Annotated in this window: 30 protein-coding genes, 1 tRNA gene and 3 pseudogenes (1 of these 34 running past the window's edge); 13 read left to right on the top strand and 21 right to left on the bottom strand. The window is 62.7% G+C overall.

Annotated features, from left to right (window positions below; all coding sequences use genetic code 11):
- The coding region (locus AC1AYR_RS05190; RefSeq protein ID WP_476555145.1) for a sensor histidine kinase at nucleotides 1-1,336 on the top strand (1,336 nt) is incomplete at its 5' end.
- A 306-nt stretch (nucleotides 1,337-1,642) separates the two neighbouring features.
- Here AC1AYR_RS05190 and AC1AYR_RS05185 read toward each other — a convergent pair.
- The gene (locus AC1AYR_RS05185) at nucleotides 1,643-2,899 is read right to left on the bottom strand and encodes a tyrosine-type recombinase/integrase (RefSeq protein ID WP_476511716.1); all 1,257 of its coding nucleotides are present in this window, start codon (nucleotides 2,897-2,899) and stop codon (nucleotides 1,643-1,645) included.
- 529 nt (nucleotides 2,900-3,428) lie between these two features.
- Between AC1AYR_RS05185 and AC1AYR_RS05180 the strand changes: the two genes are divergently transcribed.
- A complete protein-coding gene (locus AC1AYR_RS05180) occupies nucleotides 3,429-4,805 on the top strand; it encodes a DUF2142 domain-containing protein (protein WP_476555144.1) in 1,377 nt (458 codons plus the stop codon).
- Between the two features lie 530 nt (nucleotides 4,806-5,335).
- The gene (locus AC1AYR_RS05175) at nucleotides 5,336-5,860 is read left to right on the top strand and encodes a DUF5626 family protein (protein WP_476511714.1); all 525 of its coding nucleotides are present in this window, start codon (nucleotides 5,336-5,338) and stop codon (nucleotides 5,858-5,860) included.
- A 277-nt stretch (nucleotides 5,861-6,137) separates the two neighbouring features.
- Here AC1AYR_RS05175 and AC1AYR_RS05170 read toward each other — a convergent pair whose 3' ends face one another.
- The 3 genes from AC1AYR_RS05170 to AC1AYR_RS05160 all read right to left on the bottom strand — a co-directional run bounded on the left by AC1AYR_RS05170 (nucleotide 6,138) and on the right by AC1AYR_RS05160 (nucleotide 10,327).
- Nucleotides 6,138-7,382, bottom strand: a complete 1,245-nt coding sequence (locus AC1AYR_RS05170; RefSeq protein WP_051923789.1) for a tyrosine-type recombinase/integrase — start codon at nucleotides 7,380-7,382, stop codon at nucleotides 6,138-6,140.
- A 533-nt stretch (nucleotides 7,383-7,915) separates the two neighbouring features.
- On the bottom strand, nucleotides 7,916-8,977 hold the full coding sequence (locus AC1AYR_RS05165) for an ISL3 family transposase (RefSeq protein WP_476511713.1): 1,062 nt from the start codon (nucleotides 8,975-8,977) through the stop codon (nucleotides 7,916-7,918).
- Nucleotides 8,978-9,313: 336 nt separating this feature from the next.
- The gene (locus AC1AYR_RS05160; RefSeq protein WP_476511712.1) at nucleotides 9,314-10,327 is read right to left on the bottom strand and encodes an Abi family protein; all 1,014 of its coding nucleotides are present in this window, start codon (nucleotides 10,325-10,327) and stop codon (nucleotides 9,314-9,316) included.
- A 256-nt stretch (nucleotides 10,328-10,583) separates the two neighbouring features.
- Here AC1AYR_RS05160 and AC1AYR_RS05155 point away from each other — a divergent pair.
- A pseudogene (locus AC1AYR_RS05155) lies at nucleotides 10,584-11,850 on the top strand (IS3 family transposase); the annotation flags it as partial.
- Between the two features lie 397 nt (nucleotides 11,851-12,247).
- Nucleotides 12,248-13,606: pseudogene (locus AC1AYR_RS05150) on the top strand (N-acetylglucosamine-6-phosphate deacetylase).
- Nucleotides 13,607-14,528: 922 nt separating this feature from the next.
- On the opposite strand, the gene AC1AYR_RS05145 reads toward AC1AYR_RS05150, so the two are convergent.
- From AC1AYR_RS05145 to AC1AYR_RS05115, 7 genes and pseudogenes are all read right to left on the bottom strand, one after another.
- Nucleotides 14,529-15,650 (bottom strand): Ig-like domain-containing protein, encoded by a 1,122-nt coding sequence (locus AC1AYR_RS05145; RefSeq protein ID WP_476511711.1) that lies wholly within the window; start codon nucleotides 15,648-15,650, stop codon nucleotides 14,529-14,531.
- A 593-nt stretch (nucleotides 15,651-16,243) separates the two neighbouring features.
- Nucleotides 16,244-16,903 (bottom strand): annotated as a pseudogene (locus AC1AYR_RS05140) (glycosyl hydrolase 53 family protein); the annotation flags it as partial.
- A 5-nt stretch (nucleotides 16,904-16,908) separates the two neighbouring features.
- Complete coding sequence (locus AC1AYR_RS05135; RefSeq protein ID WP_476511710.1) at nucleotides 16,909-17,046, bottom strand: glycosyl hydrolase 53 family protein; 138 nt, start codon at nucleotides 17,044-17,046, stop codon at nucleotides 16,909-16,911.
- Nucleotides 17,022-18,101, bottom strand: a complete 1,080-nt coding sequence (locus AC1AYR_RS05130; protein WP_476511709.1) for a glycosyl hydrolase 53 family protein — start codon at nucleotides 18,099-18,101, stop codon at nucleotides 17,022-17,024. The genes AC1AYR_RS05135 and AC1AYR_RS05130 overlap by 25 nt, the downstream gene beginning before the upstream one ends.
- 223 nt (nucleotides 18,102-18,324) lie before the next feature.
- Nucleotides 18,325-18,858 carry a low molecular weight protein-tyrosine-phosphatase gene (locus tag AC1AYR_RS05125; RefSeq protein ID WP_476511708.1) on the bottom strand — a complete coding sequence of 178 codons (534 nt, stop codon included), beginning with the start codon at nucleotides 18,856-18,858 and terminating at the stop codon, nucleotides 18,325-18,327.
- A gap of 13 nt (nucleotides 18,859-18,871) precedes the next feature.
- Nucleotides 18,872-19,540, bottom strand: coding sequence for a dihydrofolate reductase (locus AC1AYR_RS05120; RefSeq protein ID WP_476511707.1), 669 nt, complete (start codon nucleotides 19,538-19,540; stop codon nucleotides 18,872-18,874).
- 44 nt (nucleotides 19,541-19,584) lie between these two features.
- Nucleotides 19,585-20,460 carry a thymidylate synthase gene (locus AC1AYR_RS05115; protein ID WP_476511706.1) on the bottom strand — a complete coding sequence of 292 codons (876 nt, stop codon included), beginning with the start codon at nucleotides 20,458-20,460 and terminating at the stop codon, nucleotides 19,585-19,587.
- 144 nt (nucleotides 20,461-20,604) lie between these two features.
- Between AC1AYR_RS05115 and AC1AYR_RS05110 the strand changes: the two genes are divergently transcribed.
- A complete protein-coding gene (locus tag AC1AYR_RS05110) occupies nucleotides 20,605-21,018 on the top strand; it encodes an OsmC family protein (protein WP_476511705.1) in 414 nt (137 codons plus the stop codon).
- A 177-nt stretch (nucleotides 21,019-21,195) separates the two neighbouring features.
- Here the strand turns inward: AC1AYR_RS05110 and AC1AYR_RS05105 are convergent, their stop codons facing one another.
- The 3 genes from AC1AYR_RS05105 to AC1AYR_RS05095 form a co-directional block, all read right to left on the bottom strand.
- Entirely contained in the window at nucleotides 21,196-22,224 is a 1,029-nt protein-coding gene (locus tag AC1AYR_RS05105) for a universal stress protein (RefSeq protein ID WP_476511704.1), read from the bottom strand.
- Nucleotides 22,225-22,422: 198 nt separating this feature from the next.
- Nucleotides 22,423-23,169 (bottom strand): C40 family peptidase, encoded by a 747-nt coding sequence (locus AC1AYR_RS05100; RefSeq protein ID WP_476511703.1) that lies wholly within the window; start codon nucleotides 23,167-23,169, stop codon nucleotides 22,423-22,425.
- A gap of 86 nt (nucleotides 23,170-23,255) precedes the next feature.
- A complete protein-coding gene (locus AC1AYR_RS05095; RefSeq protein ID WP_476511702.1) occupies nucleotides 23,256-24,269 on the bottom strand; it encodes a CHAP domain-containing protein in 1,014 nt (337 codons plus the stop codon).
- 278 nt (nucleotides 24,270-24,547) lie between these two features.
- On the opposite strand from AC1AYR_RS05095, the gene serC reads away from it, so the two are divergent.
- Together serC and AC1AYR_RS05085 are read left to right on the top strand one after the other, a co-directional pair.
- Nucleotides 24,548-25,690, top strand: coding sequence for a phosphoserine transaminase (serC, locus tag AC1AYR_RS05090; RefSeq protein WP_476511701.1), 1,143 nt, complete (start codon nucleotides 24,548-24,550; stop codon nucleotides 25,688-25,690).
- Between the two features lie 39 nt (nucleotides 25,691-25,729).
- Nucleotides 25,730-25,984, top strand: coding sequence for a DUF2530 domain-containing protein (locus AC1AYR_RS05085; RefSeq protein ID WP_476511722.1), 255 nt, complete (start codon nucleotides 25,730-25,732; stop codon nucleotides 25,982-25,984).
- Between the two features lie 75 nt (nucleotides 25,985-26,059).
- On the opposite strand, the gene AC1AYR_RS05080 is transcribed toward AC1AYR_RS05085, so the two are convergent.
- The gene (locus tag AC1AYR_RS05080) at nucleotides 26,060-27,364 is read right to left on the bottom strand and encodes a sensor histidine kinase (protein ID WP_476511700.1); all 1,305 of its coding nucleotides are present in this window, start codon (nucleotides 27,362-27,364) and stop codon (nucleotides 26,060-26,062) included.
- A 215-nt stretch (nucleotides 27,365-27,579) separates the two neighbouring features.
- Between AC1AYR_RS05080 and phoU the strand changes: the two genes are divergently transcribed.
- Entirely contained in the window at nucleotides 27,580-28,260 is a 681-nt protein-coding gene (phoU, locus tag AC1AYR_RS05075) for a phosphate signaling complex protein PhoU (RefSeq protein WP_476511699.1), read from the top strand.
- 283 nt (nucleotides 28,261-28,543) lie between these two features.
- On the opposite strand, the gene AC1AYR_RS05070 is transcribed toward phoU, so the two are convergent.
- The 3 genes from AC1AYR_RS05070 to lysS form a co-directional block, all read right to left on the bottom strand.
- Complete coding sequence (locus AC1AYR_RS05070; RefSeq protein WP_034525883.1) at nucleotides 28,544-29,284, bottom strand: phosphoglyceromutase; 741 nt, start codon at nucleotides 29,282-29,284, stop codon at nucleotides 28,544-28,546.
- 91 nt (nucleotides 29,285-29,375) lie between these two features.
- A complete protein-coding gene (menA, locus tag AC1AYR_RS05065; RefSeq protein WP_476511698.1) occupies nucleotides 29,376-30,515 on the bottom strand; it encodes a 1,4-dihydroxy-2-naphthoate octaprenyltransferase in 1,140 nt (379 codons plus the stop codon).
- A 284-nt stretch (nucleotides 30,516-30,799) separates the two neighbouring features.
- Nucleotides 30,800-32,485, bottom strand: coding sequence for a lysine--tRNA ligase (lysS, locus tag AC1AYR_RS05060; protein WP_476511697.1), 1,686 nt, complete (start codon nucleotides 32,483-32,485; stop codon nucleotides 30,800-30,802).
- A 114-nt stretch (nucleotides 32,486-32,599) separates the two neighbouring features.
- On the opposite strand from lysS, the gene AC1AYR_RS05055 reads away from it, so the two are divergent.
- From AC1AYR_RS05055 to AC1AYR_RS05040, 4 genes are all read left to right on the top strand, one after another.
- A tRNA-Pro gene (locus AC1AYR_RS05055) sits at nucleotides 32,600-32,673 on the top strand.
- 104 nt (nucleotides 32,674-32,777) lie between these two features.
- A complete protein-coding gene (locus AC1AYR_RS05050) occupies nucleotides 32,778-33,974 on the top strand; it encodes an MFS transporter (RefSeq protein WP_476511696.1) in 1,197 nt (398 codons plus the stop codon).
- A gap of 74 nt (nucleotides 33,975-34,048) precedes the next feature.
- Complete coding sequence (locus tag AC1AYR_RS05045; protein WP_476511695.1) at nucleotides 34,049-36,430, top strand: DUF4037 domain-containing protein; 2,382 nt, start codon at nucleotides 34,049-34,051, stop codon at nucleotides 36,428-36,430.
- 11 nt (nucleotides 36,431-36,441) lie between these two features.
- Complete coding sequence (locus tag AC1AYR_RS05040) at nucleotides 36,442-37,137, top strand: DUF4125 family protein (RefSeq protein ID WP_476511694.1); 696 nt, start codon at nucleotides 36,442-36,444, stop codon at nucleotides 37,135-37,137.
- 45 nt (nucleotides 37,138-37,182) lie between these two features.
- Here the strand turns inward: AC1AYR_RS05040 and AC1AYR_RS05035 are convergent, their stop codons facing one another.
- From AC1AYR_RS05035 to AC1AYR_RS05025, 3 genes are all read right to left on the bottom strand, one after another.
- On the bottom strand, nucleotides 37,183-38,991 hold the full coding sequence (locus AC1AYR_RS05035) for an alpha/beta hydrolase family protein (protein ID WP_476511693.1): 1,809 nt from the start codon (nucleotides 38,989-38,991) through the stop codon (nucleotides 37,183-37,185).
- A 123-nt stretch (nucleotides 38,992-39,114) separates the two neighbouring features.
- Nucleotides 39,115-39,516 carry a hypothetical protein gene (locus AC1AYR_RS05030; RefSeq protein ID WP_476511692.1) on the bottom strand — a complete coding sequence of 134 codons (402 nt, stop codon included), beginning with the start codon at nucleotides 39,514-39,516 and terminating at the stop codon, nucleotides 39,115-39,117.
- Nucleotides 39,509-41,322: the 3' portion of a PspC domain-containing protein gene (locus tag AC1AYR_RS05025; RefSeq protein WP_476511691.1), read on the bottom strand. It continues 139 nt past the right edge of the window; only the last 1,814 of its 1,953 coding nucleotides appear in the window; the start codon falls outside the window, past its right edge; the stop codon is at nucleotides 39,509-39,511. The genes AC1AYR_RS05030 and AC1AYR_RS05025 overlap by 8 nt, the downstream gene beginning before the upstream one ends.

The following is a 41,322-nucleotide window of genomic DNA, read 5'->3' as shown; positions in this document are numbered from 1 at the left end:
TTTTTGGGTGTGTTTTTCTTGGTCGTTAAACATCCTACCCAAAAAGCGCTCTTCACTTACCCCCACAACGGCTCAACAACGAACTGCCACCCACGAAAACAGCAATAGAGCCAAAGAAAGACGAATAAAGAGCGGTAATAAAGCACACAATGCTTTCATTCTCAATAACACCAAGTATGTTCAATACTTACTTCCGATCGTCAGTATTGTTATCACGATAACAGAAACATGGACTTACCCGCCACGAGAAATAATAACTTGGCTATTAGTGATCATTCATATATCGACGCTCGCTCTAATGGCCGTTCATCCGCTATTAGGCAGCAACTTGCTGTTGGGTGCATTTATTGTCGGCTGTTTTATACCAGATACTAGCGGACCAAGTTTTCTATGGGGAACTTGGTTGGCGCTTGCCTATATTGGACTATATATCAAGCCGCCATATGGAGCGGTCTACCCGTTAACAATTTCCGCTATTCGTATGTGGAGATTCAGTCTAACAAAGACTCCATTCGATGAATATGTCATGCTTCTGCTCATTATGTTTTTGGCATTTTCCATCGGAAGGGCTATATCTTGGAGAAATCTAGCAAATCAAGTAGAGAAGGATCAGCTTAAAGCAGAAAAGATTCAGCAGCATCTTTCAATGGTTAGAAAGGAAAATATTGCCGTCAGTAAGATACATGATTCGGTTAGCGGAAATCTGACATACATGGCAATAATGCTGGACAACAAGTCAGCAAGACATGATTACAACTTCAGTGAAGAAGAGATTTCAAATCTTCGAACAACGATTGTTAAAACATTAAAAGAAATACGAATTGCCATTAATGTAATGAACGGCAATGATGTTGCATCGCTAAATAATGTAGATATGCCCTATATCAGACGCCTGCAATCTATTGCCGAGCAAGGTGATAAATTCTTATCAACACTGGGATTTTCCGGGAAAACCTATATACCTTCTGAGTTTTCAGAAAAAATCAGCAGCGATTACTTCGATGAAATAGAGTCCTTAATGCAAGAGCTATATACGAACACTGCCGCCCATGCAAAACCTAATAGCGATTATTATATTTCCATAAGCTGCAAAGATTTAGAGATATCCATTGACCAGGTCAATGAAGTTTCGGCAAATAGCTTATTTCCTGATAAACCTATATCGGAAAATGGTTTAAAATTGCATGAAAAACGCATACAATCGCTGGGTGGGACAACTAGAACTTCCTCAGAAGACGGAACATGGCAATTTCATGCGCAAATTCCACTGAGCTCATCCCACGATGTGACAGATCCAATTTATGGAATGGGGACAGACTGGAAGCATCCGAACTGAATAGGCAGCAACGTCATATGCCTCCGATGAGATAACGTCGGCATTGCCTTCCGGCATTACCCCGATTGTTGTTAATGATGCGATCAGCAACGCCGAAGTAATTACTTTCATGGTCATCCTTTCTGCGACCGAAGTATCGCATAGATGCAATCGCATCAGGTTGTCATTGGCAGGGCTTGTCATCTTTCGTATGACAACATCATGAGGTAATTGTTTATGCCATGCGCGCCGTCATGTCATTGAGCTGGTACTGGTAGCCGAGAAGGTTCCAGCACCAGCTTGTGTCATTCTTCTTTTGACATGGCGTTATGCGTCCATGAAATCCCGTGCAAGAAGATTCACTATCCTGCTCTGGTGTTCAGCAACAGTGAGTTGGTAATACCGTATGGCAACTTTCTCACTTGTATGCCCCAGCTCGTTCATGACTTCTCGGAGTGTGCCTCCCCGCAGCATCAGCAATGTCGCATGGCTCGCCCGCAACCCTTGGAACGTCAAATCAGGACGTCTGGCTTTTACGCGCGCTTTGGCGAATTGTTCCTCCAGAGTGGTTTGGGACATTATCTTCGCTCTTCGCGGGACGAATATCGGTGATTCTGGTAGCCTCATGTCGCAGTGATCATGAAGATGCTGACGAATCATCGGCATGAGTGCATCGGGTATATGCACATTCCTTACGCTTGCCCCCGTTTTAGTCCGGCTGTATCGGATTTCTCCACGATCCGTGCGGCCGCGGTTCACGGAGTGTCGGACGTGCAACGTCTGACTATCTAGATCTATGTCCATGACACGTAAGCCGCATAGCTCGCCGCATCGTAGCCCTCCGACCAGGGTTGAGAGAAAAACCGACAGCCTTGTGTATTCCGGCATGGCCTCCGCCAATAGCATCAGTTCACGAGGAGTCACCGGAGGTGCATCGATGCGGGAGGACCGAGGTGCAGGAGGTATAGGGAAAACGAATGGATTGAATTGAAGCAACGGCTCCGCCCCGTCCAATCCGGGCTTCGTCGCGGATTCGAGAATTGCCTTGAAGCGCATGCAGGAACGGCGGAAGGCCCATTGCCCTTCTGGATGTGGTTTGTCATACCATGCCTTGATTCTCAAAGACGTGATTTCAGTAAGACGGAAAGATTCAAAATCTGGCATGAAATGCTGGATGTCAAGTTTGAGATTTCTGCGTGTACCTCCGGCTATCTCTGTGCCATCCGGGAGCTTGTAGTTCGATTCCCACTGCGTCACATAATCGCGGAACAGGATGCGGCGACGCTCCTGTTCCTTGAGTTTGCTCAGCTTTTCTTTTTTACGTTGGGTCGGATGCGTCCATTCGGATATGCCCTTATTATGCAAATCTACTAGATGTTTCTCTTCTTCGAGCCACGTTCTGGCGTCTAATTCTTGCCAGGGTTTGAATTGTCGTTGCACTCGTTTCCCAGGAACTAGCGGGTTCGGATAGCGAACTTGCCAGGCAATGATTCCTCCGTTCTTGTCATAACGTGGTATGACCGTTCCCCAGTTGCTTCGAGGCTTTTCCGCTTGGTTTTTCTTGGGACGCCTATTTCTGGGCATGAGATCCCCCTTGATAGCAAAAAGGCGCACCGTGTGTGCGCCTTTGGGGAGATTGAGCCAGATGTCGTTAGTGGGGATGCGTTTGCTGTGTGTATGTCATCTTGAGATGACATACACATGGAGAACAGTCTTTTATACAGCTTTCACCATCTGCGGCGATAAATGTTATTCGTACAAATTGAAAGAGAATACGGAAATAAGGACGATGATGGTGGTAGTTTCCAAGGATCTATATCAATTACTGAATGAGGATTACTGGCAGGCTATAGGCGCGATATTTATATCAATGGGACATTGATGCACCTATATACGGCGTCATATCTATAAATGTCAATCATTTGGCTGAGAGCCGCTGTGGAAACTTTCAATAATCCTTGTCGTATGCCTGCTGATGTCAGTCGGAACGACGTCTAATCGTCTATGACTTCGTGCGGTCGTCCATTGGTATTTGCCATTGACCATTGTCATCTTTAGATGACAGATTTCACTATTAATTGGCTCATTCCTGCATGCGTAATCATCATAGAGTTTGGCCCAGCATGGTGCTGGTGTGCGGTTCTGGGGTGGTGTTATGCACTCGTATTCGACTGATCGAAATGGTTGGCTACCAAGAAATCCCGGAACAATCATTGTTCTCACCTTAGTGCTGCTGTGCGGGGTGTTGGGCATTCTGTTGGTAAGGCCGGGAACGACTGCGGATGTGTGGGCACATGTGTATCGAGTGGATGCGATGCTCAACGGCGATGTGCTAGCCCGATCAGTGCGGGCGGCATCCGACTATCACCCCGATGCAACGCGGAACATGGGTGGCTGGGTTAGTGATGACGTAATCGCGTTCTCGCTGGTCAATGATCGCGATTACGTGTCCGGCTTGGTGGATCCGGTGTCCATCACCACCTGTTACGGGAGCCGATGCGAGGTGCCGTTCAATAACACCGCTGTGTATCCGCCGTTTGCGTATCTGCCGCAGCTGGCTGCATTCGCCGTGGGGCGACTTCTGCGATCGAGTACGACAGTACAGTTCTATTTGGCCGAGATACTTCAGCTAGGTGTTTATTTTGCATCGGTATGTGCTTGCCTGCGGCTGTTGTCCGGGAACGTGTTGCGCTGGTTTCGATGGTTGGCCGGGTTGTTGGCCGTATGGATGGCGATGCCGTTCTCGTTCATGTTCTCGCCTGACTCGACATTGGTGGCTTTGTCCCTGCCGCTGGCCTGTCTGATGGTACGCTGCGTAGAAGGCGATCGCTTCAGCGCTGAGGATTGCGTTGTGCTGGTTTCAATCTCCGGAATCATTACGTTGGCGAAGTTCGCTTATGCGCCATGTTTGCTCATGGTGCTACTGCCGATGGCTGTCCATCGTCGTATGGACATACGTTCTCGTCTTATCCTTATCGGCGGATGTGCGATATCGGTTCTGTTGCTACTCGCATGGGTAAGCGTCGGGACCGGGTTCGCCACGAACCCATCGCGCGTGTCATATGTCGAAGTGGTACGACGACGACAGGAGCTCCTAGCCGCCCCGCAACTGTTCCTGCTGCAGATGCTCTACAGTGTCATCCGGCTACAGGGCTGGTCATGGTGGGAGCCGCCGCTGTTGCTCCTGTTCTGGACTCTTTCCATTATGGCTTTGACACTGACCGTGATCGCATGGCGCAAAAACCGCCGATGCCTGCTGTTCTGGCTGACAGCATGGGTGGCGGCCGCAGGATGCGTGACGCTGATATACGTGGCAGTATGGATGCAGTTCACGCTCGATGGGCAACAAGGCGTCATAGGCATTAACAGCCGATACTTCCTGCCACTAGTACCCCTACTGGCCATGCAATGCGCCGCAGCATTGCAATCGATCCGCCAAGACATTGTGAACAAGCCTGTTACAAGCGTTTTGCGCTCTCCAGCACCATGAATATGTCCTGGCTGTCAGGAACACAGAGGGGTGGGACCATTGAATCAAAAACCTCGTCCCTTTAGTTGATGCTGCAGGTAAGCAGTGGCGTTCGACTTTTGCTGAGTCAAAGCGCTGAACCCTTCGTCGCTGCTCGCTTCGCCGATGAATCAACCACGCCTTCTACGTTCTGCGGTCTGTGGGCTTTGACTAACATAGCCGGTCAGCGTACCGATAGCTTTCCGTGTCCCATCCGAAAGTCGGTAAGTGGTTGGAACCATTGGCTTCCAGAACATTGAAGTCATCTTTAGATGACAGATTAGGCTTCAGGAGAGCGCCAGCTTCGCAGAGGCTTCATCATGGAGTTACTGCATCCGGATGCGGCAATATCAATAGGACACCTATGGAGGTAATCATGAAGGCATTTGATAGCGCTTAACTTGATAAGTCAAGTACATCAGGAAATACATCAACGATGATCCGCATCAGCAGTTTCCATGAAAAGATAAAACGGTGCTCTATGTCAACGAAGACAAACTAAGGAGTCCAAAATGAAGTACAGGTCGTTTGCCAGCAGGATTTCCATCCTCATGGTGGTGCTAGTCTCCAGTATCGCGCTTGCGTTCGCGGGGACTGTTCCTACATATGCGGCAGAGGTTCAGCCGACTGTTGTCGCTGCCGAGGACGGTTCTATCATCTTTGAAGGTCTTGACCAGCTCAAGCCCGGAGAAAAACTCGAATATGTGACAACCACTGATTCGGGTGATCCCGTCACCATCGGAATCGAAAATGCTACAACGGCACGAGCCACAAAGAGGTGGAAGATCTATAGGGAGTGGCTAGCGTTTTATGATGGCTACTACATCAATATGTCCAACAACAGAATTACCGGCACAGACAGTTGGTGGGTAAATCTAATTGGTGGAACCTATAGCGATCGTACCTTGACGCACACTGCGACAATGGCGGAGCAAAAGTACACATATAGCATCCAAGGCTGGGTCAGCGGAACTGCTTGGCTGCGTGCCGATGTTACCGGTTCTGGTAATAATGTCAAAGTTACGGACGGAATCTGAAAATGAGCGAGATACTTGTCCCTATTGCCATAATTCTTAGTCTCGGAGTCGATGTGCTGGGAATCGTGGCTCTCATTTCTCTGATTCACTTCCTACATAAGAAGAGTTAGCCAACGGGACTAATGATTTTAATGGTGGTTTGCGGAACTTAGCTTCCGCAAACCACCATTATTGTTAGGTGATTCAAGCCTAGTTTATTGACTCACGGCATATTGGGTGCTCTTCCAACTGTGTTTTGTTGGGTTTGGCAAACACTGTACCTATATCGATGTCTTATTCATTGTGCTGTTTTGATGAAGTCTTCGGCGAGTTGGTTGACGATCTGGTTGCGATGCTGGGCGACGATGCGCTGGTAGTGCTTTATGGCGACCTTCTCGCTGACGTGGCCGAGTTCATCCATGACCTCCCTCAGGGTGCCGCCCTTGAGCATGAGCAGGGTCGCATGGCTCGCTCTCAAGGATTGGAAGGTCAGATCGGGTCGGCCGGCTTTCTCCCTGGCTTTGCGGAACTGGGCTTCCAAAGTGGTCTGGCTCATCACCGAGGCTCGTCTGGGGCGGAAGACCATGGCTTCCTGGTCCGTCCATTCGCAGTGTCTGAGCAGATGGTCGTGAATCAGGGGAACGAGCCCGTCGGGGATGGGTACGGTGCGTCGGCTGGAGTCGGTCTTGGTCCTGGCGATGCGTGTCGAACCGCAATCCGTATAGCCCCTGTTGACGGAATGGCGCACGGTCAGGCGTTTGGCCTTCAGGTCGATGTCCTTGACCTGCAGGCCGCACAGCTCGCCGCAACGGAGGCCTCCGACGAGCGTGGCGAGTATCACCGCCAGTCTCGTGTAGTCGGGCATGTTCTCCGCGATCAGTTTGAGTTCCAGCGGCGTGACCGGCGGAACGTCCTCCCTGGCGGATCGCGGTGCGGGTGGTATGGGCAGAATGAACGGGTTATCACGGATCAGCGGCGGGGAGCCGTCCATACTCATCTTCGTGGCGCTGGCGAACGCCGCCTTCAGGCGCATGCATGAGCGGCGGAACGCCCATTGCCCCTCGGGGTGCGGCGCATCGTACCAACGTTTGATGTCCTTCGGCGTGATCTCGGTCAGGAGCTTGCCCTTGAAGCCCGGCATGAAGTGCGCGATGTCGAGATACAGGTTCCGGCGCGTGCCGCCGGCTATCCTCTCGCCGTTCGGCAGCCGGTATCCTTCCGCCCACCGGGTCACGTACTCCTCGAACGAGATAAGGTTCGCGCGCTTCCTGCGGCGGCGTTCGGACGGATGGACCCATTCCTGGATGTTCTTGCGGTCCAGTTCCACCAGATGCCGTTCCTCTTCGAGCCACTGGTGCGCCTCGTGCTCCATGTCCGGCTTGAACTGGCGCTGGACCTTCTTGCCCGGTCGTTTCGGGTCCGGGTACCGAACCTGCCAGGCGACGAGATTGCCTGCGGTATCGTAGCGCGGCGTCACGGTGCCGAACCTGCTCCGCCGCACCGGCGACGGCCCTGTACTGTCCTTCTTCGTCCTTGCGGACATGATGATGCTCCTTGCTGAATCCAGGATCGATGGCACGCATAACGGCTTCGGAAAAATGCCACCAAAAATGCCACCAAGTGGCCGAATGGGCCCTCGGCGAGCCATTGCACCTAAAAATGCACCTCTAGTGCCTTAGGCCTTGCAATCATTGAGGTTTAGGCTGATTCGATCACTCGTCACAGGTCGTTTCGACCATCAGCCGCATGAAGATGACGCTAAGGAGCAACACTGCTTGCGTGTCTATTGGAAGAAAGCGGGAACCGTTGCTATGACTGATTTTGTAAGTAATGAAGGTAAATTTATTTGCCCCCGGAGTGGTGGAGATGGACCTGTACGACGCTGGGTCGTATCCCCCTCTCTGGGGGTACAACGGGCGGAAGCCACAAGAAGCGTTGGAACTCAAAGGTTCCAACGCTTCTTTGTTTTCCAGGGCAGGGCATTTTGGCCTATAACCCCCTATAACCCCGATTCTTGGCCGGTCATGGCATTCGGGGAGTTCCCGTCATTTTTGAGGCTTCTGCTGTTTTCGTAGGTTAGATCGCTGGTTGTGGTAGTCGGATGTCGAGTCCTCCGCATCGGAGCATGACGAGGGCGATGAGGTTGCCGACGCGGTGGAAGCCGTAGGCCATGCGGACGGTGACCTTGATCCTGTTGTTGAACGCCTCGAGCCTGGCGTTGGAATAGCCCAACTCGATCGTGCGTAGGATGTCGGGTCGGCGTCTTCTGATCTTCTTCGAGAGTTCGACGATCTCGGGGATGCGGCTGTGCGAGGCCCAGAACACCCAGTGGTTGAGCTCTCCCCTGGCTTGGTCGAGGGGGTGTTTGAGCAGGTTCCTCAACAGTTCCTTGAGCTGCCATGAACGGTAGAGCTGGCCCTTGGGGTCCGTGTCCCGCAGGCTTCCGAACGCCTCGTTCTGCCGATCGGTCAGGTCATCCGGGTTCTTCAGCACGGCGTATTTGACGCCGCGCATGCGCCTGGCCGTTTCCTCGTCGTGTTCGTGGCGCGCCTGGTTCCACAGGCGCTTCCCAACCCTGTCGAGCGCATCGCTCATCCAGGAGACGATGTGGAACCCGTCCAGCACGCGCTCGGCGTACGGGCACCACTCGTGCACGCACGAGTCGATCCACCGGGCCCCGTCGCCGGTGACGACCCTGATGGAGGCGCGCTGTTCGGGCGTCAACGCCTTGAAGAACAAGTCGAACACGTCCCTGCCGTACCCGTCGTGCGCCCAGATCACCCGATGCCGCTCATGGTCGACGACCACGGTGATGTACGTGTGGCCCTTCCTGTAGCTGGTCTCGTCCACGCCGATCGCGTGCAGGCCGTCGAACGGCGAGGGCATCCCGGACCTAAGACGATCGGCGACCCGGCTGGCGATGTCGCCGGCGGTGCGCCATGCGACATGCAGGAAGCCGCTCACGGTCCTCTGGTTCGCGACCGTCATCAGCCACGCGCACTCCGCCTCGAAATCCCCGGTGAACCGGCTGCCCGGCTCGGCCCACGGCACGCAGGCGACCACGACCGCACCTGGGGCACTCCACACGCGGCATGTCGGCGACCAGTTCAACGCGCCAGCATCCGAAATCCCGGCCACGCCAGCGGCGCACGCCGCCGCGGTCGTAACCGCGGCGTCTCCTTCCGCAGCGGGAGCATCTGAGCGCGCCCTTGCGCGGGCGCACGCGGATCTCGAGCACGGGTTCGGGGCGCAGCAGCGAGTCGACAATCCGCACGTCCTCGACGACCATGCCTTTGACGTTCAGTAAACTGTTGAATAAGCTCTTGTACAGGCGCTTCCCGGTTTTCATTTTCTTTGGTCGGAAAACACAATAGCCGGAAACGCTCCTTACGCTTACAGAATCAACAGCTCAACGATGAACCGACACCCACGAAAACAGCAATAGCGCCACATTTATGCAATTAGGATGCCCCGTCAATGAGCGGAGCTATCGATTTGCCACAGCGGCGACATCCTCCATTCGTCAGGGAATCCCATGTCGGACTTCGGAATCTGAGGGTACCTATCCATGAGGGAGATGAATTTCTCCGTCCATGCGGGTCCGTCGATCCGGGACGTCAGGTAGTTCTCCATGGTGAGAAATGCAGCGGGGCCGGAGGACCTGCGGAAGATATCCCAATCGTTGCCCCACCAATCCTTTGCATGGGATCCGCTGCGATGCTTCGGCAGTTTCGGCGCTATGCGGGTGCTGGTTTCGTTCCAGAAGCGATCGTGATGCGCGGTCATGTTCCGGGCCTGCCGGATAGTCTCAAGCCAATTGGAGAGGATTTTGGCGTCGCCGCGTACGGCGGGATTCGGGTTGGGGTTGAAGATATGCAGTCTGGTGGCCAGCTTTCTCTTGATATGGTCTGGCGCGCCTTGGTAGAAGTTCTCCTTGAGTGTTCCGTAGCTCAGGCATCCGACGATCATCCAGTACGGAGGCAGCGGATCGCTGTAGGCACTCCGGAAATGCCTGAGGTACGGAAGATTCGATTTGGTGAATGTCGAACGCAACGAGGAAAGGCAAGCCAGATGGTCGTCATAGCTCAACCCCGGAAGTCCTTCCCGTGTCATGTAGCCGAATTCGCCGCCGAATACCGATAGCTCATGGGCGAGGAAGCTCTTGAGATAGATCTCGATGGTGACGATGCCGTCGAATACCAGCATCCGCAGTTCCTGATCGAACAGGTATCTATCCCAGATATCCTTGAATTGCACATCTTGGCGGAAGGGCAGTGAGCGCTTCGCCGACTGCTCCGATACCGGGGTGAGGAACGGATACCAGTAGCCTTTCAGTCGGAAGTATCCCACTTGCTCGATTCGGCGCTCAAGCAGTTCCTGACTTATTCCGGATAACCCGTTGTCAATGAGTTTGGCCGATAAATCATCCAATGATTTCGGCGGATGCTGCGGATAGGGGCGGAGCTGTGGAGTATCATTCTCGTCCATCGTTCCTCCGATAAGAAAAATGCCACCCTAGTGTGCTTCAGTGAGAGGCAATGGTGGCTTTTAACATCGCCAATTATAGCGAACATATCGCCTTTTGCAAAGATATAGAACACTCCGTACATCTAGTATCCAAAGCAGGGCAATGCACTAAATGTAGTATCCAAGTCACGTTTCATGACTCTTCGCATTTTGGTGTGTATTGATGTGACCTGGTTTTTGTTCCGTGTTTTATCTCATTGGATGGGAGACTAGGAACATGACTGGAAAGACTCGTTACACGAAGGAGTTTCAGGCGAAGGCGCTCAGGCTTCTGGAGGAGTCTCGTGCGAATCATTCGTCGGAGACGAAGGCCGTTGCCTCGGTCGCGCGGAGTCTGGGGATAGCGCCGGAGACGTTGCGTCGATGGCGCAACAAGGCCGACCGGGCGGCCGATGTCGAGTCCGCGCGCGGCGCGGAGGAGACGACCGCCGAGTTGAAGCGTCTGCGTGCCGAGGTCGCGGAATTGCGCAAGGCGAACGAGATCCTGACGACGGCGTCGGCTTTTTTCGCGGCCAGGCTCGACCCGACAGGGCGTTGAAGGCCGCGTACATCGACGCCTTCGGGGATCGTTTTGAGGTCGGGCCGATCTGCAGGGTCCTGTCCGCGGGCCTGGACTGCGGGTTCCTGACCGCGCGCGGCTACCGCGCGTTCAAACGCCGTCCCGTCAGCCGCATGGCCGCCCGTCACGAGGCGTTGGTCCGCGACATCGTCATGATCCACGAGGACGGGTTCATGCGCGTGTACGGGTACCGGAAGGTATGGCGTCAGCTGCTCAATCAGGGTTGGGACCCGTCCGAGGTGGGCCGTGATCAGGTCGCCCGGATCATGCGCGGGCTCGGCATCCGGGGCGTGCGCGGCGGCCGCAGGCCGGTCACCACCGTCCCCGCCAAGGGAACCGGCGGCGGGCCGGATCTGGTGGAACGCAAGTTCGCCGCGTCGGCCCCGAACCGTCTGCACGTGGCCGACATCACCTATGTGAGGCTGGCGGACGGCTCGTTCGCGTACGTCGCGTTCGTCACCGACGCGTACGCGCGCCGGATCGTCGGCTGGACCGTCGCCGCGACGATGCGCACCGAGCAGCTGCCGCTGCAGGCGTTGGAGCAGGCCGTCATGTGGGCGCGCCGCCACGGCGGCGCCCACGGTTGCGTCCACCATTCCGACCACGGTTCGCAGTACATCAGTCTGGTGTATTCCACGCACGTGGCCGACGCGGGCATGATCCCGTCGACCGGCACGGTCGGCGACTCGTACGACAACACGCTGGCGGAACGCACGAACAACACGTACAAGCGCGAGCTGGTCTGGATCAACAAGCCCTGCCGGACGGTCGGCGAGCTCGAATACGCGACGATGCAGTGGGTCTCGTGGTACAACACGAAACGCCTGCACGCCTCGCTGGGCTACAGGACACCGGAACAGGTAGAAAACGAGTATTATCAAACACAAGCGACACAAGCCGCCTCACAGTAGAGACGGAACAAAAAGGGCCACTTCAGCCTGAGGTCTTGCAATCATTGGGGTTTAAGTCGACACAGTCACTCGCTGCAGGCTGTTTCGGTCATCAGTCGCATGAAGAGGACAACAAGGAGCAACACTGCTCGCATGTCCACCGGCGAGAACCGGGAGCCGTTGGTATCATTGACTTCGCAATTGGCAAAGAGGTACAGGCGGGCCCTTGGAACGATGGATTTCGATCCATATGCCATATGGCCATATCCCCCTCTCTGGGGGCACCCACGGCGACAGCCACGAAAGGCGTCGGGACTCAAGGTCTCGGCGCCTTTTCGTTTCCGCCCCCCTCCGGCATCGACTTCCACGGCCCGATCGCCATGTCAGCGTCTACCGCGTATATATACGGAACATGCGGAAGCGAGAGAGACCATGACTGAGGACGCGACGGATGACGACAGGCGAAAGGCCATCGCGCGCGTTACGGCCGCATTGGAGGGGAAACCGCGGCCGATCGCGATTCACGGGGCGCGCAAGGTCGACGCGCGCGGCGAGCGGAACGGCTTTTGGGCGGCCTCCGATGCGCGCGGCGTGATCGTGGCGTGCGGCTCATCCGGCGGCGATTCAGCCGGCATCGACGGCGGAAGCGACGAGTTCGGACGCGCTTGCCGCGCAGTCGGCATCGATACGGAATCGGCCGCGAACGGCACGACCCCCGGTACGGTCATCGATGCGGAGGGGCTGACGCTCACACCCGATTTCGTGGGCATCCATGCGCACGGCGCGTAGGGAGCGTCGTTCGACGACGGTCCGGACGGCATCGCTACGGCGCGCGCAGGCCACGCGATGCATGGCACCACGCGTCAGGTGCTGTCGCTCATCACGAATCCGATGGATGTGACGCTCCGCAACATCCGCATCGTGCATGCGGCGATGGCGTCAGGACGACCGGACATCCTCGGCTGCCATCTTGAAGGTCCGTTCCTCGCACCGCGGCGCAGAGGCGCGCACGCCCCGGAGCAGCTGCGGGTTCCGACACCCGAGCTCATCGACGAACTGCTCGACGCGTCAGGCGCCGATTCCGCCACAACGGCCACAGGCCGCCTCGGCCGTATCCGTCAGATCACCGTCGCGCCTGAACTGGAGCACGGACTCGACGCGATCCGGCGACTGCACGACTCCGGCATCGTGCCCGCGATCGGCCATTGCGACGCGGATTACAGGACCGCCGAAGCGGCCTTCGACGCGGGCGCGGGCATCATGACCCACATGTTCAATGCGATGAACGGGATGCATCATCGCGATCCCGGCCCGACCCCCGCCGCGATCGAACATTCGAACGTCGTCATCGAACTCATCGTCGACGGCTTCCATGTGGACGATCCGATGGCGCGATTGGGCTTCGTCCTCGCACCCCATCGGATCGCGCTCGTCACCGACGCGATGTCCGCCACCGACTGCCCGGACTGCGCGTACCGTCTCGGCGGCCTCGACGTGAGCGTGGTCTCCGGTCGAGCGCGTCTCACCGGCGGCGGCGCGATCGCCGGTTCCACGCTCACGATGGAGGCCGCCGTACGACGTGCGGTCACGGCACTCGGTCTCGGTCCGGTTGCGGCGGTCGAAGCCGCCACGCTCACCCCGGCGCGCGCATTCGGCTTCGACCGCCGCAACCCCGTCACCGACGCGCCGATCGGGCTGCTCTCCCCCGGTTACGCCGCCGATTTCAACCTGATCGATGCGACGGATTGGACCGTCCGTCACGTCTGGTGCGCCGGTCGCCAGGTGCGGTGAGACACAACGATGACGCGAGTCAATGACGGGCGACACAATGATGGGGGACGAGAGAGAAAATCGACAACCAGCCCCCCTAGAAGCCACAGGAACCCCACCCAGCGCCACCAATCCCGGAGAAAAACCGCATCCTCCCGGATTACTGACGCCGAATCCTAAATCACTGGCCCCTGTGCCATCAATCTGCATCGCCGGCCCTAGGAGCGACAGAAATCCCGGAAAGGAAACCATCGTGCTGGATTGAGGGCGCCGAGATCTCGCCGACTACAGAAGATGGGGAACCAAAATGATTCCCTCGCAAGTCTCCGGCCAGACAACCCCTGACATGTCGCACAAGGTTATCCGGCACCCAAATGGATAGACAAAAAAAGATGCCGGCTCCAAAGCATTGCTCCGGAACCGGCATCCCCGCGCCATGATTCCAGCACCACGGCACTCATCGAAAGCCCCGCCGAAGGCAGGGCAATATTTGCACTAGAGAAAGTACATCAAGCCTTTACAATCCCTCAATGAAGACTCAAAGCTCCGACAACGGCCACTGCTCACCGATCTACCAGCCCTTCGAGCGCATTTAGGGTACCACACAACACTGAGATGCGTGGTACCCTAAATATAGTGGCATACTGGTATCACAGCTTAATCAGAATTGCCACAAGGACTGCGAACCACATAAGGTTCATGGGAATCACCTCTCAAACAGTCATTCCGGTTGCCCACGGGCGAGTGGGCAACCGTACTTTAATGTTTTGTCGCCTGTTCAGGCGATGAGATTCATCCTACACAAATCTTCGTACATTGTAAAGGCAGGCACTATATCACGGCAAACACCACCCCGGATACGGTGATGGTCGTTGCGTTCCGTGTGGAACGCAACGACCATCACCAAGGAGAGGCACCTCGCTGCCGGTGGACGCCGCGCGCGTCAGGGGCGCGCGTGACGACGACGGAGGACTAGGGCGATGCCACAGGCGGCGAGCGCGAGAGCGGCCACCGCGAGAGCGCCGGTCACGGCGGTACCGGTCGTCGGGAGCGGCGACTTGGCGGAGGAGCCGGTCTTCACGGACGACTGCCCGGCCGGCCGCTGCGCGGTTCCGGTGCCATTGGAGGTTCCGCCACCGTTGGATCCGGTGCCGGCGGAATCGTTGGAGCCACCGGCATCGCCGTTATCGCCAGAACCACCGTTATCGCCGGAACCACCTCCCGGATTGTCCGGATCCGGATCGGGATCGGGCGTGGGATCGGGATCCGGCTCCGCGGCGTCCTTGACGGTCACGTCGAACGTGGTGAAGACGACATGGTCCGCATTACCGCTGACGGCCATGGATACGGTGACGGCCTGCCTGCCAGGCACGTCGGGATCATAGCCGGTGAACACGAGTCCGCCGTCATCGCCGGACAGCGGCGCGGTGGTGCCGCCGCCGAGAAGTCGACGCACGACGATTCCATCCGTATCGAGCTTCTCGCCCTTGGCGTATTCGGCCTTCGACGGACCGGAGACCAGCACGAGACCGGTGACGGCGGAATCCGGAGCCGCGACGCGCACGAGGCTGAAATCATCGAACACGGCCCAGCCGTCCGCATCCTGTTTGACGCTGAAGCCGACGGCGACGTCGCCGTCCGCGTCCACGCTTGCGATGGCGGGGTCGGCGGACTTCCACGTGACGGATTTGTCGTCGGCGTCGTCCGGGGTGACGATCACGTCGAGTCGCTTCGTACTCCCCTTCTGGATGGTGAGTCTGTCGCGGCCGAGCGAGACGCCCTCCACCTGCACGGGCACGGCGTGGACGGTCACGCTGGCCGTGGCCGCCGGATTGTCGTCGGACGTGACGGTGATGACCGCGTCGCCTTGGCCGACGGCAACGATTTTCCCGTTCTGGTCGACGCTGACCGCGTCCGGGTTCGACGAGCTCCACGTGACCTTGTACAGGGTGGCGTTCTTCGGGTTCACGGTGGCCGTGAGCTGTGCAGAACGGCCGTGGCTGAGCGTGATGGGGTCGGTTTTGTCGAGCGTGACCGATTCGACGGGTGTTTTGGAGTCGTCCACGGTGAACGTGAGCGTCGCCTTGCCGTCGGCGGAGGCGACGGTGACGGCGGCCCTGCCTGCCTACTTCACGTCGAGCTGCACGACGGAGCCGTCGTCGGTTCGCTGCTCCATGCGGCCCTTGGCGGTCTGCCAGGTCTCGCCGAAAAACGTGGCCACGCCGGTGTCCGAGAAGGTGAACACGGCACAGTGGCGGACACGTCGCCCACGCGCGCGGTGATCGTCGCGGCCCCGCCTTCACGCCGGTCACGAAGCCCTGCGCGGAGACGGTCGCGATGTCAGGATCGCCGGACGTGTACGCGATCGCGCCGTCGGGCAGCACGGCGTCGGTGGGGCGGATGGTCGGCCTGAGCCGCCGGGACGGGCCGTTCGCGGTGAGCGTGAGGTCCGCGTCCTCGAATCTGATGGCGGCGGGCTTGGCGGGGGCGACCTTCGTAGCGCCCGTCCGCGATGCCGTTGTCGTTGCTCAGCGGCGTGACGACGTCCGCGGTCTTCGTCTTGGCGACGCCGCGGATGAGATACGCGTACATCGAGTCCATCATGTCGCCGGCCTTGCCGGCCTCCATGCTGCCCATCTCCCTGATGGCCGGGTCGCCGTTGTTGAACATGATGCGCTGATTGACGTCCGCCGAACCGCCTTCGGTGCTGGCCGCGCCGGGCGTGGGGATCCAGTCGGTCTCCCAGTAGTAGAAGCCGCGCATGCGGCCGTACGGGTCGGCGGTGTCGAGCGGCGCCTGCATGTAGTCGAGCAGCCAGTTGTACTGGCCGTCCGGGCTGCCCGCGTAGGCGGCCTGGGTCATCTAGCTGGTCTGCTGGTCGAACGTGGCCTTGTAGCGGGTGAAGCTGTAGCCGGCCTCCACGTTCACGTAGTCGCGCCAGCGATGCTCCTCGCTCGCGTTCATCGCGTTGGTGAACTTGATGATGTTGCCGTTGGAACGGCCGCCGTACAGCGAGTGGGCCTCGCCGTCGTACTTGGCTCCGTTGGCAGACACCCCCTCGTACATGCCGAACGCGTAGTCCACGTCGTAGCCGTTGTTGGTGTGCACGTAGGTGGGCACGCCGGGGGCCACGTCCTTGATCGCGTCGTAGGAGGCCGCGACGATAGCCGCGTGTCCCTCGCTGGTGCCGCCCTGGCCGATCGGCCGGATGAGGCCGCCGTCCTGCTCGTTGCCGGTCTTCACGCCGGCGAGGTCCACATGGCGGTTCACCAGTTCGGTCATGAAGTCATGCACGTAGTTGTACACGATGGCCTTCATGTGGCTCAGGCGGATTCCGAGAGCGTGCCGTCATACGCCTTGTTGAGCCATTCGAGCGGAGTGTAGGCCTTCGCCGCGCTGATCCACGAATCCGAGTAGTGGAAGCTCGGCAGGTAGCTCATGCCGAGCTCGGTGGCGCGCACGCCGAGTTCGCCGGAATGCTTCTTGTCGAAGTAGCCACCTTGGGGCATGCGGTAGGGCATGGGTCGCCGTTCGTGTCATTGAAGTTCTGGTAGACCTTGGCGAGGCTCTTGGGATAATAGGTGTCGTTGCCGGCCTGCACGAAGATCATGTTCGTGATCGAGTTGACGCCATGGTTCGCGAGGATGTTCAGGCAATCCTGCTGGACGCCGTTGGCGAAGTACTTGCCGCCGTTGTCCTCGATGAGCGGCAGGAACGAGACGTCCGCGCCCTTGGCGACGCCGTCGTCGTGCATTTCGAACAGGTCGACGTCATCCGCCCACGCATGGTCTTCGCCGTTGCCGGTCCACGGGTCCTCCACGTACGTTCCGTCGCTCCGGTGCAGCGTGACGGACTTCGTGTAGGCGTCGTCGTGCATGGTGTTCGCGTATACGGTGATCTCGCCGGTCGCGCCGGGGGTGAACACGATGCTGACGAGCGAGTAGCCGGTGGTGCCGGACGACGCCTGCCGGAGCACCGTGCCATCGGGGCCCCTGACGCCGATGTTGATGCGGTCGCCGGTCGATTCGCGGTTGACGAGCAGACCGTCCTGGCCGCGCCAGTTGCTGTGCGTCTCGGTGGAGAACGTGTCCTGACGGTCGACCTTGGTGCGCGCGGTGAGCACGTATTTCGTGTTCGGCCTGACCGTGACCGTCTGGGCCACGGTGGAGCCGGCGGCGAGGCGGAGCGCCTTGGAGCCGGTGTCCGCGTTGGCCCCATCCACGGCGACGTCACCGGTGGCGGTCCAGCCGTCCACGCCTTGTTCGAAGTCCCAGTTGGCGACGGCGTTGGCGTCGTCGGAGTCGGGTTGGAGGTTGAGGTCGTCGGCCGCGACGCCAGCCGCCGCGGCGCGCGAGCGGTTCACGACGAGCTTGCCGAAGCGGCGGATGGCGGGACGGATAGCATCGGCGCTCCGATCGACGTCGACGTACCGGCCTGCACGCCGCCCGTCTCCCGACCGCCGCCCGACGCCGGGGCGATTCCGGTCGGGATGGTTTTGCTGATGTGTTTCGTTCATTGTCCTGTCGATCCTTCTACGACACCTGACGGGCTCTCTCCCCGTCAAGTGGTACAGCTGTGTACCACACGAAATCACAGGACATCAGAGGATTACAGTATGGCCAACCGGTGTATCATCATGATTTCGAACACCGATTCCAGCGGCAATCATCTTCGCCTTGGATGGATTCCCTCGTCAGCCGGGCCTCACCGCCGATGATCGACCGGCCCGGCTGACGACGCTACTCACCCGTCGCGGCGAGCTTCCTCTCCACCCAGTCGACGATGTACGGGGCGACCTCCTCGATCTGGTCGATCGCCACCTCGAATTCGTGCGGGCCGCCGTACCACGGGTCCACCAGGTCGATCTGGCTTTCGCGGCCGGCCGGCGGCTTGGGAAGGTTCGGGTCGAAGCTGCGGTACATGTGCACTTCGGCGCGCTTCGCCGGCGGCAGCATGCGCAGCAGAGCGCGCATATGCGAAGCGGTCATCGGCAGGAACAGGTCGGTGCGGTTGATCTCGTCGCGGCTGATCCGGTGCGCGAAATGATTGCGCGGGATCTCGTCGCCGTAACCGCGCTCGCGCAGCACGTGCACGGCGCGCGGGTCGATCGGGTGGCTCCACTCCTCGTCGGAGACGCCGCTGGATTCGACGTCCACGCGGTCGGACAGGCCGCGCTCGTCGAAATAATGGCGCAGGATAATCTCGCCCATCGGCGACCGGCAGATGTTGCCGGTGCACACGGTCATGACGGTGTACTTCTTCTCGTCGGTCATACTTCTCTTTCGGCTAACGGGATGCGCGCACGTACTTGATGAAACGGTAGCGGGCGATGCCGGATTCCGGCTTCTTCGGCTCCAGCCACGGCGAACGGTCGTCGATCCGCCAGCCCGCATGCTCGTCGTCGGCGAGTGCGGCGATGTCGGGCGCGTACGTGTCGGCGTCCACGGCCGTGTCGAGCAGGGTGACGAACACCTTGTTCGCCTGCGGCAGCGCCTCCTCGAACAGCTGCGCGCCGCCGATCACCCAGATTTCGGAACGGTCGAGACCGTCGTCCGGGATGGCCTCCTGGCGGGCCAGGTCGAGCGCATCCTCCAGACTGTCGACCACGGTCGCGCCGGGGGCACGGTACTGCTGGTCATGGGAGACGACGATGTTGTCGCGGTTGGGCAGTGGCCGGTAGCGCAGATCCAGCGACTCCCAGGTGCGACGACCCATAATCACCGGATGCGAGACGGTGAGCTCCTTGAAATGCTTCATATCTTCGGCGAGATGCCACGGCATGCCGCCGTCCAGACCGATGGCCCCCGCACGACCTTCCTTGTCGCGGGCTTCGGCCCAGATGAGGTTCACCGAGAACGTCTTGGGAAAATCGTCTCCCCAGTCCTCGGTCTCGTCGAGCCCGGCGTCCCCGGGCTCGGGTTCGTGATAGCCGCTTCGGCTACTGTCATGCTCCATTTCGGACTCCTTGAGTGGGATTGGACTGGAACAGAAGTGTAATGTCAGACGGCGACGGGCGCCTTGATGGTCGGATGGTGGCGGTAGTCGAGGATATGGAAGTCCTCGTACTCGTAGTCGAAGATCGAATCGGCCTTGTCGATGGCGATTCCCGGGTACGGGTACGGTTCGCGCGACAACTGTTCGAGGACCTGTTCGATGTGGTTGTCGTACACGTGGCAGTCGCCGCCGGTCCACACGAACTCGCCGGGTTCCAGGCCCGCCTGCTGCGCCATCATCAGGGTGAGCAGCGAGTAGGAGGCGATGTTGAACGGCACACCGAGGAACATGTCGCACGAGCGCTGGTAGAGCTGGCAGCTCAGCTTGCCGTCGGCCACGTAGAACTGGAAGAGCGCGTGGCAGGGCGGCAGGGCCATGTGCTCGACCTCGGCCGGGTTCCACGCGGAGACGATCATGCGGCGTGAATCCGGATGATGCTTGATGAGGTCCATCACGTTGGCGATCTGATCGATGGTGCGGTTCGGGTCGTCCGGAGTGGGTGCCGGCCACGAACGCCACTGCACGCCGTAGACGGGACCGAGGTCGCCGTTGGAGTCCGCCCATTCGTCCCAGATGTGTACGCCGCGCTCCTGCAGCCAGCGCACGTTGGAGGAGCCTTTGAGGAACCACAGCAGCTCGGTGGCGAGGCCCTTGAAGAACACGGTCTTCGTGGTGAGCAGCGGGAACGTGCCATCGGACAGGTCGAAGCGGATCTGCTGGCCGAACAGGGAGATCGTGCCGGTGCCGGTGCGGTCCGACTTCAGTGTGCCTTCCGTGAGGATGCGGCGCACGAGATCCTCGTAGGGAGTGGGCACGTCCGTCTCGGGACGGGCGGGGATGCGGGTGCGGATGTCAGCGAGTTGTTCCGGGGTCAAAGCCATGCGCTCCAGTGTAGCGTGCAGACGGAATCCGACCGCCGACGGCCGAATCCGGGGCCGTCGGCGGCATGGTCCCGATGATTTCGGCTAGATTGGGAGATGGTCGCGACGCGACAGGCGCGCCGCACGGATAGACGAGGAGACATCATGGCCAAGCGACTGTGGGTGGAACGCAACAAGGACGGTTCGTGGGACGCGTTCAGCGATGACGGCGCGCACATCAAGTTCGGCAAGGACCGCGGCCAGTTCACGCCGGGCGATCTGATGAAGATCGCGCTGGCGGGTTGCGCGGCGCTGTCCAGCCAGTTCGCGATCGAGCACACGCTGGGCGAGGGCAAGGGCGCGAAGATCGTCGTCGGCGGCACCTATGACGCGGACAACGACGCGTACATCAACTTCGACGAGCAGGTCGTCGTCGACGCCACCGGCTCGGATCTGAGCGACGAGGACGCGGCCAAGCTCAAGGAGCGCATCACCCGTCACATCGACAAGGGCTGCACCGTCAAGCACACCTACGTGCAGGAGACCCCGGTCCGCATGGACGTGACGATCAAGAAGTGATGCGCAGGCCGTGAAGCCAAGCGCAGCACTTCGCCCATGCCGGCGGCGCGCTGCCACAGTGCCCATCACGGCATACCCGCCCCATGTATTTTGCCCCCGCCGCCGGCGGGGGCAAATTCATAATCTTCGGTTGCTGTCGCCAGCAACCCTCGTCAAAGGAGCCGGAGAACGGCTCTATCAGTGCTCGGGGTCGATGGTCTTCTCGATCTGCTGGACGACCTCGGGCTCGGCCGGCTCGACCGGCACCTCCTTGACGCCGCTGATGTCGTCGAGCGGCTTCGGCTTGACCTCGGCCGGCGAGCTCGGCACGGTGTCGAGACGGCTTTCGGCGGCCTCCACGTACTTGCGCGGCACGACGTACACGGGACCGACCGAGTGCTGCAGCAGTCCCTGGCTGGTGGAGCCGAGCAGCAGGCCGGTGAAGCCTCCGCGGCCGCGGGAACCCACGACGACGACGTCATGGTCGTAGCTGGCCTTGGTGAGCGCGTCGACGGCGGAGCCGGGCACGATGCGCTTCTCGATCTTCAGATCCGGGTACTGCTCCTCCAAAGGCTTCACACGCGTCTCCAGATCGTCCATGAAGGAGGCGTACACCTCGTCGTCCGCGCCCTTGACCTGCGGCGCGGCGGAGATGACGTCAAGCTCGGCACCCCACGCGTGCGCGAAGGACGCGGCGATGTCGAGCGCCTTGAGGCCCCACTTGGATTCGTCGGAGCCGACCGCCACCTTGGTGATCGTGTTGCTGAGGTGCATGAGGTTGCCGTCGTCGTCGGTGTAGGGCACGACGACGATCGGGCAGTACGCGTAGGCGGGCAGCGAGGAGGACGTGGTGCCGAGCAGTCGCTCCGCCAGGCCGCCCTTGCCGCGGTTGCCGATGACGATGAGGTTGTAGTTGCGCGACAGTTCGACGAACACGGACGCGGGATCGCCGGTCACGATGAGTGTGGCCGCCTCGACACCCTGCTCGTCGGCGATGGCCTTCGCCTTGGACAGAATCTCCTGTGCGTCGGAGTGGGCCGCGTTGTCGTCGCCCATCGCGGTATACGTGGCGTCGAAGCTGACCGCGGCGTAGCTCGGCAGTGAGTACGCGCAGACGATCTGCAGCGTCAGTCCCGCATGCTTGGCATAATTCGCCGCCCACCAGGCGGCCTTGTAGCTGGCGTTCGACCCGTCAACACCGACGAGAATGGCCTTGTCGTTGATCATGACGACCTCCTTGAGTTATACGCGATGCCGTCATGCCGTGGCGACATCGCCCCCTGTGCGTTCCAGAATACCCCGGTCGCACCGGATTTCGCGTCTCATCCGCGTGAGAAATTTCACTCGTGTCGCGGGAATACGCGAAACGCGCCTCCCCGATGCGAGGAGACGCGTTGTCGTCAAAGAATGAAGCGTGGACCGGAATCAGCCGACGCGGCGGATGGAGTAGCTCTGGCCGCCGAAGGACCAGGACACCGGATTGGTGCGGATGCCGTAGCCGTAGTTCTCGGCATCGACCAGCATGCCGTTGCCGATGTAGATGGCCGCGTGGTTCGCGTTGGCGATGATGTCGCCCGGCTGCGCCTCGGCGAGGCTCGGCACGGCGACGCCGACGGTGGCCTGTGCACCGGAAGTGCGGGGCAGAGAGATGCCGTTCTGGGCGAACACATACTGCACGAAGCAAGAGCAGTCCATGTTGTACGGCGGGTTGCAGCCGCCGTACTGGTAGCGGTCGTCGGCCGCGATGGCGAGACCGAGCGCCACGATGCCCGCCGCATTGCCGGTGGCGGCCGGCAGGTTCGACGTGTCGAAGGACTCACGGCTGGAGGAGCGGCTGGCTGCCTGGGACTGTGCCTGAGCCTGGGCGGCTTCTTCGGCCGCCTTCTTCTCGGCCTCGGCCTTGGCTTCGGCGTCCTTCTCGGCCTGCGACTTGGTCTGCGGGACGTTCAGGGATTCGATGCCGCCCCAGTTGGAATCGGACTCCACGTCGGTGGAGGCGGATTCCTTGAGCAGATCCTTACGGGCGGTCGTGGTCTTCGGGAACGAGCGCTCGGAGGTGACCACACCAGTGGTCTGATCGGCGGCGGTGGCGGCCGGCGCGACGGCAATGAACGTCGCGGCGGCGGCAATGGCCGCGGTGAATGCGATTACGGTTTGCTTCAAATTCTTCATCGGAACCTTACAGTAGCACCGGGGGTGCTCCCCGGATCGGGTTTGTTCACGGTATTGGAGAGGAATCAAGCGCGACACGCCGGCAATCAGTAGTGAATGTACTCGAAGTCGGAGACGTTCGTGTAGGTCTTCGAGTAGGTCTTGCCGTTCATCACGGCACCGCACTCGGAAGTGGTGATGGAGCCGTCGGCGTTGATCTTCTCGACGATGGCGACATGGCCGTAGCTGGAGTCGGAACCTTCCTGGCCGGCGCGGAAGACCATGATGTCACCCACGTGGCGAGGGGTGTTGTCCACCCAGTAGCCGAGGGCACGGGCGGAGTTGGCCCACATGTTGCCGTTGCCCATGTGGGAGCCGACCGGCAGGCCGAGCTCGTGACGACGCACGTACACCCACCAGGTGCACTGGCTGAACTCGTAGGCGTTGCCGATGTCGCCGGTGGCGTGGTTCGGGTCGAAGCCCGCGGGAAGCAGGGCGGAATCCTGATCCATGAGCTTGGCGACGTTCTCGTTGTTGGCGAGTGACTTGGACATCTGCTTGGAATCGATCGCCGTGTCCGCGGAGCCGAGCGACCAGGTGCCCTCGTTGGAGGTCTGCTGGGTCTGGCCATCGGAAGAGGCGTCCTGCTGCGTGGAGTCGGCCACGGTGCTGGAGACGATGTCGTCGGAGGTGCCGGTGAGCGGGGTACGCGCGTCCGAACGGGAGGCGGCGCCCTTGACGGCCTGAATCTGCGTAGTGGTGGTCGCGGCGTCATCGGCCACGGAGAAGCCGTTTTCGGAGGAGGGGCTCGCGAAGGCCACGGCGGTGGCCGCGGTGCCGGCGAGCGCGGCGAGAGACGCGGAGCCGACGATGAAGTTGCGGCGTTCGGTCGCACGCGCGGCTTCGCGAATCGCACGACGCGACATCGGTGCGAGTTCGTTGAGCTTATCGGCCACTGCCTCGTCGAGGCCAAGCACGGCGCCGTTGTTCCCCGCCATCTGCATGGCGATCACATTGCCACGCGTGTGGGTGCCGCGGGACCCGGAGAACAGCCCCATCAGACTGTTCGAACCGTTGCCCTTGGCGGAATTGCCGGCCGCCTTGTGTGCAGCATGCCTCATACAGTATCAGCTCCTTGGATGGGTTGGGAGGACGCCTCTGCAGCCGGCGTCCTTCACCGTCACAATTCGTCACTGTACAACGGCCCCCACCCTCAGGCAAATCCCCTAGGGGTGTCGAACCGGTTCGACACCGTAACGGGATAGCACCGTCTCCGGCATCTCCGACGACGAGCCTCGTCACCGCCATACGACCGGCATGCGGTCACCACACGGCCGGCATACGGCCGATATATGGAGCCACCGACCAGCCATCCGCGAGATTGGCTAGGGTGGTGCCCATGGCCAATTCAGTGAACATCCCTTCCGACATGCTGCCCGAGGACGGCCGATTCGGCTCCGGGCCCAGCAAGATTCGCCCCGAACAGATCGCCGCGCTCGACGCCGGCGCCACCACGCTGCTGGGCACGTCCCACCGTCAGAAGCCGGTGCGCCAGCTCGTCGGCTCGATTCGCGAAGGCCTCGCCTCCTTCTTCAACGTGCCGGACGGCTATGAGATCGCGCTCGGCAACGGCGGCGCCAGCTGCTTCTGGGAGATCGCCTGCGCCTCGCTCATCACCCGTCAGGCCGCATTCGGCACGTACGGCTCGTTCAGTGCGAAATTCGCCGCGTCGGCCACGGCCGCGCCGTTCCTCGAGGATCCGGTCATCTATACGGGCGAGCCGGGCACCTACCGTCTGCCGGAACGCACCGAGTACGTGGACGCTTACTGCTGGGCGCACAACGAGACCTCCACCGGCGTCGCGGCCCCGGTACGCCGCATCGAGGGCAGCCGCGAACAAGGCGCGATCACGCTGATCGACGGCACGTCGGCCGCCGGAGCGCTGCCTGTCGACGTAAGCCAGACCGACGCCTATTACTTCTCCCCGCAGAAGGCGTTCGGCTCCGACGGCGGCCTGTGGGTCGCGGTCCTCTCCCCCGCCGCCGTCGAACGCGCCGCACGCGTCGAGGCGAACGTGAGTCTGCCCGGCGCGAGCCGCTGGGTGCCGCCGTTCCTGTCGCTCACGAAGGCGTTGGAGAACTCGCGCAAGGACCAGACGCTCAACACGCCCGCCGTCGCCACGCTCATCATGATGGAGAACCAGATCCGCTGGCTCAACGACAATGGCGGCATGGACTGGGCGGCCGCGCGCTGCGCCAAATCCGCGTCGATCCTCTACTCGTGGGCGGAACGCTCCGATTTCGCGAAGCCGTTCGTCGAGGACGAGGGGGCGCGTTCCCACTCGGTCGTCACCATCGACCTGGACGACGCGATTCCCGCCTCCGATGTCGTGGCGGCGCTGCGTGAGAACGGCATCGTGGACACGTCCGGATACCGCAAGCTGGGACGCAACCAGTTGCGCGTCGGCGTGTTCCCGTCGGTCGAGCCGTCGGACGTCGTCGCGCTCACCGGTTGCATCGACTACGTCGTCGAGCATCTCTAGCCCAAGCGGATGGGTTGCGGTAAGGTGGTCGCTGTGAAATTGCGATTCGCCCCGATCATCGACCCCGCGGTGCGCAGGCCGGCGCCCAAGCCGGTGCGCGTAGATCTGCGCACCGTGTTCCTCATCGGCACCGGCCTATGGTCCGTGGCGCTGATCGCGTGCTTCATCCTCGACGCGCTCGGATTCGACGTCGCCACGCCGCTAATCGTCTGCGCCGCGGGCGTGGTCGTCGGCGTGCTCATGCTCATCTGGGAGCATTTCGACCGCTGGGACTACCGGCGTCTGGGACAGTAGCGACATCAATTCGCTAGGCATCCTCATCAGAAGGGACGGGGATGCGAGACGCGGCATATCGCGCACATCCTGCTCTCAGCGGGCGATCGGAAGGGTGAGGGTGAAGGTGCTGCCCTGCCCGGGCGCGGACCATACGGCGACGGTGCCGTGGTGGGTGAGCGCCACGTGCTTGACGATCGACAACCCCAATCCCACGCCGTCCGCGGTGCGTTCGCTCTGGTCGGCGCCACGGTAGAACCGCTCGAAGATGCGCGACTGCTCCTTCTTGGGAATACCCGTACCTTGGTCGATCACGCGGATCACCGCGTGCCGGCGCATCTCATCGGCCCCCACCGAGACGCCCACGTACCCGCCGCGCGGCGAATACTCGATCGCGTTCTCGACGAGTTTGCCGACTGCGGTGCGAATCTGCCCGGAATCACCGTTGATGACGAGCGAATCGTCGCCCTCCACGTTCACGTCGACTCCGAAATCGCGGATCTCGGATGCGAGCGACGCCTTCACGGCACGAATCTCGTCCATCACGTTGAGACGGTTCGCCGCGGACGGCACGATCGGCTCCTGCGCCTTGATGAGCAACAGCAGGTCGGAGACCATATGGTTGAGATGGTTGCTGGTCGTGCGCACCTCACGCGCGTCGGCGGTGATCCGCGCGCGGTCGGGACTGTCGCCGCCCTCGCCTCCATGTTCCAGATCGTCGGCGAGACGCCCCAGCGCCTCGGTCGGTCCCAGCAGCTGCTCGGACACGTTGATGATGAACGAGTCGCGGATCTGCGCGAACCGCACCGTCTCGCTCACGTCGTCGATGAGCACGACGACGAACCGTTCGTCGACGCGCCCCACCGTCACCTTCAACCAGTTCGGGCGCCGCACGCCGGGACGTTCGCCCGGCGCGACGCCCGCGCCGGAACGCGCGTCGTCGCCGGACGCCGTGACGAACCGTTCCGGAGTCTCCGTCTCCAGGTCGAACCGTCGTCTGCCGCCGGAAGCGAACACCTCGCGCACCGCCTTGACCACCTCGTCGTTGACGATGCTGTCGTCCTGGACGATGCCGAGACGGTACGACTGCGGGTTCGCACGCACCACGTCACCGTCACGGTCGACGATCAACGACGCACTCGGCAGGATCGACAGCAACGCCTCCGTCGACGCGTCGAGCGGAGCATCGCCGTCATCGTCGTCGCGCCGGCGACGCAGACCGCGCGTCTTACGTCCGATGAGATTGCCAAGCCATTCGGTGAACGACGCGCCTCCCAACAGACGCTCCACAACCGGTTCGACATGGTCGATGATGAACAGCAGGACGGCGAGGGCGATGGCGAGACCCATCACACCGAAGACCGACGACACGATGATCGACGGCACCGGGGAATCATACATGCGCCCCATTCTCCCACATCGGGCGTGTCGGATGCGACGACATGCCGTGTAGTTGAATACTCGGTGAACGTAGTGGTGAACTTGCAACCAACAACAGATGGCGATTGCGCTACGTTGTCGCCAATGCGGCCGAACTCGCATAGACTGGTAGAGGTTGCCGTGAGGTGCGGGATAGCACCCGCCCATGGCCGAAGAATGATGAAAGGCTGAAGACAATGCGCGTTATCTTTAACGAAGAGCTCAAGGCCGTGGCCGACGACCTTGACCGTATGGCGCAGGGTGTGCGCAAGGCCATCCGCGGCGCCGGCGACGCCCTGCTCAAGCAGGACGTGGAGGCCGCCCAGACCGTCATCGACGGCGATATCGAGCTGGACGCCCTCGAGGAGAGCGTCGTGGACCAGTGCGTGAAGCTGCTGGCCAAGCAGAACCCGGTCGCCACCGACCTGCGCGTCGTGGTCTCCACGATGCGACTGGCCACCACCTTCGAACGCATGGGCGATCTCGCCAAGCACGTCGCCGAGACGGCGCGTCGTGCCTACCCCGCCTCCGCCCTGCCGGAAGGCGCGAAGGAGACGTTCCAGCGGATGCAGGACTTCCTGGACGAGACCTCCGACGACGTAGTGAGCATGCTCGCCGATCGTGACGCCAAGACCGCCGAGCGCATCATCGCCAATGACGACAAGCTCGATGCCCTGCATCACAAGACTTTCGAGTTCGCGCTCGACGAGAGCGAGGATATCACCCGTCAGCAGCTCATCGATGTGGTGCTGCTCGGCCGCTTCCTCGAGCGTCTCGGCGACCACGCGGTGTCCGCCGCACGTCGCGTCGTGTTCATCGTCTCCGGCTTCGATCCGTCGAAGGAGCCGAGCCGCGACGAGGAAGGCTCGATCGAGTAAGGTTCCGCCGCGTAAGGGCATGCCCCTAAGCGACGGATAGTGGATTTCCTCCCCAGGGAGGACCCGAAGCGACGCAATGGCCTTGATTGGTCTTGCGTCGTTTTGTTATGCGCGCGGATACGCAGGCCGTTCGCTCCCGCCGGCGGGAGCTGGCTCGCGAAACGAGACTGAGGGTGGTTCCCACCGCACATACGACGAGAGGGGACGCTCCCGTTACGGAAGCGTCCCCTCTCGTTACCGTGATTCAGTGACGAACCGGCGATTCAGTGGTGAATCGGCCGACTCACTTCTGGCCCTGGGCGGCGACGGCGGCGGCACCGGCGGCGGCGGCCTCCGGGTCGAGGTACTCGCCACGCGGCTTGATCGGCTTGAAGTCCTCGTCCAGCTCGTACAGCAGCGGGATGGCGGTCGGGATGTTGACCTTGGCGATCTCCTCCTCGGACAGGTTGTCGAGCATCTTGACGATGGCACGCAGCGAGTTGCCGTGGGCGGCGATCAGGACGGTCTTGCCGGCCTTGAGCTCAGGCTCGATGGCGGACTTGAAGTACGGCTCGACGCGCTTGACGACGTCGGCCAGGCACTCGGCTTCCGGAACCGGATCGCCGGTGTAGCGCGGGTCGTGGTTCTGCGCGTACTCGTCGTTCGGATCGATCTCGGGCGGCGGGGTCGCGTAGGAGCGGCGCCACAGCATGAACTTCTCGTCGCCGTACTCCTGACGGATCTCCGTCTTGTTCTTGCCCTGCAGAGCGCCGTAGTGACGCTCGTTGAGACGCCAGTTACGCTCGACCGGGATCCACAGGCGATCCGCGGCGTCCAGCGCGATGTTGGCGGTGTTGATGGCGCGACGCAGCAGGGAGGTGAACACGATGTCCGGGAGGACGTTCTTCTCCTTGAGCAGCTCGCCGCCACGCTTGGCTTCGGCTTCACCCTGCTCGGTCAGCGGGACGTCGACCCAGCCGGTGAACTGATTGGTTTTGTTCCATGCGCTCTGTCCATGACGGAGCAGTACCAGTTTGTAAGACATACGGCCAGTTTACCGCCAGATCGGCCCAGACACGAACATGAATCTTACGTTTCTCGGCAACGTTTGGGTAAACATCCGTGGGCCGCTCGTCTCACGCGCCCATGAGGTACACGCAGCCGAAGGTCAACGCGACGACCGGCGACAGCATCGCCGCCGCGGGCAACGCCCTGCGGTACTTTCCGTCGTGCAGGGCCCGCACTGCGGCCACGCACAGCACGATCGCCGCCGCCAGCGCCACCGTCCCGACGACGGCCGCCGCCATGTCCCACCACGGCGCGCCGCCGTAGCACGCCACATGACCCGTCGTATCGTCCGAACCGTCGAAGGCGGTCCCGCATCGTCGCGACGCCATCGACGCCACGATTCTCGGCAGCGGACTGCGACCGATATAAGACAACGCCGCCATCACCGTGGGAACGACCAGCACGGCCCGCGCGGTTCCAAAGGCGCGATCGCGCCCCAGACGCACCATCCACGTGCGTTTGCCGTGGGCAGCGTCGTCGTCGATGTCGCGCAGGTTGTTGACGCACAGCACACCGACGGCGACGAGCCCCAGAGCGACCGCCGTCCACATCACGAGGACCGGCACCTGGTCGGACAGCGCGTAGGAGGTGCCGCAGGTGGCGACGAGACCGAAGAACACGAACACGGCGACCTCGCCCCAGCCGTGGTAGCCGTAGGGGTGGCGGCCTCCCACATAGCACCATCCGGCCGCGAGGCAGGCCGCCCCGAGCGCGATGAACCACCAATGGCCGGTGAGCACCGTGATCGCCAGCCCGCACACGCAGGCGAGCGCGGCGTTGACGCCGGCGGCGGCAAGCACGCGTTGCGGCAGGACCAGCCCGGAGGCGGTGAGCCGTTGCGGCTTGCCGCTGGACGATTCTGCTCCGCCGCGCGATGCGTCGGCGCCCCGCACGCCGTCGGAGTAGTCGTTGGCGAAGTTCACGGCGATCTGGAGGAACAGGGCGACGCCGGCGCACAGCAGCGTGACCGCGGCGTACCAGCCGGGCGAGGTCAGGCATCGGCCGTACTCGCCGCTCGAGTCGAAGGCGGGGCGCCCGCCGACGATCGGACACGGCCGGTGCATGTAGGAGCCGCCCCACACGCCTTCGAACACGGTGGGCCACATCGCCATCGCCGCGGCGACGACCGGCGACAACGCGAGCGGCAGCGTCTTCGGCCGGGTGCCCTGCATCCACAACCACATGACTTCGGAGGTTCTCACACTCATGGTTTCAGCCTAGCTGACTTCCGTAGGTCGTTTTTCCATTCCGTTGGGAACATTGCGGGGTCGCCATCGAACCCGGTTCGTCGAAAAGCGCGGAATTCAGCCGATCTCCGCGGACACGGCCAACGCGGAAAGGCGTCATCTTCCCCAACGGAAGCCCAAAACCACCTACTGAACGGCGAAGTACGACGAAAATCAGCGAAGAACGACGAACGGTCCGGGAATACGGGTCCGGCCCCCTCACGACAGAGGGGGCCGGAACGTCGAGAACGCCGTCAGACGTCGTCTCAGCCGACGAGCGGCTTGACGAGCGGGAAGGTGATGGTCTCGCGGATCGTCGCGCCGGTCAGGGCAATGAGCAGTCGGTCGATGCCCATGCCCATGCCGCCGGCCGGCGGCATGCCCACGCCGAGCGCCTCGAGGAAGTCCTCGTCGATGTCGCACGCCTCCTCGTCGCCGGCGAGCGCGTCCTTCGCCTGCGCGACGAAACGCTCGCGCTGGACGATCGGGTCGTTGAGCTCGGAGTAGCCGGTGGCCAGCTCGAAGCCGCGCACGTAGAGGTCCCACTTCTCGACCACGCCCGGCTTGGAGCGGTGGCCCTTGACGAGCGGCGAGGTCTCGACCGGGAAGTCGCGCACGAAGGTCGGCTCGTAGAGCTTGTCCTCGTAGAAGTGCTCCCACAGGTGCTCGACGAGCTTGCCGTGGTTCTCGACGTCGTCACGCTCGACGCCGAGCTTGTCGGCGATGGCGCCGAGGTGCTCGACGGAGGTGCCGGGGTGCTCGGGGCCGCCGTTCGGGACGATCTCCTCGCCGAGCGCCTCGGACAGGGAGTCGTACATGCTGATGGTCTTCCATTCGCCGCCGAAGTCGTATTCGGTGCCGTCGAGCAGCGTGACCTTGTGCGAGCCGTACACGTCCATCGCAGTCTTCTGCACGAGCTCCTTGACGAGCTGGCCGATCGTGTTGTACGTGCCGTACGCCTGGTACGCCTCGACCATCGTGAACTCGGGGGCGTGCGTCGCGTCGACGCCCTCGTTACGGAAGTCGCGGTTGATTTCGAACACGCGGTCGATGCCGCCGACGAGGCAGCGCTTGAGGAACAGTTCCGGCGCGATGCGCAGGTAGAGATCCAGGTCGAACGCGTTCATGTGCGTGGTGAACGGGCGGGCGGCGGCGCCGCCGTGCACGGTCTGGAGCATCGGGGTCTCGACCTCGATGAAGTCGTGGTTCGCGAACGTGTGGCGCAGCGAGGCGACGGCCTTGGAGCGGTTGCGCACCATGTTGCGGATCTTCTCGTCCGCGATCATGCCGATGTACGGCTTGCGGGTGCGGGTGTCCTCATTGAGCTCCTTGTGGAGGGCGGGCAACGGCTGGAGCGCCTTGGCGGCGATCGCCCACTCGGTAGCGAAGACGGAGAGCTCGCCGGTCTTCGAGGAGATGACGCGGCCCTTGAGGTACAGGTGGTCGCCGAGGTCGACGAGCTGCTTGAACTGCTTGAGGGAGTCGGCGCCGACTTCCTTCTTGGAGATCATGCCCTGAATCTTCGTGCCGTCGCCGGCGGCGAGCTGCACGAAGTTGAGGCCGCCCGCGTTGCGGATGAACAGGACGCGGCCGGCGATGCCCACCATGTCCTCGGTCTCCTGGCCGGGTTCGAGCGTGCCGTCGTACTTGGCGCGCACCGCTTCGATGGTGTCGGTCACATCGAGGTGGACCGGGTACGGGTTGACGCCGGCCTCCAGCATCATCGCGCGCTTGGCGACGCGCATCTGCACCTGCTCGGGGTGGGCGAGCGGGCCGAACTCCTTGTTGGACGGGTCGACGGCCTCGTCAAGGGTGGCACCGCCCTTGATCTTCTCGCGGATGGTCTCGTCCTGCTTGAGGAGCATCTCCGCGCGTTCCACCGTGGTCATCTGGGGGACGGCGTTCTCGACGCTCTCGTCCTCATTCGCTTGGGATTCTTGGGTTTCACACATAGGCACACAGTCTAGCGAGAAGGCGATACACGGCGGAAACGGCGCGGAAAACGGCGCGACACGCCGAAGTTTGCATCGCGAAGCCAAGCATGTAATATATCCCCCGTTGCCAAACGGGCTGTAGCGCAGCTTGGTAGCGCGCTTCGTTCGGGACGAAGAGGCCGCGGGTTCAAATCCCGCCAGCCCGACAACTGAGGGAACCGCTGAGAAATCAGCGGTTCCCTTTTTTCATATGAATCACCGGGAGCCGCCGGCGCGGCAACAGGCCCCGGCATAAGCACAAGGGGAAACCATGAAGACAACCATGCGCAGTCTGCTCGCATTGGCGGCCGGCGCGTTCATCCTCGGCGCGGCCGAGTTCGTGATGATGGGCATCCTGCCGCAGGCCGCGGCCGCGACCGGCGTCGACATCCCGACGGCCGGCCATTACATCTCCGCGTACGCGATCGGCGTATGCATCGGCACGCTGATCCTCGTGTTCGGGCGCAAGGTGCCGCCGAAGAACCTCATCATCCTGTTCATGGCGATCGCGCTCGTCGGTAATACGATGAGCGCGCTGTCCGTCAACGCTGGGTTCCTCATCGTCGCCCGGTTCATCTCCGGCCTGCCGCACGGCGCGTTCTTCGGCACGGCCACGCTCATCGCGAAGACCCTCGCCGAGCCGGGCAAGGAGGCGCAGTCGGTCTCGGTGATGGTGACCGGCCAGACCGTGGCGAACATGCTCGGCGTGCCCGCGGGCACGCTCATGGCCGAATTCCTCTCGTGGCGTCTCGCGTTCGGCATCCTCGCGGCGTGGGCGGCGATGACGATCGCGCTCACGCTCGCATGGATTCCGTTCGTGCCGCCCGTCAAGGACACCGGCATCCTCGGCCAGTTCCGTTTCCTGCGCCGCCGCGGCCCCTGGGTGATTCTCGCGGCCGTGTTCACCGGCAATGCGGGCGTGTTCTGCTGGTGGAGCTACGTCTCCCCGTGGCTGCAGAAGACCGGCGGATGGTCGAGCACGCTCGTCCCGTTCCTCATGATGCTCGCCGGATTCGGCATGGTCGTCGGCGGCATCATCGGCGGTCGCATCACCGATAACTGGCGTCACGCCGGCACGGCGGCGCTCGGACAGTTCATCTCCCTGCTCGGCCTGCTCATGGTGCTCGTCGTGCCCGGGAACCATGTGACCACCGCGATCCTCACGTTCTGGATCGCGTTCGGCCTGTTCTTCGTCTCCGCCCCGCAGCAGCTGCTGATGACGGAAGCCGGTCAGGGCGGCGGCGAGCTCATCGCCGGCGCCGCCGTGCAGGTCGCGTTCAACTTCGGCAACGCGGTCGGTTCGATCGTCGGCGGCGCGATGCTCACCGCGTTCTCGATGGACTACCGGTTCACCGGACTCGGCGCCTTGCCGCTGAGCGTCATCGCCGTCGCACTGTTCATCTTCTACTCGTGGCGCTGCGAGACCGACACCGACGCCATCCATCGCATGCGCGAGATCCACGTGTGAATGCGGTGATGTAACGACACTCACATCGTCGCCTAATAACGGTCACAGTACGCTGGAAGTCGGTGATGCACGACATGAGCGACAAAGGGGACGTACCGATGGGCGACGATGAGGCGATGAGCACGGATCTGGAGGCGGCGCTGGAGCGGATGGCGGCGAAGCACGCGCACGACTTCGGCGATCCCGACACTCCCGACAATGCCGACGACACGTCGAACGCCGACGACGCCGTCGCGGCGACATTCGACGTGAACGCGTTCCTCACCGGACTCGACGCGATCTTCGCGGCGCACGATGCGGCACAGAAGGCGGGACCGTATCTTCAGCAGGCGGCGATCGACGCGGAGAACGCCGGCGACGAGGCGGGACTGCTCACCGTGCTCAACGAGACGATGGGCTTCTACCGGTCGCAGGGGCGGCATGACGAGAACCAGTGGATCGTGCAACGCGCCATCGAACTCGCACTGCGCATGGGGCTCGAAGGCGGCGAAGCGTGGGCGACGACGCTCATCAACTGTGCGACCGCCATGCGCGCGGCGAAGCATTACGACCAGTCGGAGGACCTGTACCGGCAGGCGCTGGCATGCGCGGAACGCAACTACGCCCCGACGGACCGCAGGCTCGCCGCGCTGCACAACAACCTGTCGATGCTGTACAGCGAGACGGACCGCATCGGGCAGGCGGAGGCCGAGCTGCGCGAGGCGCTGCGCATCATCGAATCGTCGAGCGTGAACCCGGACGAGGACATCGACGTGGCCTCGTCGCATACGAACCTCGCGCTCGTATTGCTTCAGGAGGGCAAACTGGACGAGGCGGACGCCCACGCCTCGAAGGCGCTGGAGATCTACGCGACCGGGCACCTGGAGCATTCGGCGCACTACGCGTCCGCGCTGGCCGGACTCGCGCAGGTACGGTACGCGGAACGGCGGTATGCGGACGCGGCGGCGCACTACCGTCGCGCGCTCGCCGTGATCGAGGAATGCTACGGCACCGACACCGACTACTACCGGATCACCAAGGCGAACCTCGCCGAGGCCGAAGCGAAGGCGGCGGAGTGCGCGCACGACGGCACCGCGGACGGCGCGCCCGGGCGCGACACCGCGGACGGCGCGACCGCGAACCACCCTCAGTCCGCTCCGCGGACAGTTCCCGCCAGCGGGAGCGACAATGACACCACCGCGTCACCGCACGACGCCGACTCCCCCGTGCCCCAGCACGACGCCGGCTCCCCCATGCCCCAGCGCAACGCCGGCTCACCCTTGCCCCAGCGCAACGCCGGCTCCCCCTTGTCTCCCGCTGGCGGGAGGTGGCACGAAGCGCCGGAGGGTGGTCGCCCGGCCGTCTCCGGCCTCAAGCTCGCACGCGCATACTGGGAGGAGATCGGCCGCCCGATGATCCGGGCGAAATACCCTCAGTACGCGGACCGCATCGCCGCCGGCCTCGTCGGCCACGGCTCGGAATGCTACGGCTTCGACGACGACTATTCACGCGACCATGATTTCGGCCCGCGCTTCTGCCTGTGGCTCACCGACGAGGATTATGCGGCGATCGGCGCGCGATTGCAGGCCGATTACGACGCGCTCCCCCGTGACTTCCGCGGCTACGTGCGCCCGTCCGCCGCAGCGGAGCCGATGCCCGCGTCCGCCACACACGCAGGCGCAGACGCCACCCCCACCGCCGCGACCGCAGACACCGCATCAGTCACACCCTCCGCATCCCCGCTCACGCCGCGCGCGCAGGGCGCGTTCCGGCGTGACGGCGTGTTCCGCATCGGCGATTTCTTCGAGTCGATCACCGGATACCGCAAGGCACCGGCGGCCGACGCCCCGCACGAATGGCTGATGCTCGACGAGGCGACGCTCGCCGCCGCGACGAACGGCCAGGTGTTCGCCGACCCGCTCGGCGCGTTCTCCGAGGCACGCCAGGGTTTCAAGGACATGCCGGAGGACGTGCGCCTCGCCCTGATCTCCAAGAGGCTCGGCATGATCGCGCAGGCCGGGCAATACAATCTTCCGCGCAGTCTGCAGCGCGGCGACGGCGCGGCCGCATGGCTCGCGATCGCCGAGTTCACGGATGCCGCCGCCTCGCTCGTGTTCCTCGTCAACAAGCCGATGGTCGCCGGCTATCTGCCGTACTACAAGTGGCGGTTCGCCGCGCTGCGCAAGCTATCCGACGGCATGTTCGCCCGGTTGGGCGACGTGTGCGGCAAACTCGAATCGGTGATGCGCCTCGCCTCCGCCGCCTGCTACGGCGGCGCCGGGTTCGGCGAGGGCGGCAAGGGATCGGCTCCGGCCGCCGACGAGATCGCGCGCATCGTGGAGGACGTCGCGCAGTCCGTCGTCACGGAGCTGAAACGCGAACATCTCACCCGCTCCGACGAGACCTTCCTCGAATGGCAGCGCCCGTATGTCGAGGAGCATATCGTCTCCGACTCCCCCATCCTGCACAGCCTGTAAGGAGACCTCCGATGACCGACACCACCAACACCACCAAACCTGCCGACACCACCAAACCTGCCGACACCACCGAATCCACCGACCTTGCCGCCCTGCGCGAGCGCATCGTGCGCCTGGAGTGGAACCAGTTCCAGCGCACGAACAACGAGGGCGGACGCGCCGCATGCCAGGGCAACTGGCCCGTGTTCCACCAGATGCGCCTCGCCCAGTTCCTCACATGGAACCGTCCGCTGCTCGAATCCTACGCGGACGACCTCGATGCGGCGGACCACAAGGGCCGCAATCTCGTCACCGAGAAATACGGGCGCATGATGGCCTCGACCGCGCCGGACGACTACGCGCGGAACATCGAACCGTACATTCCGCGGCTGTCCGCGGGCCGTGTCGCGCGGCAGGAGCGCGTCATCGCGACGCAGGTCGCGTGGGCGCGCGACTTCCGCGCACGCTACCCGCGACTCGGCGAGGCGATGCGCGTGCTCACCACGAGCGAGGACACGCCTGCCGCGACGTCGTTCGAAACGTATCTGCGCGGCGAACTCGGCACGTATTCGGATCGCACGTTCGCGCTGTACGAGGCGATGATCGCCGGACGCGCGGCGTCGGGCGAAGGCCGGGGCGCCAACATCACGGAGGAGACGCTGCTGCACACGGTACGGCTCGGCGGGTTCGCGGATCTCGACGAGGCGGAGGCCGCGCAGGCCGTGTGATCGACGCGCCTCACGGCACGCGACACGGCACGCAACGCACGCGGCTCACGGCGTGAACAGTCCCCAGAATGCCATGACGACGAGCGCCAGCAGCATGCCGGCGAGCGCGAGCAGCGCGGCGAGCCAATGCCATCGGCCGACGAGCCACGTGGAGTGGAATCCGGCCGTCGGGTAGATGCCGTGCGCGATGTAGGCGCGGCGAATGCGCCACGCGTCCGCCAGTCGCACGATCAGCCATGCGCACATCACCGCGCAGAGCACACCGCCTGCGCGCAATGCGACGAATCCGACGCGCATGAGGCCCGGATCGTGACGTACCCATAACGCGTTCATCCCCACGTAGGAGAGATATCCGGCGAGCGCGAGCATCATGGCCGTCGATACGCCGATGCCCCATCCGATGATGCGCCGCAACGCGTTCGAATAACCGACGGTGCGCACGTACGCGCGGCTGGTGCCGGGCCATGCGCCGGCGTCCGCATCGTCGCCGTGACCGCGGGCGGCGTCACGCTCGGCGTTCCCGGCGCGACGCCGCCCGAGCGCGGGAAATCTGCCGCGCAGGCCGCCGGTCACGCTGGCGGCGCCTCGCGCCCGCAACGCGGCGAGGCGCCGACGACGCGCGAGATCGGCGCAACCGAAGCCCGTCGCCATGATGATGACGACCAGATAACAGCCGAACACGGCGGCGGTGAGCGCGACGAGCACGCCGAGCGAGCCGATGATGCCGGACGACGTGTCGCGTGGTGCGACGACCTGCTGGCGTGGCGTCGCACCGGCGATCGACGGCGTGCCCCAGCCGTCCGCGCCGGTTCCGGCGGCGATGCCGTTCACCCAGTCGGCGAGGTCGCGCGTGTAGCCGTCGGCGAGCGGGAGACCGGCGGTGAAGAGTCCGCGGCCGGCGCGCATCTGATGGTTGGCGGCGTAGTAGCGGACGGTCACGTTGCGGTTGCCGTGGCGCGCGGTGTCGCGGATGATGGTGCGCGCGCCCTGCTCGATCGGCATGGCGGTGTCGTAGACGCCGTAGGCGACGAATACGGGCATGGTGAGCGAATCGCGTGCGTCGTCGGCGTCGAAGTCGGCGTAGTGGAGGTCGAACGGCGCGAAGTCGAGGGAGAGGAGCTTGGCGACGTCCTTGACGATCGGCTGCGGCGCGCCGGCCTGTCTCGCGTAGGCGCTCGCGGCCATGGCCATCTGTTCGCGGCCGTTGTAGACGGGCGCCGAGGCGAGGATGCTGAAGGCCACGTCGCGGCGTTGCGAGGTCATGAGCATGGAGATCCACGTGCCTTCGGATTCGGCGTACAGTCCGGTCTTCGCGGAGTCGACGCCGGGGATGAGTTCGAGCAGGTCGAGTGCGGTCGTGTAGTCGCGTGCGAACCGTGCGTAGTCGCGGTGGAGCAGCGTGTAGTCGGTGGTGCGTTTGGCGGGGACGAGTGTGACGATGCCGGCGGAGGCCATCGCGTTGGCGATGTCGCCGAAGTCGTCGGCCGTGCCGGTGCCGGATCCGTGGATGAACAGGCATGCGGGCCGTCTGCCGGGAGCGTCGATCGGTTCGCGCAGGATGGCGGGCACGGTGCCGCCGTCGTCCAGATGGATGGTGAGTTCACGCGTGCGCGTGCGGTAGGTGCCTTGATGGTCGGCGAGGAAGGATGACGGTGCGGGGTTGTCGGCGGGGTTCGGGGACGGCAGTGCGGCGGGATTCGCGGCGATGGTGGTGTCCGTGGAGGCGACCGTGATGTGGTCGGTGTACGGCTCCAAGCGCCACTGCGGCATCATCAACGTGCCGAGCGCGGCGAGCGCGAGGAGCAGGACGACGGCGGTGCCGACGATTCGCCCCGTCGTGCGCCACACGCTCATCGCCTGCTCCTTCCTGTTTCGCTGTGCGCCACTCTAGTTGTCCCGCATCCGGGACACGCCTTCGTGGGCGCCATGGTCTTGGTCGCTCCTCCGTCCGACCGCCCGCGGCGGCCGCCTTTCCTGTCAGAGGGAGGCGGGTTCGTTCGGCTTGGGCTTCTTCTTGCCGGCCAGCGACTTGACGATGGCCCAGACGACGGCGATGACGATGAGCGCCACGCCGACCGCGCCGAAGAACAGGGCGGTGATGGTCTGCGGGCCCACGCCGAGCATCCACGCGGTGACGTCGGGCATGCGCAGGCCGAACAGCAGTCCGAACGCTCCGACGAGGATGCCCGTCACGCCGAACACGATGGTCGGCACGCTGGGCCCGGTCGGGGTGATGGTCGCGGGCTGAGACGCGACGGGAATCGGCTTGTCGAACACCTGCTCGGTGGGCGGGGCGATGTCCGGCTTCATGTCGGCGGGCGCGGGCATGGCCTGCGTGTCGACGGTGTCCGGGGTCTTGTCGTTGGTGGTCTCAGTCATCGGAGTGCTCCTTCTTGTCGGTCGTGCCGGAACCGGACGAACCGTTGGCACCGGTTTCGCCGGAGGCATCCGTGTCGCCGTTCTGCACGGCGTAATGCTTGCGCGTGTCGGCGTCGACGCCGGACAGGTCGCCGCGGCTGACCTGCCTGACGAATGCGGCGTAGTCGGGCAGCAGCATCTCGGAGGCGTAGCGCACGGTCACCTTGCCGGACGCGCCGGAGGTGAAGTTGACGAGGAACGAGCTTTCGTCGGTCTTGCCGTTGCCCTGCCAGTCGTAGTCGGCGGGATCGTAGCCGTCCGGCTTCATCATGCTGTCGTCATCGGAGTCGCTGGCACCTGCCATGTCGTCGAGGAACGGCAACGCCAGCGTCGTCTCGCCGTTGTTGTGCACGATCGAACTGTAGCCGCCGAGCGACACGGACTGCGTGTAGACGAATCCGCCGGAGCCGAACGCGTACGGGCAGCCGTCGGGCAACGTGATGTAGACGTGGGCGTTGTTCACGGACAGGTTGATCTGCCCGGCCGGACATCCGGCCTTGTACTTGTTCGCTTGGTCGCCGGCGTAGTTCCAGTCGCCGTACTTGCTCAGGTCGATGTTCGCGGTGCTCAGGGCGTAGTCGTCGCCCTGGAAGTGGACGCCCTGTTCGAGTCTGCGAAAGGTCTTCGGACTGGAGTCGGACACCCAGTAGTTCATGTTCGCGCTGATGGTGGAACCGTTGCCGGCCGGGTCGGACCAAAAATCCGTGACGGCGTTCTTGTCCAGCCGCGCCTGCATGGCGATCATGCCGTTCGCGTTCTCGGAGGCGTAGTTGCCGGTGCCTGAGGAGAGCTCCACTTCGGTGTAGCCGTCAGGGACGCCGTCGACGTATCGGGTGGCGTAGCCGACGACCCCGGTGGAGAGGATCATGCAGCAGGCGGTGAATCCGGCGATGAGCGCAAGCGGGATGAGTCCGCCGGAACGACGGCCCATCGCGCCGAGCACGACGAGCAGCACGCCCATCGCGACGCATACCGCGCAGATCCACACAGTGGCCATCGTGACCGCGTTGATGACGCTTTCGCCGGTGTGGTAGTCGGCGAGATTGCGCTCCGCGCCGAGGAACACCGCCGCGCCGGAGACCAGAGTGAGTCCCATGACGATCAGCACGATGAACGGTCCGGCCGGCTTGCGGCGCGCGCGGCGCGGCGCGGGCGCGGCGACGGTCGGGAAGGCCGTCATCGCAGTAGCGGACGCTCCCATCGGCACGGGTCCCGGCGCGACGTAGGCACCGGTCGGCGGCACCTGCCCGGGAACAGGGCCGGAAGCCGTCGGAGTACCGGGATCCGGACTTTGGAAGGCCGCCGGATTCGACGGATTGCTCACCGGAAAGGATGCGTTCGTCGCTCCTTGGGCGGGAACAGGCCCGAACGCGCCTCCGCCAGGATACGCGGGACCGCCCGGATATCCGTTAGGGGCTCCCGGCGCCGCACCACCCGGATACCCGTGCGGCGGCACCGGACTGTACGGCCCGTTCGGCCCCTCCTTGCGGTAGCCGTATCCGTAGCCGTGCTGCTGGCGCATGCCGCTCTGGCAGATGGCCCACAACGCGACGGCGGCGACGCCGATCGCCACCCATCCGGCGCCGACGATGACCACCGCCACGGCGAGCATCACGAACGCGCCCAGGCAGTTCCAATCCCACCGTCCGGCGACGAGCTCCTCGGCGAGGATGCGCCCGTCGCGCGCGTCCGGCAGCATGAGCCACGCGAACGCGTACAGGGCCGCGCCGAAGCCGAACAGGAAGGTGAAGACGATCATCAATGCGC

The sequence above is a fragment of the Bifidobacterium sp. LH_417 genome (assembly GCF_056357035.1).
Note: the sequence above shows the minus strand (reverse complement) of the source record. Positions and strands in the feature narration are given on the sequence as shown.

Bases quoted from the DNA above. Each gene is read 5' to 3' on its own strand.
- AC1AYR_RS05185 (WP_476511716.1), bottom strand. From the start codon at position 2,899: ATGCCCAGAAATAGGCGTCCCAAGAAAAACCAAGCGGAAAAGCCTCGA.
- AC1AYR_RS05175 (WP_476511714.1), top strand. From the start codon at position 5,336: ATGAAGTACAGGTCGTTTGCCAGCAGGATTTCCATCCTCATGGTGGTG.
- AC1AYR_RS05170 (WP_051923789.1), bottom strand. From the start codon at position 7,382: ATGTCCGCAAGGACGAAGAAGGACAGTACAGGGCCGTCGCCGGTGCGG.
- AC1AYR_RS05160 (WP_476511712.1), bottom strand. From the start codon at position 10,327: ATGGACGAGAATGATACTCCACAGCTCCGCCCCTATCCGCAGCATCCG.
- AC1AYR_RS05130 (WP_476511709.1), bottom strand. From the start codon at position 18,101: ATGAACGAAACACATCAGCAAAACCATCCCGACCGGAATCGCCCCGGC.
- AC1AYR_RS05125 (WP_476511708.1), bottom strand. From the start codon at position 18,858: ATGACCGACGAGAAGAAGTACACCGTCATGACCGTGTGCACCGGCAAC.
- AC1AYR_RS05120 (WP_476511707.1), bottom strand. From the start codon at position 19,540: ATGGAGCATGACAGTAGCCGAAGCGGCTATCACGAACCCGAGCCCGGG.
- AC1AYR_RS05115 (WP_476511706.1), bottom strand. From the start codon at position 20,460: ATGGCTTTGACCCCGGAACAACTCGCTGACATCCGCACCCGCATCCCC.
- AC1AYR_RS05110 (WP_476511705.1), top strand. From the start codon at position 20,605: ATGGCCAAGCGACTGTGGGTGGAACGCAACAAGGACGGTTCGTGGGAC.
- AC1AYR_RS05105 (WP_476511704.1), bottom strand. From the start codon at position 22,224: ATGATCAACGACAAGGCCATTCTCGTCGGTGTTGACGGGTCGAACGCC.
- AC1AYR_RS05100 (WP_476511703.1), bottom strand. From the start codon at position 23,169: ATGAAGAATTTGAAGCAAACCGTAATCGCATTCACCGCGGCCATTGCC.
- AC1AYR_RS05095 (WP_476511702.1), bottom strand. From the start codon at position 24,269: ATGAGGCATGCTGCACACAAGGCGGCCGGCAATTCCGCCAAGGGCAAC.
- serC (WP_476511701.1), top strand. From the start codon at position 24,548: ATGGCCAATTCAGTGAACATCCCTTCCGACATGCTGCCCGAGGACGGC.
- AC1AYR_RS05080 (WP_476511700.1), bottom strand. From the start codon at position 27,364: ATGTATGATTCCCCGGTGCCGTCGATCATCGTGTCGTCGGTCTTCGGT.
- phoU (WP_476511699.1), top strand. From the start codon at position 27,580: ATGCGCGTTATCTTTAACGAAGAGCTCAAGGCCGTGGCCGACGACCTT.
- AC1AYR_RS05070 (WP_034525883.1), bottom strand. From the start codon at position 29,284: ATGTCTTACAAACTGGTACTGCTCCGTCATGGACAGAGCGCATGGAAC.
- menA (WP_476511698.1), bottom strand. From the start codon at position 30,515: ATGAGTGTGAGAACCTCCGAAGTCATGTGGTTGTGGATGCAGGGCACC.
- lysS (WP_476511697.1), bottom strand. From the start codon at position 32,485: ATGTGTGAAACCCAAGAATCCCAAGCGAATGAGGACGAGAGCGTCGAG.
- AC1AYR_RS05050 (WP_476511696.1), top strand. From the start codon at position 32,778: ATGAAGACAACCATGCGCAGTCTGCTCGCATTGGCGGCCGGCGCGTTC.
- AC1AYR_RS05045 (WP_476511695.1), top strand. From the start codon at position 34,049: ATGAGCGACAAAGGGGACGTACCGATGGGCGACGATGAGGCGATGAGC.
- AC1AYR_RS05040 (WP_476511694.1), top strand. From the start codon at position 36,442: ATGACCGACACCACCAACACCACCAAACCTGCCGACACCACCAAACCT.
- AC1AYR_RS05035 (WP_476511693.1), bottom strand. From the start codon at position 38,991: ATGAGCGTGTGGCGCACGACGGGGCGAATCGTCGGCACCGCCGTCGTC.
- AC1AYR_RS05030 (WP_476511692.1), bottom strand. From the start codon at position 39,516: ATGACTGAGACCACCAACGACAAGACCCCGGACACCGTCGACACGCAG.